Origin of the sequence: Bacillus sp. NTK034, assembly GCF_017303275.1 — a bacterium.
Classification (GTDB): domain Bacteria; phylum Bacillota; class Bacilli; order Bacillales; family Cytobacillaceae; genus Cytobacillus.
This window is the reverse complement of sequence record NZ_JAFKOJ010000007.1, coordinates 1-57,671: the sequence shown is the minus strand read 5'-3', so window position 1 is coordinate 57,671 and position 57,671 is coordinate 1. Positions and strand designations below refer to the sequence as shown.

The window sequence follows — 57,671 nt, the reverse complement described above, 5'->3', positions numbered from 1 at the left end:
CTTTAACGTCTCCTTCGAGTATAAGGTCAGCACCAAAGTCATTTGATGCTTTTGTTACCCTGACACGGAATCCGAGTTTATCAAAAAGGACTCTTAGATATTTTTCAAACTCATCACCCTTCATCAAATCTATTTCTTCTATACCTGCTTTATTAAGACGCTTGTTTAATTTAAATTGTTCAATAAAGTGATAAAGGATGAGCCCAATAAAAAATAAAAAGAACAAGATTAGCATACCATCTAACATGCTTCAATCCCCCGTAACAAACGCTTGGTTCATTTTGTTTGTTTTAAGTATACCTGACTCACTAAAGTAATCCATCAATAATTGGGTCTAAATCTACAAAAAATGAGCTTATAAAATCAAAGCTTGTCCTTTAAAGCCTCTTATTAGCTAAGGTTGAATCGATTACTTCCCCCACTTTATTAGTGCTGCTGACCAGGCTAAACCTGATCCAAAGCCTGCGAGGGCGACATAGTCTCCGTCTTTAATTCGTCCCTCTGTTACTTCATCAGCAAGAGCGAGTGCCACACTTGCTGAAGAGGTGTTGCCATAGTACTGGACAGCATGAGTGGCAACCTTCTCAATTGGGAAATCCAAGTTATATACCGCTTTTTCAATAATACGAAGGTTAGCCTGATGTGGAACAAGATAATCCAAGTCATCAAGAGTTAAATTCGCTTTTAGTAAGACCTCATTTACAATTATCGGAATGTATGTTGAAGCAAACTGAAAAATAGCCTCGCCATCCATTGACGGCCTATGGTTACTGTCTTCACTCATATACTCAGACCCGGATCCGTCAGAACCTACCGTTGATGATAAAAGGCCGAACCCTTCTGACACTTCTCCTACAATAGCAGCACCCGCTCCGTCGCCAAACAATATATTTACCTTTCTTTCCTTCTTATTTTCTAATACCATGTTTCGGGAACATTCATCTACACCAACTACCAACACTTTTTTCGCAAAGCCGGTCTGTACATACTGGAAGGCATTTAACAGAGCGAATACAAAACCAGCGCAGCCTACACTCATATCATATGCCCCAGCTGTCGTTGGGATGCCGAGGCGATTTTGAACTTGGCATGCAATAGAAGGATATATACGTTCCTGTGTAATAGTGGAGAGAATAACAAAATCAATTTCGGTTGGATCTACATTCGCATTCTCAAGTGCCGCTTTCCCTGCTGCATATGTCATGTCTATCATATTAATGCCTGGAATCGTAAATCTTCTTTCTTTGATGCCTGTCATTTTTTCGATAGATCTACCAGAAATGCCGCACTTCTCTTTGAAGTATTCATTTGTTACTACATAAGGTGGCAAATAGCTTCCTACACCAAGTATTCCTGCGCTTCTCAACATGTTCGTTTCTCCTTTTTTGACGAATTTTGGGGAACCCTCTTCAATAATATCCAATATTTTCATATTTTAGGAGGAATATGTATATTTTTGGCTAATTAATAAGGGGTAAAAACAAAATTAGGAGGAGAAAAATGAAGAAATTTAGTAGTATCGTATGTTGTACTCTGTTGTCTTCTGTTCTTTTATCACCGTATGCGGGAGCTGCAAGTGCCGCTGGGGGAGTTGAAACTCCATATTTCGACGGGGTGCAAGATCCTGTCGAGCAAGAGTTGGGAATTAATGTACTTGTGGATACTGATGAGCTATCAGTCTATCAGATCAATGAAGATGGTAAATTGTATGAGTATCGTGAGACGGTTACCTTTGTGAATGAAAAACAAGATATTACCGTTCAAAAATATGAAGTGAATGGTTCTGAGAAAGTACTTGTGGAAGAATACAGTACCTTAGTCACGGAGAATAAATTAACAGGTACTATTACTGTGGAAACTGAAACAGGTGAAACGGTAGAGATTAGTACTAAACAATCCTTCGGGGACAATCCAACAGTCATGCCAATGCCTATGGCAACATACTATGGCTCATACATTTCTGATGTTAGATATAGGTTTACTTCGAGCACTCAAGGTCAAGCTATCATGGCTGGCCAGAGTCCCTATTATAAGTATGCATCTAGGAAAGACGGAGACTTTATTAGGTTCCAAGGGCATGCTGATAACCTTAGAACTATAGAGAAAAACCTAGCAACCTTTGGGGTAGCTGGTTTTGCTGATGATATTGTAAAGGCATTAAGAGCTGGAAAGATTTTAAGTTATACCTTAATTAAAAACATTGTTAAAGGTGCGGTAAAGGTAGGACCATTTGGAGCTGCATTAAACTTATATTATTATGGTGCTGAATGGTTGAAGGCAAGAGATGATTATAGAAAAATATAAGTGAAAATTAAGCCACCGGTAGGATATCAATGTCACCCAGCCGGTGGTATAATTTTTACATATTTAACAATTATTACAAAAAGGATGGTAACGTGCGAGTACTAATATTTATTTTAATTCTTTTATTAGCGGCGCTGATCTCCAAGGGTATTGAAAAAGTAGCGGGCATCTCAAATAAAGGTTTTACAAATGCTCTTTACTTCCTATGTGTAGGTATAATTTCTTCAGTCACTTACTTTTTAGTCGATAATGAATTGCAGCTATTTGTATCAACTTTAGTCATAATAGGATTTGGCTTAACCATTGTCTACTTCATAATAGGGATTATCCGTAAGAATCAGGGGAAAACGAATGAAATACACTGATAACAGTAAAACCATAAAACAAAAACCCTCAATATGCTACTAATGCGCATATCGAGGGTTTTATTAATTATATAAAGAGAGTTTAGTCATATAACTTGGAAGATTCTGAAGTTAATCAACTATTTTCCAGGCTACTTCACTATATGTTCCCTCTTCTCGAATTATAGATTTAATGTCCGGATGACTGGCATCTTGCTTCGCCTTTTCTTCGATTGTCATCCCTTCATCATATTCATACTCTTCTGGATCATACTCCCAAGTTACGGTCATTGATAATTGAATTTTTTTAGGCATTGATCTTATCCTTTCTAGCTTAATCATTATTCTGTCAAATCGGCAAAATTATGGTTTAATCACCCGGCGGCAGTATCTAATTCTACAAAACATCCACATGCCCCGTAATCGAATATATCATATTGCATTGGCTGTTGTTTTAATTCATATAGGGATTTGGTTTTCATGAACGTAAACGGCTTCTTAATATCTTCACCGTGACGATTTTTACCGAATCTCCAATTCTTAGTATAGGGATGAGTGTCTATTATGTGTTGGATTTTTGCTGACTTCTCACCGGTTGAAACAAACTCCCAGACATCCTTATACATATAGTCTTTACATTTTCCGCTTTTAATGGCAGGTTGCTTTGTATAACGGATATAATCGCTTATAACAATTTCTTGTTCCATTAACTCAATAAAGCTCTTCTCGTCTTTCATAAAGAGGTTTTTGAAATGAGCTTGGCCCCCCTTTATGCATTTACCACCACAATTATTATGGTGGAAACCTTTGGAATAAAGCTGTCCGGGCAAAATAGAATATTTCCTTAAAGACTCATCGATGTTTATGTCATGGTAAATGAGCGGATTTACAACCTCATAAGGTGCCCAGTTGATTTTAATGGGCTCTTCCCGGTGTAACTCATTGACGCCTATACCAAAGTATAAAGTCGCATTACTAATAAAGTCATCCGTTTTAATATACTTCTTGTTATGCCATACTTCTATTTCAGGTTTAATCCCCTTTTTAATGTAATCGGATGCTACTTTCATTTTCAATTCTTTCGAGCACGAACCAACTCGGGAATTGGCCATGAATTTTTGCTTTACCATTAATTGTGGCGGAGTCAAACCCCTACTATGTATTAACATAGGGAGCTCCAAGCGATTTGAAGCATCTATAATAAATCGATAGAGATCAAAGTCTTCCCACTTCACATCGGTAAAGTATAATAGAATACTATGTCCTTTCAAATGTCCGTATTGCTCCTTTACCCAAGCGGCTACAGCGAAACTAGCATTTCCCCCTGATAGAAATACGATATGATTCATATTTATATTCCTCCTTAAAAAGGTATCAAATTTGTCCTTATCCATATATAAGAAATTAAGGTTAATTTTCCGAATTGTGATTTTATTAAGTAGATAACTATTTTAGAGTTTTCTATTATTCGAATAGTCTCATCTGATTTTGCTGCTTCACATAAGCGTACTTCCCACAGCAAATCACTTCTTCTGCCCCAAGTACAGGCTTATTGGCTCCTGCTAGAGTAAATAGCGGCGTATGGTAAGGGTTGTAATGCACTTGGAGAAAATCGCCCGGTACTAACTCATTTATGCCGACCAATTCTCCTCTAATATAGGCATGCACTCTTTTCCGCTTCTCCTGAATAGTCTTTTGTCTCCCGCTCTCGGAAACGATGAATCGAACATTCCGGAGCATAACCGTGCTGCAGTGTGAGAGAACCAGTCCAGATTTAGAACAGCGGATGCTATATCCATTGTTCGTGTGTAAATTCCTATACACGTCTACCATCTGCTGTGGTACAACCTTTCTGTCTTTGAATGGTGTAAAAAACATTCCATTTTGGTTAACTGATTCCCCAATTAGATTGCTAGTATTGAAGCTGCTTAACATCTGAAAACCCTCCTTAAAAAATTTTTAACCTATTAAAAAACCGCCCTAATGGACGGTCAAGGTTTTTACTTCCGGCGTTGCCGAATAATTCTTTTTACTTGTTTCTGCAGTTCCCGAGCAATGTTCTGTTCCGAAAAAATAGCGCGGCCAGGATACATGTCTCGAACAGTTTGAATAGTATGGGGACTTGGTTCTCCTACAAATAGACATAGAACATCAATTCCCTGTTTCTCTGCCTTCTCCACCATATTTCGTATAGTCTCAGGACCTTCTCCATGTTCAAAAACAGGAAGACCATCAGATAGGATAATGGCTAATCGGATATCCTCTGGACGCTTTATTAGCTGATCAAGAGACCACTGTAAAGCTAATGTGTCACGATTCCCCAATTCCGGCTTTATTGCCCCTAAGTAACTCTTTTCTTCCTCACCATAGCGGTGTGGATTTGGCTTAATAGGATAGATAATGGTTTCATCATCTTCCGTAAACGCATGAGCTGTTGTAGGGATGCCTGCCTCCACACATGATTCTAAAAGAAGCAGCATGGCTTTCTGAATCTCCTGATAAACGGGAATACCACCAGGTAGCAAGCACCAAGTCGATCCACTAATATCTCCTAATAAAGAAACAAAAGCATTTCCCTTTGGTGTGCCTGCTTTGTATTTCTGAAAGACATTCGAGTCACTACAATGGACCGCTTTCCAGGCTTTATTTGGCATGAAGCGGCCACTGCGGACATTCTTCCTCACTTGGTCCTTCTCACCTTCCAGAAGCTCTCTGAGAGCCTTTGAAGTAGGTTTAATGAAGCGTTTTATTTCTTCACGCAGTTTGGCGTATTCGTTTGCGTTTTCGCGGTGGTACGCTTTCACAACGATCTCTTCGTTAAGACGTGTTTTCTTTTCTGGAATCTCAATGGATACCTCAATTTTCTTTTCTTCAAAGTCACTTACTAATTCATCAGCTTCTTTAAAGTCTTTTTCCTGCTGCTTTTCTTCTATCCGGATGATATGAGAAAAATCAGGCTTAGATGGCTTCTCTTTGTCACTTTCGTCAGTTTTCTCTGGTTCTTTGCCTTCGGATTCATTCATTGAGCCAGTGGTGTTTTTTTCAGTTGAACTCTCTTGTTCACTAGCAGAGTCTTCTTTTGCTATCTCGACTTGAACAAGGATACTCTGAGCATTTTCTCTCGTTTCTTTTGAATCCCCCCACTGCTGTCCATCCTCGTGTGAATCAGATTGGTAATCTGCAGGCGGTTGGTCCATTTCCATATCATTTAACTCCATCCACTCGGCTAAAGTTGGCCAAACCTCCTTCATGATGGAGGAAACTAGCTCTAAGCATTCCTTGGTGGAGGGAGCAAACCGTAATTCCTCAATTTTCTCCTGGACGGTGTTGACCAGTTCAACCGCTTCTGGCAGCCAACCCTCTAAATCGTTCATCCCTAATACTCTGGAAGAATAACAATCTTGGAAGTCCTGGATAGGATTTTCTCCTATACCTTCCTCCCGGATTCCAAATCTCCACTCATAATTTGTAAAATCTACATAATCTTTATAAGTAGGGAATTTAAGAACCACAAAGTTTTCCATCCTTCCGTCCATGCTCATGTTTCCAAAGAATTGAAGCCATTGACTGGGATACTTGGGATTTGAAAAGTCTTTCCAGTCCTCAAGCCTTATAGAATGGTTGTCTACCTGCCATTGAACATAATCCGGAAGGTAATCAAACTCAATATGACCTCTTTCATGGAGACCATGTCCCTTTCGTAGAATACGGCATTCTTCAGGAGAAAAGAGTCGATGATGTTCCGTTTGAACTTCATACTTTACCCAAATGGTTTCTCCATCTGTATATGAGGTTGAATCATCAGTCCAAAGAAAGCCAAAATCTTTGCCTCCAAATAAAGAACGAAGAGTGCGTTTTAAACGCACTCCTTCTCTTTGCTTAACCTTTTCCTGGCGTAATGAAAGAGCGGTAGTCATCTACATAGCCCCCTTCATATATTCTTCTTCCTCTTTCGATGTCGGGAAGTCTTTCCAGGCTTCAGTCCGAATCATATCTCTAGCAGACATGTACTCATCAAGGTCCTCGATTTTGTTGATAATATAGTCCTCGATTACCTCAGTTTTTGTGTCATTAGTTACTCCATAATCACAAAAATATTCCGCAGCATCGATATAGCCACGTAAGGTGTCAGCAGCATGTCCTTGAGACTCCTCTGAAATTAGTTTGCTTATAGCGTTTTTCACTTTTTCAAGAAACATCAGAGCATAGGAGTCATCCAAACCGGTTTTCTTCTCGATTAACTGCTTGAAATCCGATGTATAAGGAAGTCGAAGGATTGCAAAACGGTCTTTTAGCGCATCGTTTAGCTCCTTCACTCCTTGATAGCCTTCACCCACGTTCATACTTCCGACAATGACGGAATGATCATGACGGTGAATGGATCCTATGGGAGTAGCTAACACTCTGTTTTCATCTGCAACGGAATGAAGGATCGAGGTAACATCCCCAACAAGCATATTGATTTCGGCCATGTTGACAATGCCACCATATTCAATCACCTTTGCAAACTCAGAAGGGTCGAATGTTGATTCTCCATTCTTAAAGGCCGGTTCCCCAACTAAACTTTCTTTAGTTTCATCTTTGTTCCCAACATAAACAGTCATTGGTAAACCAAGGATCCAAGAGATCGTGTTGATTAAAGTATCTTTACCGCTCCCTTTATTTCCTATCAGCAAAAGGTCTTTGCCTTTTAAGATGTGTCGTAATGAGCGGGCCAACATCTCTCCCTGATATGGAAAATTAGGTTTTTGAGGCTCAATTGTCATTGGTCTAAGTCCAACTGTAGTATGAATCTCAGCTCTCCTGGCTTGTAGCTTGGAGATCATTCTGGTAGATAGGCCTTCATTTTGAAGATGCTCCTGGATTTCGTTCCAACCCGCTTTCCAGTTCCTTTTTAAAACGGGTGCTGGAATTGAGGGGGATGCTGGAATAGCCGCTGCAGGAGCGGTAGAAGAAGTACTTGGTTCTTCTTCTACCGGCTCTAGCAATTCAAAAAGACTATTCATGCTAGAGTATTCCTTATCCTCTTTGGGAAAAGGCAATGCTTCTATCCCGGCAATATCAAAACCAAATGAAGCCTTCTCTACCTGAAATCCTACTTTTTCTGCTATAGCGGCGCCGAGTACTAAATGGGTACATTGGCTATTCTTTTCGTTTTTCTCACAATAGTGATAGAACTTAGCCTTACCTTTCTCTGCTTCATCTGAAACGATAAAGGCATGAGGTTCCAAGTCTTTAAATTTCACCCGATAGACCTGCTGAGCTTTGGGACTATTTAAGCTTTCGATTCTTTCAACGGTCTCAGGAACCTTCTCCCCTACCATCTGAATAGTTGCTTCTGGTAATTTCATTCTTTTAAAAACTGCTTTTGCCATTTTAAATCTCTCCTTAAAAAGTAATTTGGACTATCTTAAAAAACAGAAAAGAGCCAGTACCTATGTACTGACTCCTCTTCAATAATGAATATTAAGCTGCTCCTGAACCCTCAATGACAGGTGCCTTTGATGCGTCTACACGTATCCGGTCGTTATTCAGCCAGCCGGTTACATTTATGATCTGATCGACACCTAAGTGGTCCATGTAAGCTTTATGTTGCTTTGGTACCACTACCTCAACCTCTTGTCGTTTATGGGTCAAAGCATGGAATATGCAGCTGCCATCTCGGTTGAATTTCGGCAAATCAAGGACCTTGATCCGAAAAACAGATGGAGAATTATTATTACCACTCGAATTGTTATGGTTATCACCAGTAGGCTTTTCAGGGGATTGATCCTCTTCTTCACCTTCCGCACCGTCCATTTCTTCTGCCGATGCAATACCTGTCCCGATAAGCCCATAACCTAAAAAGCCTAATGCCCGGCCAATTGCACTGGTTTCAGCCACCTCGAGCGGATTATCTCGTTCTGCCCCACTGGCATTTTCTCCTAAAGGAACTAACGAACTACCAGTAGCCTTACCAAGTAATTCCGATTCAATAGTAACGCTTAAGCTTTTTCCGTTATTACTAATAGCAGGCTCGTTAAAATGCAGAAGTTTGCCAGCCTTACGATGGTCATCCCTAGCCATCTTAACCCGGCCGTTGACTGCCATGTATGGATAAGAAACCGATACATATGTACCGTTCTTAGTAGCAAAGAAACCAAGCTCAGATGCATGAGAATCAATGTCTACCTGGGTCTGACTAACTTTTACATTTTGAGGCAACAACACAACAAATTCATGATATTCAGCTGGAATTTGTTTTTTTGCCTGTTCATAACGAATTTTGGCCTCTTCAATGATTTTTTTCCCTTTTTCCATTGCCCATTTAGGTGTTGTAGCCGCCATTATGCAACACTCTCCTTTTTAAATGTTCTTGTATTTGTTCTTTCCTGTCTCAAAATATGATTGGAAGGAATCTTTTTAAGAACATCACTAAGGCGAATGACTTCATCTACTGCTTCTACCATATGCTTTGCTGGTGTATCAAAAGAGACAATTGCTTTTACAATCGTGCCATTCTCTCTCGCGCGTTGAATAGCAGGTACGATATCCCCATCCGCTGAAAAAACGTAGATTTCATCATAACCTTCTAATGATAGATCTACTAAATCTAGCGAAAGGAGGACATCCACCCCTTTTGAAATAAACTTCTTTTCATGGTCTTGCACCACGAAACCTTTATGAACACTAATTCCATCACGAATAAGGGCTCTAAAAAATTTCTCTCTTAGTTCGTATCTTTGAGGCTCTAATTTCTTAGGAACATTAGCGCCATAAAAGTGATACTCAGCTGGGAGTGAGCTATTAATAAAAAATGTTTCAATCGTTTTGTAAAGAGAATTCCAAGGTTTGATTCCTTTAATTCCTAATTTATGAAGTTGTGCCATTGCATTCATTTCATCAATAAGTACGGCTGTTTTTTTAGTCATCCGATTTCTACCTCCAATTGTAATTGATAGTCATAATAGGGAAGATACGATAGAGCATGAGTTGGAACTCCGTGCCCTGTTCGTTTCTCTATCATGAAACACCATTCATTTGCACCAAATGGAACAGCTAATATACTGATCTCATTGTGCGGTAACTTCCACAGAGGCCCCTTTTTATGAAGGCCTTTCTCAAGAAGAAGTTTCTCTGGAATTTTCCCATTAAAAAAGAGCTTCAAGCTGCGACAACGAATGCAACCCGCTCGTTTGATTTGAACAAACTGCGAACTTACTTCGTCTAATGTAAGTTGAGAAGTGAGGACAGTAATAATACGTCCAAAAGCTCCTTCACTCACACGCACACTTGATACTCCTTTTCCTGTTACAACACTGTTAGTGTCCAAGTCACTGGCTGCTGAGTCCCAAACGGTCATCATGCGCAGCAGGTCCATCTAGATCACCAACCCTTAGTAAGAGCGGAAGCGGGACTTGTGAAATTTCCCTATTCCCTCCATAAACTCAACTTTCTTGTTAAAAATGTGTGTGTTCATCAATTACTCCTCCTTAAAAAAGTTTTAGGTGCTTTAAAATACAAAAAAGCCCTCTAAGAGAAACGAATCAATTTGTATTCATAAGAATACATTCGTTCACTCTTAGAGCGCTTTCTTGTTACAAAGTGTCCCTTCTGCATAGAGGGGATGTGAAATGGTTAAAGTTAAATAATATACCTTATATTACCACGAAATTTAGAAGTCTAGCAACCAAATAAAAAGAACTTTCAATCCTTTGTAGGGTGAAAGTTCTTTATTTATATATCAATAGAGGACTACTCATTAGGTGATTTCCGATAGATCCTCTCAACCACTTTAAATTCTTCTTCATCGGTTATATCAGTAAAGCCGGTATGGCCAGTATTGTCTATGGTAAGTTGGGCGAACGAAATCCCCTCATCATCCTGAAGAACAGCAAATCTTTTTGAATTAACATCGATAAGCTTAATGAGGGAAACATCATCATGAGTTTCACCTTCTTCATTCACTAACACCATTCCTATAGGCTGAATCACTCTATTTCCCCTCCTGTGTTTCTAAATAATAGTCATAATACTTAAACATACTTTCCTTATCTAAGTATCTGTATTTTATAAATTGATGAAGGACCGCTTCAAATGATTCCTTTCGCATGGAATATATCCTTTTATAGGCGCCTGGAGAGGCCGTGACGTTGTTATATTTAAAGTTTAGGAGCTCTAAGGTATGTTCGTAAACCTCAGTTTGCTCTTTCGTCATAAGAACGTAAGGAATGGTTTTATACTCTTCTGTTTGGTATCTTGCAATGATTTTTAAGCGAATCGAATTTCTAATATCAGGTGGCATTAACTCAGGAAACACAATCCAATTAGCTAATGTGGTCAGGGCAACACCGAACTTGTTTAATTCTAAATATTCATAAAGGCCCGTTAGGTTGGTTTCAAAGGACAATAATCCCCAAAATTCCTTCCCCAACTCCATAATCTCGTTATTTATCACGGTTTTATTCCTCAAATTCATCCTCATCCTCTATTTCAAAAGTCTGTGATGCGAAGAACTCTGTAGCAGACATACCTGCATAATCATCTGATAAAAAGTTAATGGGTGACCGTTTCATTTGATTTGTTTGGTGGTCGTATAAAAGGAAACTATCTACTCCAATTCCCATTAGTAGTCTTTCATCAGTTGTATATCGCACTTCAACGGAAGGCATATGTTCTTCTGCGAGCCGGGCAATGTAGGGAATCCTTGAATCACTGTCTAATATGACAATAACCCTCTTCGGCTGTTCTTGTAAGGGTAGTTTCTCAAATGCAAGCTGAGTCTTTTGAAAGCGGCTGGTCACATGTTCAATCCAATCAGGTGTAATTCGGAATATTTCAACCCAGAACGTAAGGAATTGACCCTTATCTTTGATTAGTTCAGTTGCTATACCTGGTTTATGGGTAGTTCCATCCTTTAAGCGGATAGATGGCTTGCGCTCCCAAGAAATGACACGATCGAGTCTCTTAAATTCAGAGAATAATTCATTACTGACCAAATCATGAAAGAATCCCGACATTTTAGGACCTCTTGAGTGATTGAAGACGACTGGTTGGAAAATGAATTCTTTTGGTACTTCTCTTTGGAACAGGACTTGAGCGGCAGCGGCTCCAATTCTAGTGAGTCCATAAATTAAAGGCTTCTTTTTACCGTTATTGCATGGAGTAACCCATGAAAAGGCAGTAATGATTCCCCTTTTTCTGCACTTCTTGATAAAATCCCTAATCTTTAGGTCACTGTCTTCATGCTCAAAGACCACTCGTTGAATCTGATTCCGGGTAGCGATTCTATTTGTGGACAAGAAGTCAATTAAATTTAGCTCTTTGTCAGTAAATGAATGCTTCTCCATTCGCTCATTAAGCCAATACTTTCCGCTATGGTTCCCTTCCCTCGGTTGGTAAAACACCATTGTTGCATAAGGATCGGCATATAATCCAAACATCGATCCATCAGGAGGAAGATATTTAAGAATATCACTTGGGCTTGTTTCAGGATCGTATGGATTGTTTGTAGCTAAAGGCAATTCAGCTAACTTCTTTGGGGAAGAAGTTAGCCTGCCTTTCATGAGCGGATCATTAATATCTAATTGTGCGGTAAGGTTATCTGCCATATTGATAGCTCCGGTTTGATTTGTTTTTATAGTTTTGGTTCGGTGTGATAATAAGCCCTTTGATTCTGCGTTCCTTAACATTGATATCCTGAATTTTGAAGTTTACTTCATCTCCAACTTGAAGGCGAGCTCCGTTTGATCCAGGTGGAAAGCCGCTGCGAACTGTAATTCCTCTAGGCTCCAAGCTGATAAAAATTCCGTGATCTACGTGAATCTTTGTGATGGTGCCTAAATAAGTGGACTTTTCTTTGTATTCATTAATGAAAGACATTGGGTCAACTTCCAGTGCTTTCTTGCTGACAGAAATGTTTCCTTCAATGGCTCTTTTCTCTTCTGCTGTTGGTTCGTCACCTTCGATTTCTAAATCCGGATTGGGTTTGTTAATTTCTAGAACCTTCACATCGATGGTTTCTCCAATGAAGATCTCTTCTCTTAGGTCATCGGAAAACACGTACGAAAACTCATCGCGATGCATTCTTGTAGGGACACCGCTAACGAGTAGGTATACATGATAACGGTCAACACCGCGAACAAATGCAGGATAGATATCCCCCGGCTTTCCATTTTTCCAAAAACGTCTTGCTGATTTTTCAAGTGCTAGAATACGGTTTGCAGCAAAAATCTGATCATCAAAGCTTACATAAGAGACAACAAATTCAAAAGTCTTTCCGACAAAGTTCTGAATTCCTCTAAACTCATAGGTATCAATAAAGCTAGTAGGCAGATACCCATAAATGCCATTGTAATTCAGTTTCAAGCACTCTTGCTTTAGTTCTCCTAGTTCAAAATATTCGATACCAATGGCTTTCGCTGTTAATACATTTCCTGCACGCTGGGATTCTTTTATGTCTGCCCAAGCTGCTGCTCTTTCAGCTTCAATTTCATTCGATAAATACATATACCACACTCTCCTTTTAAAAGTTCCTGAAAACAAAAAAAGAACCGCTTCAAGCCTTTAATGGCTGAAACGGTTCTTCCGTTGTTTTGGGTTTAATTTAATTGTAATGCTTATTTATTAATATAAGGAATTACTGGAAGGAATGCAATAGTTTTTTACAAATCATCTTCCACTATTTCAAGATTTTCGGTAATACCGCTAGAATTTGGTACCTTTTGATTGTCTTTATTGAAATTCCGAGAAGCAGCGGCCTCTTCTACAGCTTTTAGGAGGCTATCAACAGATTCATTAGTTTCTTTATCTGGAATGCTATGAATATGACTTTCACTTCCACTCGTCTCTTCTGTATTCGGTGGTGAGGTAATCATATCTTGCAAAGTTAATTGTTGAGTACTCATTTCTTCATGATTTTCGACGTTAGCTTCACTAAGCTTTTTTTGTTTAGGTGGTTTAGCGATTACCCCTGTCTCAACTTCTTTGAAAAGAAGAGTACCTTGGGAAACTTCTTTATCCTCAAACACATAGGTGCTGTCAATGTCATCCATTATATCATTAAAGCGCCATTTATCATTAGGATCATCCGTTTGGTTGTCCACTGTTGTTTCAGGTTCATCTATATCTTTTGGTTGAGTTGCAGTAGATGCTAGTGGTTCATTCGGTGACTCCACTTTAGTATCTTTACTTCCTCCGCCTTCTGCGTTTTCCATAGATGGGAATTCATCGCTTAATCCGCTAAGATGACCCAATGCTGAATCTACTAGGTTGTACTCAGTGTCGTCAGTCTCTTCTGACTGCTCGGACTTTATATCCAACTGCTTTTTAAAGTAACGCTTAAGAAACTTGGACTCGGATACAAATGTACCCGTCGCGATTCTTGCATCCTCTAACGATTCATCCTCATTAACAAGTTGTACAATCATATGTTTAAACGGAAGTCGAGCAATATCAGATGGGGTAAAAGCCGGTGCTAATATTTTCTGTGTATTGTGACGGTATCCCCATTGCTGCTTTTCAATTGTAACCGGTGTGGTTGATTCGTTTAGGGATTCTTCTACAAACTTATCTTCTAAGAATGTCTCTGAGAATATTTTGTTGTCATCAACCACTCCACGTCCAAACACTGTCTTGGAAGAAGCGTTTGTCATAATCGTTTGTCTATATCCCTTAATTACTGTCTCAAGTTGACCCAAAGACTGGATAGCAATTAATGAGCCAACGTTGTAAGAGCGTCCTAAGGTGAGCATGCGTTCAAAAGCCTGATTGATATAAAGCGGAAATTCATCGACATTAAAGAAAATAGGAATCCGTTTGTATATTCTTTTGTTTTCATCACTTCCGATTTCCGCGCCATCCTTGGGACGTCGGAATACTGCACTTTGAAACTGACGGATAAAGAATTGGCCAAATAAGAGGGATAACTCCTCAAGCTCACCAAGAGCGGTGTTGATTAGAAGGACTCCGCCATTCTCTAAGAAGTCATCTAAATTTAAAACATTTTCTCCGTCTTGTGAAATCATAAGCTGACTCAACATAGCGTTCATGGAGATGTCGTTCAAATACTTTTTAGCACCAGTTACGAATTTATCTTTTTTACTCTCAACCATTTGTTTCCCTGCATAGCGGTGCCCTTCAGGATATAAAACAGGTTTTATCTCGTCTTTATCTCTGAAAGTCTTATAATCCAATACATCATCCTCAAAATATCGTACAATCCCATCCCATTGATTTAATACCTTCTCTGGCATGGACTCATTTTTATGATGTTCCTCAATTATGGCTCTAGCTCTTTCCGTTAAAGTAGCTAAGTAGCGGGCATCTAGAAACATTTGTTGTATGTGTGTTATATTCGTCAAATTTCCAAACAGTATTTTTGCCAGCATCGTGTAGAATGCGGCTGTTTCCTCCTGCTGTCCTTTGAAAAAGGTATCTTGATTTTCCGTCAGCGCCGTTATCGTCCCCCGGAAGGATTCGGCAGCAGCACCTATCGGCCCATAAAACGGGTTGAATTTTGTAGATTGGTCTTTTGTCGGATCGATTACCATGATTTTTTCATCTGGAACACCTAACTCTTTTGCAAGTTTTACTACATCATCTACTAAGTCACCTTTCGGCTCAAGAACAACAATTCCTCCAGGTATTCCCTTTGAAATCTTTATTAAATCCTGTGCAATTCTGACTAAAATAGCAGTACTTGTTTTACCACTACCTGTTGCTCCATTCACTAGTTCATGTAGAAACCGTTGTTTCTGCTTTAAAATTAGCGGTTTTTTGGTTTTCTTATCCCAGCCCACAATGACATCAAATTGGTCATATACCAGATTGTGCGAAAACCGAGCAAGAGGGGGGAATTGCCACTTAAAGAATTGGTCTCTGAGAATATCCTTATTAATCGCATAATGACGATAGTAGACAACCAAAAGGATAAGGGTGAAAAATACAGGCAAAAAGTACAAAAGCTTAATTAAGGAATCCATGTTTGTGACCAACAATTGATTATATTGGTTGGGATCTACTCGAATAGGACCAATTAATGGTTCATAATTTTCATGAATGTATTTTGCTGCAGAGGCCCATAAGAGAAAGATAAAGGGGATAATATTCCTGATAAAGGCATGCAGCCTACCCTTCTCCTCCTTTGTCCAATCAACTTTAATTTTAAAACCATCTTTTATTGGCTGAGTGATTGTTGAGTAAAACCACGTCAGCAACGGTAGATAGACAATCAGTAAGTATGATGGCCAATTTACATTAACAAAGTGAGGAATAAAAAATGATATCCCAAAACATAATTTGAACCAGGTTAAAAATCCGATAATCCCTAAAGACATGTTAAGCAATGTTAAAACCTGTACAGCTCTTGTGTGGAAAATCATCCTTATCCAATGTTCAACACTTTCATAGTCTCTCACCCACGCCTTAAACTTTTCAATATTTGTCACTCTAATCTAACTCCTTCCCCTTTAAAACAAAAAGACCGCCCCCAAGGTATGAGGACGGTTCTTCCGCTCTATGAAATATATTAATTTAATCAAATTATATTGAATCACTGAAATACGTGTCAACAAGTATTAGCTAAATTTACCTTTTCATACTCACCTGTGGCAAGGTTGAAGTAAATTGCCCTGCTAAAAAACTGCTGCTGATTTTTCATGATCGTAAGCCCGCTTAATTGCGGTGGTTCAAATAAATAATAAAAAACCGGAGTAGCCAGATCACTCTTATCTGTTTCTTTTGAGGCATTTAATTTATTGTAAAATTCTTTGAAGCGGATTGCTGTAATCAGCCCCTGGGTTTGAAATCCTTCTACTCTAACAAAATAATTAAAGTTCTCCTTATCGTCTCTTTCACCAACTGAGATAGGATATTGAGGGGCACCTTGGAATCTTTGTACTTTCTCCCCTAATAAGTAATCTCCATTTTCGTACATCTTTGAAACTTGTTCATTTAACAAGCGTTCTTCATGTTTGAACGTAAATTCTCTAATTAACAATTCTTGAAGCTTATTTATTGAAGTGAAGTATAGGTTCACTTGCTCAGAGTATTCTCCAATTTCAGCAAGAAAACGATTTGCAATACTCGACCATCTTTTAGTAATCATACGATTATTCAATTTTTCTTCTGCAATAAAAATGATTCCTTTGGGGAGCGGCAGTTCTTTTTCAGATAAATAATCAAAGTATCTCCTATAACCTTCAAATTTCAGGTTGAACCTTTGCCCTCTTTCTGTAGCTCGGTCTATTTCTACTGGATAGGTGTATTCACCAATCTTTATTTCTGAATCAGGCTTATAAGAGTACTTAGTTTTAGTTTTGTCTGTCCGAAGATAGAAATTTTGAGACGCATATAGATTATCTCTGAATTTCACAAGGAACGTATGTTCGTCAGTCGAGGGTTTTATTTCTGCTTCATCTTCCGAATGTATGTTCGTCTGTTTCTTTTTATCCAGTATCCTTTCGTTTGCCTCTTTTACTTCAAGGTATACATCGCAAATTAATTTGAAGTGCTCTGTTTGTTTTAATGGATATTTGTATAAGTCATAGGGGAAATCACCAAGATCATTATCATACCCTTCTCCTTTATGCCCTGGCGCTATGCCGTTATACAAATCCATTAGTTCATGACCTTTTTCTGTCAAGTAATGAAGGTGTTTATTAGTTCCCCTTATACTGTCCGAATCAATAAGTTCAGAATTCTTAAGTTCCAAAATGTTAGTGTATATCCCTTTCTTAGAATTATAGTTTAGGCGGTAACCTAACCCCCTTGTAATTTGTTCAGTTGTTGCAGCTCTTCGTCTAAATAAAAAATCTAATATCTTTAGTTGTTTAGGGAAAAGTTTATATCCACAAAAAATTGGCATTGTTCCCATTAACCTCCATAAAACAGTTTTAATTTATTGTAGATTAGTGAGTGAAAAACCTAAAGGAAAATTTAAAAAAATAGTATAGTATGAATGGTCAATTTCAAGGTGCAATAAGCCACAATAAAGTCACGCCTTGGAACTGTGCACCTTTAGCCACGTTTTTTAGTCTGTAAACGTTGATATATAAGGGTTTATGTTGTTCCATTTCTATAATCCTTTTCATTCATCCCTTGACATTAGAGAAAAGGATTATAGAAATGGATTACAAATTCGACAATTTTCGCACTGTTTCAAAACAGTTTAAATTTACTAGTAATACAGTTGGTAGATTGAAAGATTTTCGAACTATTAATCCCAGCTCCCCCTCCCTCTTTTTGAACACCCCAAAGGAGGAAATCTGGATAAATGACCATGACTTAAACGCAATAATCGGTAAAAAATATGGTGGGGGAGTCTTTCTTAAAGCTCTAGAATTTCATGTTGGATGTATCCTAAACTGTCTTAGCAGAGAATACAAAATGAAAACTTTTATATAAATATTAGTATAAATATAAATATAAAAGCGGAACCTATTTTTATATAAGTATTTATATAAATTTTGGAGTAGCGTTGACAAAAAAATAAATATTGGTATAATTTTTTATATAAATAAATTAATCTTCCTGAGGAGGAAAAAAACGGTATGGCAAAAACACCAGAAATTCATTTAGATTGTACAAATGATAATGGCAACTCAGAGCAAGCTTTATACATAAACGGAGATTTAGTTAGACAACCAAATGTATATGCGGAGCCGACCTCAAAAGGCTTTGTAGATAACGTATCCCCAGAATCACAAATCGAAAACTTAATGAATCAAATTGATGTCACAATTTCTTCGCGCAGCATTCAATTTAATGGGGATTATTATATAGGCCTAAAAGCAATTAAAAGCAAATACCAACCAGTTTCGATGGATGTTGAGCTAGATACTAAGTATGATAGTGATTTGCCAATCATTAATACTCTAGGAACATTGGCAGCAAAAGCAGTTCAAAATTACTTTAAAGAGAATAAGAAGATCCCTTCAGAACTAGATGTGACAGTTGATATGCTGACAGCATTACCTGTTGAACAATGGAATCCAAAGAATGCTGACGTTTTTGCCAAGCGATTTACTGGAGACAATGAATCTTTAATTCATAATGTAACTGTCCATATTAACAATGTAGATGTGCTTGTTAAAATAAGATTTGGACAGGTTAAGGTTGCAGCTGAAGGTGTTCCTGCCCTATTCGCGCTCTTGTTTGATCAAAATCTTAACAATCGAAACGATGAAATATTCAAACATTTTAGTGAAGATTATGGGAAAGAAATTACTGGAGAGTATCTAAAAGGCAAGCGGATTTCTCATATTGATATTGGAGATGGAACTTCTGATATGCCAGTTACCGACGGATTTAATCTTGATACCCATTTTGTAACAGGGTGTAATCACGGTGTAGGACATGCAATAGAAGCAGCTATACAAAACTTTAAAGAAAAACATTCAACATTAAAAAAATTAACAAGACAAAAATTTAGTGAGTATTTAAAAGATGAAAATCATCAATACCATCAAGATGCAGTAAGGTTTTTCCAAAAAACTGCACTAGTACAATCTAAATTCATTTTTAAACACTATCAAAGAGTCCTTTCTGCTTTTGATAATGAAGTCGATTTAATTGTGGTCTATGGAGGAGGCAGCATTGCACTTAAGGATTCTCTTTATCCATTATTAGAAGACCTTGGAGGAAAATTAGGCAAAGAAATTCTTTGGGTTCCTGAAGAATATGCTCCCCTAATGAATGTTGAGGGTCTGTTGGTATTATTAAATCGAATGAAAAACCAAAGCAAGAAAAAAGTGAAAGCCTAACCTTATAAGATTCAAGGTATAGCCTCTGAGGTTATACCTTCCTTCATGGAAGGAGGGTGAAAATGGGTAGACAAAAAAAGTCCATAAAGAAACCTGGTAGTCAGATACCGTTAAAATTGAAAGAAAACGAGCCGGATCATATTGTTGATTGGTTTAATGCTCAAGGTACCATAGCTGATTCGATTAGATATCTAATCGAAAAAGATATAGCCGAAAATGGCATCCGAGACCTTACATATGAAATGAAGCAGCGTTTTTCATATTATAAACCAAGCCATAAGGTTGCTAAAGAAAGTAGTCATCCAGTTATGCAGAATGAAGTAATGGAACAAAATTCTTTAAACAATAATGATTCAAACCCAGCTGTTTCTTCTCGTAACGATAATATAGGGAGTAGTGGTTCCTCTGTTTTACCTGTTGATAAAGAACAAGAGAAACCTAAAATTGAAGAGCCTTCCCTTTCCCCTGTCAACATCAATCAAGAAAAATCAAAGGAAAAAAAGATTATTGAAGAAATAACTGGGGAAAATGACGATGATTTAGATATTGATGACTTAAATATATTTGGATGAAAAAGTGCTACAAGCCTCCAAAGGGGTTGTAGCACTTTTAATTAATCATGAATTATTGTATTTAACATACTCACTTTTAATTGAGCTTTTTTATAGCCCTTCTTAGCCCCTCTTAGGATTTCCATATTTGTTGCAGTTCATATTAGCAATCACACTGCACAATCCATGAAAATAAGTAATTCCTCTTCTGGAAAATGTCTGCCGCAATAATGGCAAATCACTTTTTCCCACCCTGGATCAGAATCAATTCAGGCCGGTAACCTTTCTTCTTGCGTTCTTCCTGGCGCTTGAAAATTCTTTTAAAAACTTATCAGGAGCCTGTTGGAGTTCTTCTCTGGAGACTCTTTACATTAGTTAATCACATTCCCCTTTGATTTCATTTGATTAACGAACAAATTCGATTCGTCTGGAGTCATTTCGAATAATTCATCAAGATATTCCATGACTTCCTGAATAGACATTTCTCCATCTGAATACGGATGTAGCCATTCTCCAGTATCGCCAACCAGCTTCTTAACAAGTGAATCGATTACTCCCGTAGGTTCAATTCGGTCAAAGAAATCAAATATAACTCCTGTTTGCTCATATTTCTCATAAACTTCCCAACGCTTCTTTTCAATCTCAGCCAATATGGTCAGCACCATTACCCATTCCACGTTAAACACTTTGTTTTCCATTTGACTGAAGAACAGCAACCGTTCCCTAAGTCCTTCCTCCGGTTCCTCTCCCCTTAGAAATTCACTGGTATTATCATAAAAATTCGGGATAGGCTCTCCAGCCAAGAAAGAAAGAATTTTCTCGGTATCGTCAAACATATCAAAAATATTGTGAATCTCCATTCCGCTCATTACGGTAATTTCTTCAATTGCCTGAAAAACAGACCGGTGCATTTTCATAATTTCCATTGCTGCATCAATTTTTTTCATGTCAATTCCCCCACGTTTATAGAGAATCAGCTACTAAGCTGGCTCCTCTTCTTTTTCTCCAACCCTATGCATTTTTTAATTAATTCCGTTAGCCTTTCTTCCAAATCTTCCGTAACAAAAAGTTTCCGGCTCGGATTAATCTTTACCCATTCTCTCACAAAGTCTTTAGCTATTACCTTTATGCATCCTTCCGAACATGCACGTTCCAAACCAGTTTCTGTGGTAAATTCCAAATTCCAATTAAGGCTAGGGTTAATTGTAAAGTAATTTCCACCGTCTTGGCTGGAGACTTTGGTGGAGCAATTTCCACACTTGAAACTCCATTTTCGGGAAGGGTTAAACTGTTTTTTATCAATCATCAAATATTCTAAAGGGATAAGGTATTTCCCTTCAATCTGTTTACGTTGGGAGTAATTTCGGCTTAAACGAGTATGTCTATTTTGCGTATTTATTAATTCGTCAAATCTTTCAATCTCCAAGGGTTTTCATAATTTCACAGGCCAATAATAACATATCATCCGAATCTAAATAACAGCCTGAACCATCATAAGTGGCAATATACACGCTTCCGTCTTCTGTATTATCCTGAAGCTCTGTGGATTAATAACTTTTGCATCTCGCAACCCATTCTCTGTTTTGCAAGTCGGACAAACATATATATGTTTTCGTTTTGATTCATTATTTGGATTTTCAATCATAACTGCTTTTACAGTGTATCTTCTGCAGCTAGCGCTGCCATTTAAGCCCCCCCCCGATAATGCTCTTGAAATTATCCTTCCTGTATAGATTACTAACCTATTTTGATGTACCCCACTTAGAAATGCTAATTATTGAATTCAATTCTAAAAGTCTCGTTACCCCTGCGAAACTATTAAATCTCCCCTTCTCCCCTCTAAAAATCATTTTATTATTAATTATATAAATATTTATGACTAATTTATATAAATAATTATAAATGTTTATATAAAAATTTATACCCAACAATAATTAAAGTTAATGCGAGAGTAATTTCCTGCAAATCGTTATCTAAATACGAAATCTCATGTAGGACAAGATAACATATTAGCCTATTAATATGTTATATGGATGTTCAAGCTGTGAATTACAATGAAGAGCAAGTCCCTATATACCCTATTGAGATGTTAAATAATATATCCAAATACGAACTATCATGAATAGCAACTTATATATGCGACCTCTTAGTATGTTACTTGATAAATCGATATATGAATTCTCATGAAGGGCAAAATATCAGCAGGGTTATTAATAGGTTGAATATAATATCGAGCTATGAGTTATGATGTAGGGCGAGAGAATTGGAAGGTTGTGATTATTGGGGAGCGGAACATTCTGGCTGCAAAGAGCTGGAAAAGGTGAATTGAGATGTGAGTTCTCAAGTAGAGCGGCTTGTTTAATAGGTTATAAATATGCGATAATTGAACTATTAATAGGTGGATTCGAAAGGGAAGATGCAAATGGAAGTTGAATTTATAACCCTTGGTGATGCTGCGGATCGGCTTGGAGTTCCAGCATCAACTTTAAGGAATTGGACTGATCAATTAGAACAATTTGAAGTGCATTATGTGAAACGGAATAATCGAAATGAAAGAATTTACTATGATGACGACCTGCAAATATTTAAATTTATCCAAGACTTGAAAGATGAACATGGCAGAAGAACAACTATGAAAGATATTGCGGCAATGTTGAAAGACATGAGAGAACGTTTCAATTTAAGAGATGAAGAAGATGCTCCAGTTCCGAAGCCAAGTAATAAAACTGGTGATCTATTAAATGCTGATGATGTACAAAGATTGCTGGATAACCAACGTGTGAGGACACTGTTCAGCTACATGATAGGTGAAACAACTAAACAGATTCGAAATGATTTGGTTGAGGAATTCCAGCAGCAGCTTGCTACTGAACGTGAAATTTTAAAGGAGACGCTTAGAGAAGAGGTTCGAAAGGAGTTACTTGATAATCAAAGTATTGTAGAAACTAAGTTACAAGGTCTACAAGATGAACAGGAAAAGCGCGATAAAGAATTAACTGAGGAATTGAAAAGGCGAGATGCAGAGTCATTAAAGCTATTAAGAGAGTTAATGGAGCAAAGAAAGAAAGAAGCAGAAGAACAGAAGAACAAGGGATTTTTCAGCCGTTTATTCGGGGGATAAACTATAATAGAGCCTACTAATAGGTGAAGAATTGATCTCTTAGTAGGTGAGATACTCAGAAAATATATTCAAAGTATTGTAATATGTGGGATGTTAAGATATATTTACCATATAAAATCTAATAATTAATTATAAGCGAAGAACGCAATCTACCGGTAAGGGCAGGATTGCGTTTTTTTTCTTAGGAGGGGACTACAGTGCAAAAACTAATGAATCCGTTTCAGTTCGTAGATGAAAATTTTGAATGGCATTGGTATGATTTATACAGTTCAAAAACAGCAATAATTGGTGACAAAAATCAATCCAATAAAATGCAGCTGTTAGAAAAGATAAGTGATACCTTGTACCAGATTGATCACAAAAGTCTTTTCTGGATAGGGGATGTAAGGCCAGGTGAGTCAGAAACATCAGACGATTTCAATATGATTGAATTTGAATCGCAGCCAGCTGAACGACATGTAAGAAATGGTCCGTTTGAGGAAACAAGGATGTCCTTTGTGCAACTGTATTTTGAAGCGTTATGTATTAAAAGAGGTGTTACTAGAAGTGAGTTAATTCCTCTTGCATCTTATCGTAAACATCAAGAAGGACCACTGGTCGGCTATTTAAGGGCTATTAATAGCTTACAAGATTCTGAAGAAAAAGAGTGGTTACTTAAAGAGCTAAAAAAATTGGAGACAATAACTTGGAACTACAAAAGAGGGTATGTTTATGAAACCAAAGACGTTGAAAGTCCTGTTGATCTATTAATAGAGTACATAAAAGGTATGTGGTCGTATTGGGCTTTAACATCATCCCTGGCAGAACCTCAGCAAATGCTACTGGTAATTGATATTCCGAAGAAATTAACAGAGATGGACACAAGCGTAGAAATTAAGGAGATTATAAGAAAGCTATTGGGAAGTATTGTTCAGCTTTCAGAAATTATTACAGTGAGTGTCATTATAAGTACGGAAACAATGTTTCCGGTCCCTGAGTTAAATATCAGACACCAACTGTACCTACCATATAGCTCAAATGACTTTAGTTGGCATCAGGTAGAAAACCAGCCATTTTTCAACAGTGATGTTATAGAAGCATGGAGTAACCATAACTCAAGCTGCGGCTTATGGATTGATTTTGCAACTGGTGAAAAAACAACCTTACATGACACAAATAAAATTTTATTTAAAAATAGGGTTGAAATTGAAAGCGCAATTGAATAGAATATGTGTTAGAAAGAATTACCAAGAGAACCACCAAATTATTTTTCTAACAATACAACTATTAATATGTGATTAAGATGCGAAGAACGCACTCTTGCCTTAAACGGGTCAGAGTGCGTTTTTTTTTTCGGAAAGGGGTGTAATCGTGAATGCAGATAAAAAACACATAGTCGTGGGAATGATTGATCCTGCAATGGCAAATGCTTTTAAGACGTTCATACAGAAAAAGGAAGGCTATATAATTCCGGAAGTTGTGGTATCTGAAGAGGATCTACTTAAGTACCTTGAAGAGACTGAGGAAGAAATATACGGGTTGATCTTAACAAGTGACTTAGCAAAAAAATTAAATGATTTAAGATTAGATTATTTATCAAACTTATTGGTAACGTTACGAGAAAAATTTCCACATATTCGAATGGCCATACTTTCTTCCGAAAGGGTAGGACACCCATTCTTGGCAGAACTCGTCAATATGGGTATTTATAACATTTTTTTAAGACAAGATAACAATCTATCAGTACAGCTGATATTGGATGCACTTGAATCTGGAAAGAGTTTTGGTGAGGTATCGCTGTTCAGAAAAGTTGACCCTGGAATCCCTTGGAGGAAAATGGACAGCGGCCCATCAACTATTAAGATAGAAACCTCTAATAAAAGGAATCATCCGGAGCCGAAAGAAAAAAAGCAGGAAAAGGAAAAAAGAGATAAGCAAATAATAAAAAGAGAGTTCAATATTAACTTTCAACAAACAGAAACAAAAGTAATCGGGGTAACAGTTCAACCCAAATTGATTTTAGTCGGTGGAGCAGCTAGTCGGGTAGGTAGTTCCTTCTTTGCACACTATCTCTCTTTCATATTAGCTGAAAAGGATATATCAGTGTCCTATTTGGAGAACCCTTATCGATATGGATATACCTATGATCGATATTGGGGAGAAGGACTATCGGGAAATTATGTTAGTCCCTTTTGCGACTTTCACTTTCAAAAGGATGATTCAACTGATTGGAATTATAAAAATGTATATATGAATGTATTAAACCCACTAAAAGAAAACCCATATGACAAATTGGATTTTGAGACGTTTCTAAAGGTGCTGCTTAGCCAAAGAACTCCTATTAAGATAGTCGATGTAGGTGTTGATTGGAACAACGAAATTTACCTGGAACTTTGTCAAATGGCTGATTATATTTTCTTCATTACAGAGCCTGATCCATTTCTAAATCAAGTGATTATTGAGAAGAGGCCATATCCCTCATTGTTGAAAGAAAATGGAGAATGGATTGAAAACCTTCAGATTGTAATGAATAAGGCTACATATAAAATTGCCAATCACTCTATTTTCAATGATGTATTCGATGATATTTGGATCGTACCTGATCTTAACAGAGAAGAAATCTTTAAGTGTGAGAGTGAGAGGGTTCCCATTACAAATTCGAAAAGTCTTGTTGAAGATTTAGAGAGCTTAACTAACGAATTAATTGAAATGATATTACCTCAAGAATTCCTTAAAAAGAAAACAAAAACAAAATGGAAGTTCCCAAAGATAACCGTAACAAGGTAGGAGGACCAAAAATTGAAAAAGACCATTTTTATGAGAGGTTTAGCTGTATTTTTTATTATAAGTTTTATAGCTTATATCTTTCTTTATGAAACGAAATTGCATGGAATGTTAAATACCTCAACTGTTGTATTTGCTAATAAGGACTTTGAACCTAATGAAGTAATTGGGGAAGACGATATTTATTTAGGCAAATACCCAAATGATTTGCTTCATGAGAATGTGATAGTAGACCCTAAAAAGATTGTAGGTCAGAGAGCTACAGGATTTATTTCAGTAAACGATATTTTTACAGAAAAAAAGGTAGATAGTCCATTATTAAGAGCTAAAGATGGAGAAAAATTCTTTGCTATTCCAAATAGCTGGATAGAAACAATTCCCGGGAGTTTAAGGCGTTTAGATATGGTGGACTTATGGTTAGTTCAAACAGATAAGAGCAGACCTGAAAGTAATCAATTTTCAGTGGAGAAACCCATCTTGGAAGGTAAGGTGGTCGCCTTTATCAAAAACAGCTCCAACACTGAGGTAAAAGGTATCAATTCAGAAAAAGATCGGTTGGATGCAGGCTCCCAGGCTTCACAATTGGAGATCAACATGACAAACGAAGAATTTATAAAAGTTAAAAAGTCTGTAGAAGCAGGTTACAAGCTGATTTTTAGCTACTAGGAACGGAGGATATGAAATGAAAGTAGCCACACTATCAAATCACGTTGATTATATTCAAATAATTGAAGGGCAGCTTCAAAGTGAAGTTATTAAATTAAGTAGCGTTGACGAATTGGACAAGTTGAAATGCGATGCGCTTTTGGTGGATCAGGAATTTGTTGACTTCTCATCCATAATAGATTTTCGTGATGTGCAGCCATCCATAAAAACGATATTACTTGTTGACAGCCCACTAAATGAAACACAAAAAAGAATATGTAATGCTCAGAGAATTGTTCCTTTTTATAAGGAAAATTCCAGAGATGAATTCAAACAATTAATCCTGCAGGAATGGTTAGAACATATTGTAAAACAAAATCAAAATGTAATTAGTATTTCCGGCACACACTCTCAAAGTGGTGTTACACAGACCGCCTTAAGTCTAGGGGTGGCTCTAAGAGAACTAAATTACAAAGTCTGTGTAATAGGATTGAATTTCTATAATCCTGGGGAAATAATCGGTTTCCCCTCAGAGTTTTCTTTTGATTCTATATATCACTCAGTATCTAATCACTTGTTTGATGCAGAAGGTTTGAAAAAGCAACTGATTGAAATTCATGGAATTCAATATTTGGTTGGTAACCGAAATTTCTTGAAGAAAAATAAATATCATCCGGAGCCGATCCATTCACTAATTAATATTGTTAAGGAAGAATATGATTTTGTCATTCTTGATTTAGGTTCTATATATGATACTTCTGGTGCTCTCGCAGGCATTATGGCAAGTGGGACAAAAATCTTAGTTGCTAATCAAGATGAATACTCAATTAGAAACTTTAATAGATGGTTTGATCAATTCCTCTCACCAATTGGAATTCAAAAAGAGGATTTATTAATGGTAGTCAACCGCTTTGATCCAATCCATCTTATTAAACCTAAAAAAATCGAAGAGGAAACGGGTGTTACTTTATTCGAAAAGATTCCTCTTATTCCAGTGGATGGCTCTGATGGGGTTTTATATAACTACTATGTTAAATCTTATAACCGGTCTTTTAATCGTATGGCTAAGGGGATTACAACATTACCAACTGAAAAGAAAAAGAAGAGTTTCTTTAGTTTTGCTAGGTAGGGAGGAGCTTTAATGAGTTTACTAGAGAAAGACTTAATCGAGAATAAGGTGGGCTTTAAGTTGGATCCTGTAACACCAGAGAGTCTGATATCAGAAATTAACAATGCAGCAAGTTTTGATGCAAGTGAGTTTGTAATTACCAATAAGAAGGAATCCATGAGTGATTCTTTTATCAATGCAAACTTCCCGACACTCTGTAGGTCGATACAAAGTTATATTCAGAGAATTGTAGAAGATATGTTAAAAAGTGAGATGACAGAAGATGGGGTGGAAATTCACCATGGTGCTATAAGTGGAAATCCTAACTCCATCCGGATCATTAAAGAACATATAGAAGAGTACCTAACCAACAATGGTTTGTTAAATTCAAATTTCCCTAATTACTATCCAGACTTAACAGAAGCGATTTTTCAAGAAGTGTTCGGGTGGGGGCCGCTAAGTGTGTGGCGAAACGATCCTGAGTCAGAAAAAGCAAAGGTTGTTGGCCAAAACATTTGGTTCATGAAAGAAGGGAAATGGGAGCTACAGCACTTTAAATTTAGAAGTATGACTCATATTTATGATCTTTTTGAAAGAATTAAGATGTTGAACCCTGAGAATAAGCTGGATAGGTTTCAAAACACAGAGTTAGAATCGGTAACGGAAGATGGAATCCGTGTATCTATAATGGTTCCTGGGAGAACGTATCAACCTGTCATTACATTGAGGAGACAGACGGTTACAAATTATAGTTTTGAGAAGCAAGCAGCACTTGGTACATTGCCAACAGAGGCAATCGAAGTCTTTAAGATTTTATCAATATTAAATCTAAATCAAATTATAGCGGGTCCACCAGGTACCGGAAAATCTACTTTCCTTTTAACAATGCTTTCGGAATCAAAAGATATGCATACAGCTTATATAGAGTCTAGATTTGAACATTTTCCTAATATTCTTTTTCCTAAGTCTCCTATTATACACATACAAGGTACACAAAGAGATATTGAAGGTGAACTTGAAAATACTGTTTTTCCTGCGCTGTTGCGACACGATATTGAACAGGTTATAGCAGCAGAGGTAAGAAGGGTAGAAGTGGAGTTATATGGTTCCGCAGGGGAGCGAGGAATCCAGAAACTTATGGGAACCTTCCATAGTAAGTTTCCAGAAAACATTCCCGGAATATTAGCAAGATTAAGTATTCAGCACAACCAATCGAATGGATTAAATTATTCAGATGAATATTTACGATTTGCAGAGAATCTTCATTTTTCCATTACGATGGAACAATTAGACGAAAAGAATAAGAAAGTTTCAGGCGTCCAATTTTATGAACTAAATGAAGAAACATGGGAAACGCAGATTGTGAGGATTATGGCATACGACCGTAAAGGAGATAGCTGGTCTTTTAATTCTAATATCCCTGAGAGAATTAAATCGATAGCGAAAATTTATCATGAAAGTGACGTTGAACGATTAGAAATATTGCTTAAAGAACTAGAAGAAAAATATCCAATGAAAGAAGAACTAAAAAGATCTATCGGATTGAAAGCGAGCAGATCCTAATGATTCAGTACATTGATTCGATTGTAAGGATATTTGGCTATTTAATAGGCTTCTCCGGTTTTGTTCTATTAATGTATTCTTTTGGATTTAATTTTAATTCAGTTAAATACAAATTGAGATCTAATAAGGAGACCAATAATAAACAAATTATACTACGATCCAATTTTATGCGTTGGTATGATCAATTGCTTAAAGCAACTATTAACTCATATAAAACCAACCATCTAAAACCATTAATCACCTTACAGGCAACTATTTTAGTTGGATTGTGTATTATTTATTGGCTAATTACAAGAAGCATGATATCTTCTTTTATTTTGCCATTTTCAGTAGTGTTTTTGTTTCCTATCACGATTTTGTATATACGCTTGTTAAATATTCGTCACTCTACTCAAGCTGTTATATCAGATACGATTATTCAACTATTACAAGCTTATACCAAACAGCATCATAACATCTTATTTGCCTTAAAGGATATTTACCCTAACTTAAATAAACAGACAAAGTTTATTGTAGGTATGCTCATTGTTCGACTAGAAAGCGGAATATCAACACGAAAAGAATCGATGCAAATCTTCTCTTATCAAATTGGAGGAGAGTGGGGCAGGAACTTATCTATAACCATCTTAAAAGGTCTAGAGGATGGTACAAATATCGCTGGGATCCTTGAAGACTTATCAAAGGATATTACAGAAATAGATAAGAAAATTGGGGAAGTCGAATCTGAAGGTATTGAGCTAATTCGATTAGGTTACTTACCGGTCATTGTTTTACCACTTATTATTGTTGGAATGCATTACATGGTGAGTCAAATGGGCGGGAATGCGTTTGAGTACATTTTTCAAACAGCAACCGGGCTAAAAACATTTACTTTTTCGGTCGTATTAACCTTAATCAGCTTTACCACATCCAAAGTCTTTCAACGACCTAAGAGAGGAGGATAATCTTTATGCCATTTCAATACTTGCATTACCTTATAACTGGTATGTTTATCTTTCTAATATACTCAACGATTGCAAAGTCTATTGGTTTAGATAAGGCAAGAAGTAAATTATCGCTTAGGAACTCATTAAGAAAAAGTCTTGCGAAAAATGGTTTTCTCTCTAAGTATTTTTACAACGAAAGAGCTGAAGTATCAATTACCTTTGTTGGCCTCAACAAGTTAAAGGTGAGCAGCGTTCACTATAACTTTTTTCGGCACATTTCTTTGTATGTGGCAGTTTGGTCATATTTTATCAGCTTATTTTTAGCTGCGGGTCAATTCTCGCTTGTGAATCTGTTAATGGTCTTAGGAGTCTTTCTCCTAACTTCGCCTTTGAAATTCAATTTAGTTTTTGATTATGTATTAAAGAATCTTGCTGCAAATCATAAGCGAAAGATGAATGCTGAAGTTTATTCTTTGTATGCTCAATTAAAAGCAGAATTCCAAACAAGACGAGTAGGAAATATATATGGCTTGCTGTTTGAATATAGAAGTTATTTCAAATCAATAAAACCAGCTTTAGAAGAACTTTTATATAAATGGAATGAGAGTCCTGACAAAGCTTGGGACTCCTTCTCAAAAAGGATAGGTACTGAGGAAGCAAAAACCTTATCTATCATCATGAAGGAAGTAGAGTACTCTTCCCAGGAAAGGTCATTAGCATTACTAGAGCAAAAGAGAGATCAGTTTGCTAATAGTAATTATAATGCGTACCGAAATTACCTGAAAAGCAGGGAAATGGTGCTGTATATCGTAATCTTCTCGACAGCATCTGGTGCAATAATCCTTAATATGGTGGTTATATTTATGCTGTTCTTTAAAGACATAATGGGAGCAGCCAACAATATTTTTCAAATGTAATACTAAAAAACTTGAAGGGAGTGTTGCTCGACTACATATTCTTTCTCAATAACAGTTTCATCAATAAAAATATTATTTCAGGAGGATTTTATAATGAAAGAACTTGGAGCAACTTTACTATTAACATTTTTCGTAATCACACTTGTCCTTACCGCTGTATTTGGAAATAATGGTTTGAAAACAGAAAATGAAAACCTGGTACAAAACTCTGTTAACCTACTAAAAGAAGCACAAACAAACACCAGCACAACACCGCCAACTTCCAATTAATTATTTTAAAAGTAAAAAAGGGATCTTTTATAAGTATCCCTTTTTTAATATCTAATAGGAGATAATACTATGAAACAATTAATTTCATTTACAATGCTATTCCCCATATTAGTCTTTTTTCTTTTACAGCCTATATTGAATTATATGGAGGAAACCAGAGGGAAAGCGGTTGAAATTACTGTCCAAAGAGCCACTGAAAAAGCTGCAATTGAGGGATATTATTCTCCAGAAACTCTACTGGAAATGAAGAAGAAGCTAAATAGCATCGGATACCAAGACAATGAAATTGACATAAATGCTACACAATCTGTAACCCTGAGAGGTGGATATGTAGAAGCAACAATAAAAGTGCCCAATAAATATTATTTTCTCTTATTTAAACCTTTATTCCTTTCAGACAAAGATTATAGTAGCGATTTATATCACGTTCGCTCAGCAACTCGTATGAGTGAATATATTAACTAAAGCTGGTGAAATATGAAGGCATTATACTTCTTAATTGGCATATGTTTTATAGCTTTTGGATTAACGATCTCGCAAATTAAGTACTTTATATTGGATACTACTTATGAAAAAGTCAATTATTCCTTAAAGCATGCTGTTCATGATGGTGCCTTACAGATTGATAATGAAAAGGTAGCGGATGGAATAATTGAATTCGATGAAGCTGTTGCATTAGATACAATACATTTAACATTAAGTAAAAACCTATTACTAAATCAAGATCTATCTCCAAAAGAAGGGTCATATATAACTGATCCTCTAAAAATTGTTGAGACAGTATATATAGACCACAATTTTATTGATTCAGATTCAGGTTTACCAGTTACTTTTCCATTTACCTATAAATACAGCAATCCTTTATTAAACATTGATATTGAAAGGCCTATTTTTGGGCCAAGCATTGTTTGTGTTATAGAGGCAAAAGTAAGATTTGATGATGAATATCAAAGGTATGTGACTATACAAGAGTATAAATACTAATAATAGAATTTTGTATGTAGATATTCCTGTGAGGTAGTTGGTATAATAGTAGATAATTACTAATTTACCAAATCTTACTCATGCGAGGAAGAGATATTATAAGTCTTCTTCAGTTCTGCATACATAAATGAGTAAATTAGGAACTATATGTTCAAAAGCGGAAGCACCGCAATAGGGGAATCCCTGATTGTTGGTGTTTTTTTCTTTTTCCAAAATCTTCATTATACTTAGATTATTAAACGAGAGGGAGTGCAAAAAATGAAAAAGTTAATTTTACCAATGGTTTTAAGCTCTAGTTTAACGGTTGCAGGAATAGTACCAATTCCTTTTAATGAACAGGTAGCTGTAGTAGAGGCAGCATCTTCATTTAAAGACCTGCCTAGTGATTACCATGCGTTAAAGCAAATTGACTACCTTGTATCAAAAGGGGTAATTTCTGGTTTTGAAGATGGTACCTTTAAGCCTAACCAGGTTGTAACAAGGGGACAATTTGCTGCCTTTGTTGCAAGGGCTTTGGATTTAAAAGCATCTAATATAACCTTTAAAGATGTCAAATCAGGTAATTCCTTATATACAGAAATCAATAAAGCGGCGACAGCTGGCATTATTAAAGGTTACAAGGATGGTACTTTTAGACCAGATCTACCTGTTAGCCGTTCTGATATTGCTGTGATGTTAGATCGTGCTTTGCAGTTAAAAGGAAATTATACAAAAACTGTTTCCTTACCTTATTCTGATGCTGGAAGTATTGGTGGTTATGCTATAGAGAGTGTAAAAAGGATGGCTGCATACGGCATTATGGGGTCAGCAGAGAACTCTAATAAATTTCAGCCAGCAACAAGTGGGACGCGCGTTGGAACAGTAGTTTCAATTTATAACATGTTGCAAACAATAGCATCTACAAAACCAGTAGAACCGCCACAAAAGAAAGATACAGAAATGACAGCTGCTGAACTTAAAGCAAAATATGGGGAGCAAAAATTTGCATTTCGTTCGAGAGGGGACGGGGAAATTTATCAAACAAGTTTTATCGATAGATATGTTTCATATTTTAATCAATCCTATAACACATTTAATGAATATTTAGATTCGGAGAAAGATGCTTCTTTAATGCAATACAGACTAGACTACCCTTACTCTGAAACAATTCATTACAATGGCAAAGCTTACAGATCATCAGAATTCTATATTGAAAACATAGATTTTGTTGATGATGAAATCCTTCCGGTTAATCCTGAGAAAACAGGTGATTTTTCTATAGATCTTCATTTAGCTAGTAACGATTTTGCCACTTATGTAAAAGATAATGTACTTATTAATCGATTAACTAATCTATCTTACTTTAAAAATAACAAAGCGTTTGTTGAGATAGAAACGATTTTAAAAGGTCAAGTTGATGTAAAAGTATCTTCTAATAAATTGATTGTAAAGGCAAAAAATACAGTTGAATTCACAGCTGGTTCAAAAAAGGTTTTTGTTAATGGGATATCACAAGAATTAAGTACTGCTGTTGAAATGAAGAATGGAAAATTCATGGTTCCTATAAGAGAATCTGCAAATCTTTTAGGCCTATTTACAAGAACTTATACGGGAGTAGATGTAAGAAAGAGAGAAGATATTACAAGAATTGAAATTGCCAATTTCCCTTTGCCTGAAGACTATAGAAAAAATTAGAGGTAGCTATTCATGAAGCTAATAATAGGTTCAAAAAAATTTCGCTTTATAGGGATATCTTTAGTCTTCCTTACCATGATAAATATTTCAGGTCATAGAAACTTGGCTGCTGAAACTGTGCCTCACTATCATGACGGTATGACGATATATCCTGAACCGAATAACCAAGAGATATACGAACCATCTCCTCGTTTTGACGGAGTAGTAATTCCTCCTCATTATAGGTATGAAGGAGTGTGGCCAGTATATACAAAAGAAAAGACTGATCCTGCATCATTCCAAGGAACTTACGTTGGAAATATGGGATTTCTTAGGCCGATTGATTTTAACCCAGGTGATGGATTATATGAAAATTACCACTTAGGACGTACATTTGCCCATAAAAGTACGTTGTATCGCTGGGGGAAGGTTTGGAATGGGAACCCAAGTTATGTAGAAAGAATGTCACAACCAGTATCCTTAAAGAGACTAAAGGATAATACATCTTTTAATCGTTATCACTCTGTAGAGATTGCTCGACATGCTGGGGCTGAGGTGGTAGCCAGAAAAGATTCTTCCGGAAATGATTATTTAGAAGTTTTTACAACTTCCTTTCCAGTGGGAAGTATAAGAGGTCCTTCTTCTGCAAAGTCAGGTGAAAAATTTAATGTTGAGATAAATGCAGAAGAATTTAATCCGTACTCTCAATTTATTAAATACGAAATTTATAAGGGAAACACACTACTTAAATCCGGTGTTGAGTTTAAGGATAAGATAACAAAGTTATATGAATCGATTTCAATCACAGAAACAGGGAAACATGTACTGACGCTAAAAGTAACAGATGGAATTGAAAGAACTACTACAGCAACTATGGCGGTAACTATTGCTGCTGGAGATGTGGAACTTCCACCCGAACCTGAAGAAAAGCCCAACCTTTCTCCAATTGCTGATGTAAACGTTGAACCTTCTTATTACTGGGTTGAAGAAGTACCATTCCAGGATAATAGTTATGATCCAGACGGTGAAATTATTTCTAGAGACTTAACAGTTGATGGACAGCATTCAACAAATCCAAAGAAATTTCCGAGAGTAACAGAAATTGAGGATCACACTGTAGAACTAATGGTAACGGATGATCAAGGAGCTTCAGATACAGATTCTGCAGACTTTAAGATTTTGCCGACAACACCAAAAGCAGAGTTTAGTATCACAGGTACAACTAAAGTAAATCGAAGAATATCATTAGATGGTACTCTTTCTAATAAAGTATCGCCTGTTCATGTCGCCCCAATTGATTATTCATTATCAAAATGGACAATAAAACCCTTAACGGAGGGAGTTGGGCAACAGGGAATCTTTATCCGAAATAGCAGTAACCCTTCAAAAAGGGATTTTTTAGTTAGAGAACCAGGTGAATATGAAATAACTTTAACTGTAACAAATAAATACGGAGAAACCTCAGAACCCACTACCAAAACTATTACTGTAGAACCTGACCGGCCGCCTCTTGCTCAATTTACTGTTGATGCAGGGAAGGCCATTCGGGATATAAACGGGGGAAAGAATGCTACTATAACACTAAAAGACAGTAGTACTTCTCCGGATGAAGACAAAATTAAACAACGAATCTATTATATAGATTTTGACAGTAATAATGATGGTTTCTTTGGAACTCCGCAGGATGAGCCAAAAAGAATAATCTCAAGCAAAAATGAAACAACCGTCCAATTTAAATCTAATAAAGTGGGTAATTACCGATTTAGTTTAGAAGTTGTAGAAGAATTTGGACAAGAAACTTTGCCTGAATTTATCCAGGATGAACATTATTTGAGGGACTCCTCCGGTATAATTGATAAATCAGGAGAGGTAGCAACTTATCAGCTACCAGATTACTTTAATTTACCGGAATATGATAAATCAGTCGAAATCATTAATGTAAATCCAGTTATTGATTTTGGAGTGCGAAGACAGAATAAAATTGATGTTGTCTTAAACTTTGGCGGAATGGATACAGCAACGCAGCAACACCAAACAGGTTCTAGACCTGGGGCGGGCGTTAACAACGGTGGTGGCGGTGGAACGTACGATCATAAATATTATACTTATGATGAAGCGGATAAGAACCGATTAACCTCGTACGCATCAACCCTTCAAGCAAATCTTTTAGCCAAAGGCATTGATGCAAGAGTAACGTTTAATAATGCTTATTATAAACAACCGGATACAGACGGTGTGGGTGTTCGAAACGTACCGGTCTGGGGCTGGAGAGATTATGGAAGCTACCAGTACAGCAGCTATTCAGGAACTTCTCCTTATAGTGGAGATTGGGAAGTCACTTCAAGTTCCTCTACACCAATTTATGAAGTAACCTGGTGTTATTTTGATAATAGACCTAATGGAGGAAAGGAACATTCACATGCCCCCCCATGTTCTGATCCAGGTAGTGAAATTCTATCTCAAACAGGAACAAGGTATACGGCATCATTACGAAAATACTTTCCTGACTATCGGTTTGAAATAGTCAGTTACCAAAATGAAGGGCTAAATTCTACCGAACAAGTGAATACTACTGATTTTACGGATTCATATGCCAGTCAAACATATAGAGCCGGTGCTCAAAATTTGTATCTTAGAATGGATAAAAGGCCGTGGGATTGGATAAGTAACACTTCGAAGGTAAATCTAGTTACCAATAAATCGAAAAGCAATAGTATCTTCTTCTGGAATATGGCTGTCGCAGGTAACCGAACCAATGCGGAAAGAGTAATTCAAGGAGGCATTGGTATTGGCCAGTTTTCGATTTATGATTCTCAATATCTCAATAAAAATGTAAAAGATGTTGAGAACTACATTATTAATAAATATTTTATGGAAGAGGATGGAGTCAATACAACAATTGTATTAGGTGACAAACTCGATTACACCGTAAATTATACTGACCACGAAAATGACCCGGAATTAAAAAGAGAATGGAAATATTCTCATGACCCAACAAAGATAAATGGAAGGGTCATAGACAATGCACCAGCAGGTCCAATACCTCAAAGCGGATTATATATCGATTCTCCGCTGCAGCTTACACAAGTAGGGACTTATCGGGTACAATTAAGAGCTCAAGATGACCCTATATATGATGGAGATGAACGCTTTTTCAATTACCGTAAATGGTCAGATGAAGAAGTACAAAGAGAATATATAATTAATGTTCATAGAAGGCCAATAGCAGATTTTACTTATAGTATTGACCCTGGAACATTAGATTTAAGTTTGGATCCATCAATTTCTTATGACTTGGATCATCAATTCAATCGTCCAGATAAAGGGATTGTGGAGCATAAATGGGTAAGTTATTCTGTTGACGGTAATACCTATAATGGTGCTCCTCCATCCAGATTGGCAATTAACAAGGATTATGACGTTACCCTTCAGGTTAAGGATATTGACGGAGCTTATGGCGTTGTCACAAAACGAATCAGCACACAAGGGTATAATATTAAGCCAGTTGCGCTGTTTGATGCTCCTGATATAGTAGTAGATACTATGGACCTGAATATTGTAGATAGGAGCTACGATCCAAACGGTGATCCATTAACTGATTATAAGATTACTGTTCGCAAGCAAGGTGAAACGACAATCCTTAGAAACGTAACAGAGTTTCCAAAGAGTTTCAAAGAAATGGGGTTAGGAGCTGGAAGCTATATTGTGAGTTTAACAGTTAGGGATATTCCTAAAATCCCACCGTCCTTAACATCGGATCCTTTTGAGAAGACAATAAAGGTTATTGAGAATAGACCACCAGTGTCTAATTTTAAGCTAACTCCCGCTCCACTATTGGTAAATGAATTGAATAATTACCAGGACCTTAGCAGTGACCCGGATGGTCATCCTTTAAAAAATTATTCCTGGACTATTGAAAAACTTGATGAGGAAAACAATGTTACTCAAACATGGAACACTGGAGTACCTCCTAGAGATTGGCGGGAATATGGAATAGGGACATTCCGAGTCACACAAACAGTATTTGATGATCCGCCTTATCCATTGCCTTCATTGAGCGGGACACATTCTGAGATTGTAGAAGTTGTAATGGGGCCACAGAGACCTTTTGCTTTATTCGACTACACTCCTAAGCCCGCAATCGAAGGGAATAATATTAAATTAGACCCTGATAAATCATTTGATCCGGATGGAACTGTTCAAGCATGGGAATGGACTATTAAAGCACCAAACGGCACAACTACGACTTCCAGCAGTCATTATCCGATGATAAACAATGCAGTGGTGGGCACTTATGAAGTTACTCTTCATGTACGAGATAATGACAATATACGTTCTAGAGTCCCTTCAATACAAGACAAAGTTGTACAGCCGAAGCCACCAAATTTACCGCCGGTTGCTGCATTCATTTGGGACCCATTTAAACCTTTCTTGGGTGAGTCTGTTCAACTAGACCCAGATGGTTCCTACGATTTAGATGGAGAAATAGTGGCATGGAAATGGACGATTAGAGCAGACAACGGTTCCATACAGACAAGCTCACAAAAAAAGCCTACCTTTATTGCCAGGACAGAGCGATACGATGTAACGCTTGAAGTAACTGATAATAATGGTTCAAAAGATGCTGTTACCGAGATAATTATGGTCGATATTGCTGCTTTGGATGCTTTAGTAACTCACACACCTGAGTGGAATAGGAAGTGGATGGATGAAGGTTTCCCTTCTGACGTAAATCTCTTCCATGCAGGAGAGAAGTTCATTATTAGATTAACCTCAACTCCAGCTCAACGTGTATGGGGAAGTGTTCATTTTGGAGGTGAAGTTGGAAAAGTAGATATTCCTTCCACCAAATTTAAGCTGATCAGTAAGGGTGAATTTGAATATATTTGGGAAGCGGAATTGTGGCGAGAGGATTTTATCTATATTGAAGAAGGTCAATACATGTTTGATTTTGGATCTATACATCCTGTTGACAATCCAAGAGTAGAAGCTGCTGCAAACTATTTAATCGAGATACAGGGTAATGTGTATTCAGAACTTAATTTCCACAGAAATCACTAGAGTCTATACAAAATTTATGTTATTTTTCAATAATATCCGGAATCTTATAATTTTCCGGAATTAAAATTCTCGAGACCCTTTAAGTAATTTTTTGAAGGGCCTCTTTATCTCGGAAGAGGCAGTTTTCAAATGGATCAAGAAGGAAATAAGGTAGCTGCTATTGTATGGTTGCCAATGCTTTGCTTCATTGAGGAGCAAAGCGTTTTTCTTTTTATGCTAACTTGAAAGGAAATTCTAAAATCAATTTTAGGACCGAATTTTTTATAATCTTACGAAATGGACTCTTATAATATCCATGATTTTTTCTAAATTTGTTCCTAACCTACAGGAAAGGTTGATCGGAACTCAACTTTTAGGTTTTTTTATTTGGAATATGTGAAGTTTCTTCTAATGACCGATAAATTTAAAAAGGATTGGATCCAACCTATCTAGAATGATTTGATTAATTATTAAAATAAATTAAGGGGAAGTATATTCATGGAAATTCCTACTTATATTAAATTTCTTCGAAAAGCAATTAATAATGTTAAAGAAGTTTATTTTGGAAATCAGGATTGGATCAATTCCATGCTGAATGCTCATGAAATTGAATCGAAAGATCCAAAGCGGGAAGAGTTAATACCTTATTTGAGTATGCATCATGAGAGAGTCTTTTGCTATGAGCTTTATCATCAACTTCGCAAAATTATGGAAGAAAACCAGTTGGATGAGAAGGTGATTTTGCAAGCTGAGCTCCGAAAAACTCAAGTAGGCAGTGAAATTGAACAATTATTCGGAATACAAAGCACCGAAGGAGTATATTATCCTGACTTCTTAATACATGAACCAGATACATTTGATAATCAGGACTTAATTATTGAAGTCAAAGCTAACCCAAAGCTGACTTATGAAGACATGATAAAGGATATATTGAAAATTGATCAATTCATTCACAGATATCAATACAAAAAAGGAATCTTTTTAGCAATAAATATTAACGAAGAAAGACGGGAGCAGCTTACAACAAATGATCATTTACTAAAATGTCTTAAAGAAAAAACTAAATGTAAAAATGAAATTCTACTTATGTTTAGAGAATCAGCTACGAAGTCGACCATCTCTATCAATCTAGCAAGGTTGTTACAATGAACAATTAGATAATTTAAAGTAAGTCAAACAGCATTTTTCATTTTAAGTTAGATTGTGAGCCCTATTTTGTAAATGAAGAATAGGGGATTTTCACAAAAAAGGTTAGATTTTCCTATCGGTTCTTGGTATAATTTAAAGTATTAATACATCTTTCCATTTTTATTCACGCGAGAGAGAACAATAGTAATATAATTGTAGTAAAACTTTGTGAGTAAAATTGGGAAACTATAATTTTGAAAAGCGGAAGCACCGCAATCAGAGGATTCTCTGCATTGTGGTGTTTTTTTCTTTTCTGTAATAATCCTTTATACTTAATTTAAAGGAAATGAAAGGAAGTGTTTAAACCTAATTTCCTATATCGCCCATATTTTAGGAGGTTGTTATTTGTGAAAAAAGTTGTTTTAGTAGGAGCGGTTACGGCAGCATTAAGTTTAGGAGCTGTTATGCCATTTGAAAACTCAGGTCTAGTAAACCCTAATAAGGTGGAAGCAAGTGCTCTTGCTACTCCGTTACCAGTAGATCTACCACTTGATTATGTTTCAGGTGTGGATGAATACGGATTAAACAAAAGCCAATATAAGATTGACTTAGGCAATCGAACAGGTACTTTAATACTTAAAATGTATATGACAGATAAGTATTCTAAAAGTGGCTCAGATACTTTATATGCAAATGTTGAACGAAAGAGGGCTTCAGGATTCTTTCTAATGGATTCTAATTCTGCTTTGGACCCAGGGAACGCTAAAGGCTTAGCGGCATTTGATCGTTATAGTGCTATTTATGATGAAAATCCTGAATTTCCTAGGCCTAAATATACTTCTGGTTTTCAAGATACGGGAGTTAATAAAAAAGGAGAACGTTTTATCGCATTAGGTATTCACCTTGATAAAGTAGTTAATAAAGGAGTCTACTACTTAGATACACCTAACATGGCAACAGGGTATTGGAAAGTTAAGGCTTACTTCTATGAAAATGTCAATGTGGAGCAGAAAGTCTTTAATGAAGTCAATCGTTATTTTCCACTTTTGGACAAGGTAAGATGGGGTGTTGCTGAATTAAAACATAACCAAATTGGCCGTTTAACCATGTTAAAAGATACTCCACTTTTAAAGGAAACGGATGGTAAGTTCAACGTGGCTCGGACTTTGAAGATGGGCGAGCAGTATCGTATTTATGGTTATAAAGAAATTAGCGGCAAAGGATATTATGCAGTAGGCGGCGGACACTTTGTTGAGATGAATCCTAAATTTGCTAAGTATGAAACACCTGCAAAAAATAAAATGCGACTAGTGAAAATATTACATGAGGAGTAATACGAATGTTCAAGTATAGAAGATATCGTATAATAGGTATTTTTGGCTTATTATTCATATTTCTATTAAACTCTTTTACTCTCATCGGAAATGCTACAGATCCACCAATGAGTAAAATCGGGACAGCAGCCAAGTCTTATCCACATCTTAATGATGATGAAGCTGGTTGGTATAAAACATCTATAAATGGATACTTTGTTCGTTCAGACACGAACCAGTTAAGAGCTAATTGGCAATCTAACCGTGCATCTGGTGTGGATTTAGGTGGTATTGGGTACGACTCACCAACAGGATATACTCCACCTAAAGGGAAGATCATTCACTCAATCCTACGTTATCCTGTTTACGAAATGCGAACCTATGATGTACAAAAAGAAAAGTCAGGCTGTGATGGAGGACTGCCGACTGAAGATCGATGTAATCCATTTTATTTTAGTGGCGTTGCTGGTGAGGATAACAGGTGGGCTAAAGAAGGGAATATAGAGAAAAAAGAGCATTGGAAATATTATGATGATGCTTTTCGTGATAATGATGTTCTAGGTATTCCAAATATGCACTACTATCGATTTCGTACAGCTAAACTTCGTGTACAGGGTGACGACGGTCTAGGGCATGGGGGCACTCCTTGGTATAAATATGACTTTAAAATCATGGATGATCCAAATGCAAGAGGTCTTAGGATTGAGCCTCCAACACAAACCATTAAAGTGGGAGAAACAGCTACTTATAAAGCTATATATAGTGCGCTTGATGGGAAAGAATACGATAAGACGCTGGACAAGCTAAGTACCTGGTCTATTTCTGATACTTCATTGGCATCTACCTCTTCCAAAGGGAAGTTTGTAGGTAAAAAAGTGGGCACATCAACAGTCAAAGTGGATTATGGAAGCTTATCTGCAACAGCAACCCTTAAAGTTGTTGCAGCCGATCCTCCAGTGGAACCTGAGGAACCAAAAGAAAATCTTCCTCCGCTTGCAAATTTATTTGTGGAGCCAGAATATTACTGGCCGGAAACAGTAACTTTTCAAGATAACAGTACGGATCCAGATGGTGAGATTGTTTCAAGAGAGTTAACAGTAGACGGCTCGCCTTCAAATTTTTCAAGGAATTTTCCACGTGTTACAGCTGAAGAAACTCATGATGCTGCTTTGAAGGTTACGGATGATGCTGGGGCTTCTGACACTGATGCCAGGTCGTTTAAGATATTACCAACAACTCCAACTGCTATGTTAGAAATTAATGGGACCTTAAAAGAAAACCGAAAAGTTTCTTTTAATGCTCATGGTTCTGACAAAGCAACTAAGGCGATTAGAGTAGCACCAATAAACTATAATCTTACTACTTGGGATTTTAAACCCGTCACTCCTGGAATCACACAGGGGGATTTTAAAATTGAGCACACTTCCGATGGTGGTATAAAAGATGTTTTATTTAAAAAAGCAGGTGAGTATGAGGTTACGATAACGGTAACCAATAAGTATTCAGAAGTCAGCGAGCCTTACACTACAAAGATTACTATCATGCCCGATGAGAAGCCGATAGCTAAGTTTACGGTTGATCAAAAGGTTGCACTTAGAGATGGTACAACCAAAAAGGCAACTATAGAATTAAAAGATTTTAGTAATTCTATAGACGATGACTTTATTAAACAGAGAATTTGGTATGTGGAATATGACACCAATAATGATGGACTTTTTGGAACAGCGATGGATACCTCTCGTCAGGTTATATCAAGTGGAAATGAAACAACTGTTTATTACGAAACTGATCGAGTAGGTCATTATCGTTTTAGCTTAGAAGTTGTAGAAGGATTTGGACAGCCAACCATTCAGAGGTTTATTACCGATGGTGATTATCGTAGGGATGTTACCGAAAAAGTTGATAGCGGCGATCGAGTTTCAGAATACACAAAGCTAACCAACTTTAACATAATCGACAAAGATAAAGCAGTGGAAGTATCAAATACTCCTCCGGTTGTTGATTTCGGAATGCAGACACATCGTAAGGTTGACCTTGTATTAGATATTGGTGGTTTGACAAAAGCAAGTCAGCAGCATATGACAGGAAATCGTCCTGGTGGAACATCGAATAATGATGGTGGTGGTTATTATGACCATAAGTATTATACCTATGACTATTCGGAAAGAAATGAGATTGCAAGTCTTGCTGCCAGTCTAGAAACAGATCTGAAGACCAAGGGAATTGATGCCAGAGTGGTAATAGATAATGATTTTTACCACTTATACGACAATGATGGAACATGTATTAAAAGCATTCCACAGTGGGGTTGGTCGACCTATTACCGAACTATCCAAACTACAGCATCGAATACCGTTTCAAATTACTCTTCTTCACCACCTGGAGGCTCCTATAGTCCGCCACCGGGTTATACGATTACAAATACTGTCCATACCGGTTCTTATCAAAATACAAGCAATTATACGGTTGTAGGAAGCGGGTCATTCTCGAGTGCAGCAGAAGCTGATGCTTATCCAGTTGGACGTGATAGCCGAATTTGCAGCTGGAATGCTGATAATACAGTATATAGCTGTACGTTTATTCGTTATCAATGGGTTCACTCCTACACATATTATTTAGAAAAACAAGAGCCTTATCAGGTGTGGGAAGTTCAATACTATTACAACCAAGGTTGTAATTCCACAGAACAAACGGATCCAACGAGAATGAAAGACAACTTTGTTTCACAAACCTATCGAGATAATGCGGATGTAGTTTATTCTCGGTTTGATAATCAAAGTTGGACATGGGTGAATGATACGAGTCAGGTAAATCCAATTGTGAGTAAAATGAGGCAGGATAATCCTTTCTTCTGGCACTTTGCCTATAATTCAAATCGTGCCAATTTTGATCGGTTTACCACAACTGCTGCAACATTAGGTAAGTTCTCGCTATATGATTTCCTCTATAAAGGGAGAAATGTACAGGATATTAAGGATTACATTATCGGGCAGTATTTAGTTACAAACCCTGGTGAGAATCATACAATCCTTTTAGGTGAAGAAATTGATTATAGCGTCACATATGAAGATTTTGAGAATGATCCTGAGCTAGCAAGAGAGTGGAAATTTTCTCATGATCCTACAAAGGTAAATGGCAGAACGATTGATAACCAACATTCTAAAATTGCACAAAGTGATTTTTGGGTAAGTGCTCCACTTCAATTGAAAGCGGTCGGTACCTATAAAATTCAACTAAGGTCCAAGGACAACCCGGTGCATTTTGGTGATAATCGCTTTAATAATTATCAAAAATGGTCGGATGAGGAAATCGTTAGAGAATATACGGTAAATGTTCACCGGCGCCCAATTGCTGACTTTACTTTTAAAATTGATGTGGCTGATAACTACAGGTTGGATTTAGATCCCAAGCTTTCATACGACCCTGAACATCAGTTTAATCGAGATGATAAAGGTATTGTAGAGTACGAATGGACGTCTTATATGGTGGATGGAGTGAAGTACAATGGTGCTCCACCTAGCAATTTGCAAGTAAATAAGATATATGATGTAACGCTCCAAGTAAAAGATATTGATGGGGCATATGGCAGCACAACCAAGCGGATAAGCACTATGGGCATGAACCAAAAACCAATTGCTTTGTTTGATGCACCGGATGTAGTTTATCGAAGCCAGCCTTTAAATATCGTTGATAGAAGTTATGACCCGGATGGGGACCCATTAACGAACTATCAATTTACTATTCGTAAACAAGGTTCTTCAACCATTCTAAAAACATTATCAACTTTCCCGAAAAGTTTCGCTGAGTTGGGATTAGGAGAAGGCACCTATACAATGGGATTAACCGTTGATGATATTCCGAAAACTGGTCCTAGCTTGCGCTCGGATTTGTATGAGCGGAATATTAAAGTCATCTTAGACAATAATCCGCCTACTTCTGTCTTTTCACTTACACCAAATCCAATTCAGTTGGGGTTAAACCAGGAAGCTACGTATAAAGATTCTAGCTATGACATCGATGGGCACCCATTGATAAATTATTCTTGGAAGATTAACAAAGTTGATGAGGATGGAAATATTATAAATAGCTGGGAAACTGGGGTGCCACCTACAGATTTTAGTCAATATGGTGTTGGCACATATGACGTGTATCAGACAGTATTTGATGATCCTCCAGCTCCTTTACCATCCCTTTCGGATACAAGCATGGTAAGAATTGAAGTGATCATTGGAAAACAAAAACCTTTTGCTTTAATCGATTGGTCACCGAAAATGCCAGTAGAAGGAGATACTATTACACTCGACCCTTCAAAATCATTTGACTTGGATGGTACAGTAGAGAAATGGGAGTGGGAAATTACAAATCCTGCTGGCCAAAAAACTACCTCTAGCGCTAAGAATCCAATAATCACGAATGCAGTTAAAGGTGATTATAAGGCTCAGCTTCATGTGTATGACAATGATAACTTGAGAAGTGAAGTACCTGCTGTCCAGGTTATTACTGTTAAGGAGAAGCCGCCAAATGAAATCCCAGTAGCATCATTTACATGGAGTCCTTTACAGTTAACCTATGGAGATACTGTCAAATTTAATCCTGACAACAGTTACGATCCCGATGGAGAGGTTGTAGCATGGAATTGGACATTTGAGGATTTAAGCGGAAATGTAACATCAAGTACGCAGCAATACCCAGAGTTTCCAACTAACTCATTTAGAAACAAAGTTTCTTTGGTTGTTACTGATAATGAAGGGGCTAAATCAGAGATTGTTACACAGTATGTTTTTGTGAATCCTGTTTTAGAGCCGCTTGTTTATCACACTCCTGAGTGGGAAGAAATACGGATTAAAAATAATCGACCATTCAAGCTCTTTTATGCTGGTGAGAAATTCTTAATTCGTCTCACTACATCTCCTGCAGAGTCGGTGTCTGGAACTGTTGATTTTGGAGGTTCTATCGGCCCTGTTGAAATTCCAACTTCTTTATTTACAAAAGTTAATGGAGTTGGAACTATATGGGAAGCGGAGTTGTGGCGAGAAGACTTTGCATACATTCCGGAGGGGCAATATTACTTTGAATTTAAGTCCGTTCATGATGCTGGTTCAGAGAAGGTTTTCGCTGAAGGCCTATATGATGTGACAATAGATTCAAATATTTATGAAGCCCTTAATTTTCATAGAAACCAATAAGGGTTAGCACAAGATGTTATTTTTTCTTTAATAGCCGGAATTTGTTCTTAATTTTCCGGAATTATTTTCTTAATTTAGCGGAATAAAAATTTTAGGGCCCTTCAATTTTTTGAAGGGCCTCATTAATAGAATATGTGAATTTCTGTATTTATACTAACGCGGTAATTTAGTTTAATAAGAATTTAGGCTTTAATGAATTTATTGATGTTTATATGTTACATCTTCAAATCACTAATTCATACAAAGGGTGATGAATGTTGAATTATGAGCAACTACTTAAACTTAATGCGGTTTGCTTTTTAATTGCTGGAATAGTTTTTTTGATTTTTGTAGTTTTAGGTATCAATAGGACTCTCTTTTTCATTTTAAGTGTCCCGGTTATCGTTAATTCAATTATATTTATTACATTAATTAAACGTAGAATTACAGAGAAGAAAGAAATTTAAAAAGAGCGATAGTCCTTTATGGATTATCGCTTCTCTTATAAAATAATTTAACTAATTTTAAACGAGAGTTTCAAATATCATTAAGATATTATTCGACCTCTTTGATTTGATATATTTTAATAGAAGGAATATATTACTATTTTCATGTATAAAAAAGGTGGTCCCAACTATGAAGTTTGAAGGGAAAATTATCTTCTATGTGAAAGATACTTATAATTGTGTTCATATTTATAAAAAGAAGTCCAAAGAACCTGCAGAAATAGAAAAATACCAGGAATATGTTGATAGGTTGGAAGAAGAATTGACGAATAAGTTAGTTAAAGCATTCATAGTTAAGAATGAAGAAGGCAGCAATACTTATATTAGGTGTACCGACACCTGGAGGACAGGCCTAAATGAAACAATCTCTCCAAACCATCAAAAATACATAAACTTCCTTTCAGAGAATAGAGAAGATATTCGGTTTGTTGGTCCGTATAAAGCTATGAGACGAAAAGGACTACACTTATGCAGCAGAGGTCATGAGTGGGTAATTGAACCAATCAAAGTTAAGCGAGGTGAAACTTGTAGCCATTGTAGAAAGAAAATCAAGGAGTCAAATGGAGCCAAGTTTATAACAAATTTACTGGCATCTCAAAAAATTGAATTTATCAAAGAAGTGTCTATGAAGCGATTTGGTTGTGATAGAGACTTCCGGCTGGATTTTGTAATATGTCAAAATAACTTTCCGCTGTTTGCTATAGAATTCAATGGGATACAGCATTATAAATATATGAGATCAGAATACTTTGGAGGTTTTAAGGGGTCTAGAGAGAGAATGAAGCGGGATAGAATCAAAAGGGAGTTTTGTTGGTCGTTAGGATTACCTGTAGTTGATATACCGTATACGGAATCAGAGGAACAAATTTTGAATACAGTTATTTATTTCTTAAAATTGTTTGAATTGGTGTAGCAACGTTTCAGTACTTAGCAGAGAAATCGCTTGTATCCATGGAAGGATTTTCTATATAATAAATATATACGTCTAGTTTTTATTATTATCCCACTCATGCGAGAAGGACTTTCCCATTTTATTTAATACGCCCTATATTGGTGAATTTTTGCTGCTTAAAGCATTAATTAGCCGGTATAGGGCTTTTTTATTTTTTAGGAGGTGAAAACATGGACTTTAATCCATTTGTAAACAACCCTCAATTTAATCCTTCAAAACATTTAAAGAGTACTAAAAGAAAAGTTCAGCCATGGGAGCAACTGCAGGAAGGAAAATGCTATGAAATTAAAATTGAGGGAGAAGAAACAAGAACTTACGAAGTAAGAGGGTTTTGGTGTGATGAGAGTGATGGAACTATTTTTGTCATTCTATGGCCAGAAGGAGAAACAAGAGCAACGGATTTTGTTTCAAATGAAATTCTCTCTGTTAGAGAGATTAATAAAAATGCCGATATGTAGTATATAAATGTCAGAATACTTTAATCGGACAGATAATAATAAAAACACTTAGTGATTTAAATCGTTTAATGTAAAGGAGGAATCAATTCTTATGAGAAAATCAATCTTTGGATGGATATGGGGATCAATTGCCTTTGTTTTCTTATTAATCAGTTTTTACAGTACCCATATGGGGAGTGAATTGGACAAGCAGTTACAGTCTAATTAGGAATCGTTATTAAGGCTTCAACAAGAAAAATATTTGCTTAACAAGGAAATAGGAGGCCTTGATAGCAAGAAGCAAGCAGCCTTAATTGAAAATAAGGAATCCTTGTTAGATAAGTTGGTACAAGATGAGTTTGCAGTACAAACTGCGGGACTTGGGTTGCAAGATCTAAAAAATGATTTTACAACATTTCAGTCTTATATGGCGGGAGCGGGTTTATTCTTAACAATTGCTGCAATAGCGATAACATATTCGCTTAGCAGCAAACCAAAGAAAAAATCTAATCAATTAGAAGAGCGCCGATTGGTATCTGGACAAGGTATATATATACCTGCTAACCAGGAGCAGTTAGCGAGGGATATAAATCATGAGGTTGAGAAATATCTAAAAGAGTCAGGAAAAAAATAGTTCATGTAATCAAAAACTTTCTTGATACTAGGGGAGAATCAGTTTAAAGCATCTTGTTATGAAAATATAAAAATACGGATAGTAACGGTATTTACCTTAAAGAGCATTGTTTTTATGCTCTTTTTTCTTTTGGCCGGCTTTTTGCTGGAACGATTGCCCTTGATGATAATGGTTGTAGTTCTACAAAATATTAAGAATATAGGGAGGATAATAGTGATGACTAAGACCTGTATGGAGAAAGACTGTCAATTTGGTGGGTTAGTGCAAGAAATCAATGACGGACAAACCGTGAAAGTTCTTTGTGGAGTTCACTCCATAATGTACGCCTTAAACGAATCAAAATTAACTTATAAAAAAGGATATCCGCTTAAGAGTGAGTTAAAGGAACAGGCTGATTGTAGCTGTTGCAATAACCTAGCCATTAACATGATTGAACATCTCCCGACCGAGAATACGCAGTGGACGCTTTGTGAAACCCATTTGAAAAAGCTGCTGACACATTCATTAAGCCCAAAAGAATTTCACCAGCTTTATAACCAATATGGTGATGTCTATTTATTACATGATGATTTTTATGACCCTGAAACAGGAATAGCCTTTCAACAAATTGAATAGATTCTTTCATCCTTTACTCTTTGGAATACACATAGTTGAATAGAAAAAAATACCAAGAAATCTTTTTTCATTATGAAAATTATGGTATAATTGATTTGGAAATTATACGGGAAAACAAATTGGAAGCACCAATTAGCTGTTAAGGCTTATTGGTGCTTTTTTGCGCTTCTGCTGAAATTAAGACATTATACCCTTAAAAGGAGGTCAAATAAATGGCAATTAGGCATGCAAGTAAAGGTGACTCTATACTATTCTCCCGCAGAGGAAATGAAATTGAAGGAAAAGTCTTTTTGGTAAGAGACAACAGTGTGCTGGTTGATATATCAGCAACTGATGCGTTTCTATTAGGTTTGGAGAGCTCAAACACCGTTGTGGCACATAAAAATTATAAGATACTTAAAAGAAATAAAAGGAAGTAAGCTTCAAATCAAGAGGAGGAGAATCAAGATGTCAATGAAATGCATGGAAAAGAACTGTGTCAATGAATTGATGTTAATTTCAATAAATGATGGAGAAGACAGGCTGAACCTTTGTTTTAATCATGCAACAATATTTGCAAGTGACGAGCGGTTGATCACACTAAAGGAAACAGCTCCTCAAATAAGTAGCAGCAAATTAGATAAAACTTGTGATTGTTGCTCTGAAGCGGCATTAGAAGCTTCAGAATTGGATCCATTTAACGATGATATAACATGGAATTTATGCATGGATCATTTAAAGAAGCTATTGACTCATCAACTGAGTAGAGAAGAGTATAAATCTTTATATCACATATACGGTGATGTTTATTTGCTGCATGATGATTTTTATAATTCCACTTCAGGTGTTGCTGTAACTAGTCTGTGATGGAATTAAAAAATAAAATTGTTCAGGAGATTATAGGTTCAAGATATTGGAACAATAAACAACAATTTTTATTTACCAGTTACGTGAAAGGAAAGCAAACCTTATGATCACAGAAGCAAAGATTATTGGAGAGATTCAGACATTTAACAACCAGGAGGAACCCTATAGAATTTTTATAAAAATTAGTTCAAACAATAAGGGGTACCGTCAGGAAAATGCGGATTTACAACGTTAAGCACAATTCCGAGACAATTCCCCTATTTTTAACAACGTTAAGAAAGTTTCAATGGTCTTAAAGAATCTAACGAGACCATTTTCTCGGAATTAAAATGGTATTCTCCTAGCAAATTAATATGTTCCCAACCTAGAGGCGACATATGGTGCAATAATTCTTCATTAAAACTACCAGATTGTTTTTGATATTCAACTGCTTTTGTTAGATGTAAGGTATTCCAGATACTAATGGCATTGATAATTATGTTTAAAGCACTGGCCCTTTGAAGCTGATGCTGTATGGTTCGTTCCCTAAGCTCTCCTTGTTTTCCGAAGAAAATAGCTCTTGCCAACCCATTCATGGCTTCTCCTTTATTCAATCCTCTTTGTATTTTTCTTCTTAGAGATTCATCTGAAATGTAATTAAGAATAAAGATCGTTTTTTCTATTCGGCCCATCTCACGTAAGGCTGTGGCTAAGCTGTTTTGTCTTGAATAGGAACCTAGTTTCCCCATAATGAGGGATGCTGAAACCGTTCCTTCCCTTATAGAATGAGCTAATCGCAAAACATCCCCATAATTTTCTTTGATGGTCTTTGTATTTATTTGTCCACGTAAAATGGCTTCTAGTTTTGGATACTCCCTTGCTTTATCTATTGTAAATAATTTTGAGTCCGATAAATCCCTTATTCTTGGAGCAAATTTAAATCCTAATAAATGAGTCAGCCCGAATATTTGGTCTGTGTAACCAGCTGTGTCTGTATAATGCTCTTCTATATTTAGATCCGTCTCATGGTGCAACAAACCATCCAAAACATGAATCGCATCCCTTGAATTTGTATGAATAATCTTTGTGTAGTAAGAAGAGAATTGGTCACTTGTAAATCGATAGATGGTGGCTTCTTTTCCAGTTCCGTAATGTGGGTTTGAATCTGCATGTAGTGACGAAACACCCAGCTGCATTCTCATACCATCTGACGAGGATGTTGTACCGTCTCCCCAATGGGAAGATAATTGTAATTTGTGATGAAAATTTACTAATACAGCTTGGGCTTTATTCATGGCATCTTCATACATGCGCCATTGAGTTACATTGGCTAATTGTTTATATGTAAGTTCGGGTGTTGCTTCAGCCATCTTGCTCAAGCCTATATTCATTCCCATTCCTAAAAGGGCGGCCATGATAATGGTTGTTTCTTCTTTATCAGGTTTTCGATTATTGGAAGCATGAGTGAATTGCTCATGAAATCCTGTTATATGAGCAACATCCATGAGTAAATCAGTTAATTTTATTCTTGGCAGCATTTGATAAAGGCTTGAACTAAACTTTTTTGCTTCTTCTGGAACATCTTTTTCTAAGCGTGCAAGTGACAGCTTTCCTTTTTCAAGAGAAACTCCGTCTAACTTGTTGAAATTGGAAGCTAACCACCTTAACCTTTCGTTAAGGTTGCTGGCTCTCTCCATCATATAATCTTCGAATGATAAACTAACTGATAATCTCATATTTTCCTTCGTTTGGTTCCATGTATCTTCTGAAAACAAATATTCCTCAAAATCTCTATACTGTCTGCTGCCAACAATGGAAACATCTCCTGCCCGTACATGCTCCCGAAGTTCTGTTAAAACAGCCATTTCATAGTAATGACGATTGATTGTTGTACCATCATCCTCGTATAAATGCTTTTTCCAGCGTTTTGAAATAAAATCCACAGGCGAGTCATCAGGCACTTTTCGCTTTCCGGATTCGTTCATTCCTCGGATAATCTTAACAGCTTGTAAAAGAGGCTCATTTGCCTTTGTAGAATGAAATTCCAATACCCTTAATAGCGTAGGCGTATATTTTCTAAGTGAATAAAATCGTTTTTGCAATAAGTCTAAATAATCATAGTCAGCAGGACGTGCAAGCTCTTGAGCTTCTTCCACCGAAGAGACAAAAGAATTCCATTCAATAACGGATTCTAAAACCTCAAAAACGTCTAAATTTTCCTGTTTTGCTTTGATTAAAGCTTGTCCAATGTTCGTAAAGTGTATAACTTTCTCATTTAGCTTTTTACCGTTTTGTTTTTGATTTTCCTCTTGAGCCTTACGGCCTTTTGATAACAGACTAAGTATTTGTCTGTCATGTATTTCAAAAGCTTTGTCCGTTAGCTCCTGAGTAAGATGTAATAAAAAGACGGTTAATATCGAATATCGTTTATTTTCTTGAAAGTCTCGAAATGCATAAGGCTCATATCTTGAACCTAAACGAGATAGCTGTAACAGGCGATTGCGATGCAAATGACTAATTTTTACCGTCTCTAATTCTATTCCCCGTATGTATTCGAGTCGTTCTATTACTTTGAGAAATGTTTCGGGTGAAGGATGACCCGGTGGTTCCTTTAACCAACCCAATATCGTTTTATTGGACTCGGATGGATGCTGCGAAGTAATGATCTCTTCAAGTTTTACTTTTTGCTCATTTGCTAGAGACTGACTAACTGTATTAAATAGCTTTTTTTCAGCCATTGTTCTTGCCTCCCACACCATTCTCTCAAGTGTAGTGATAGCAGGCAGTATGATTTTGTTTTTTCTTAGAAAGTCGATACATTCATGTAGTAGATGAATGGCATCGCCATTTTCCAAAGCTAATTGATGAAGATGCTTAAATGTCATTCGGTATTCTTTTAGGGTAAAAGTTACAAAATTGTGTTCACTTCGAATTTCTTTCAAATGATCCCAAAGTGTATTTTCTCTTTGAGGATAAAGACTAAGTGAAGGTGGACTGGCACCGATTTGTTTTGATATATAATGTATGACCGAATCTGGGATGCTTTTGATATGTGTGTACGGCCAACCGGGATACCGAAGAACGGCTAATTGAACGGCGAACCCTAACCGGTTTTCTTCTCTTCTTCGTTTATTTATAATTTCTAAATCTCGTTTGGAAAAGGTGTAGTAGGTTCCTAGCACCCACTCATCTTCAGGAGTTTGCATAAGAGCCTGTCTCTGTTCGGGTGTAAGTAATTCCCTACCTCTCGCAATTTTCATTTAGCATCATCTCATTTCTGTTTTTTTTAATTTATTACTTCAATTATATATCAATAGAGTGTACTCTATTGATACAAGTGAAGTAGACTGATAGAATCATAGTTAAGAGTGTCTCACAAGACTTGTCTCAAAAGTGAGGTGGTATTTTTGCGAAAGATCGGTTATATACGTGTCAGTTCGACTAGCCAAAATACTTCAAGGCAATTTCAGCAGCTGAACGAGATCGGAATGGATATTATTTATGAAGAGAAAGTTTCAGGAGCAACAAAGGATCGCGAGCAACTTCAAAGAATGTTAGGGAATTTACAGAAAGATGACATCATTTATGTTACAGACTTAACTCGAATCACTCGTAGTACACAAGATCTATTTGAATTAATCGATAACATACGAGGTAAAAAGGGAAGCTTAAAATCACTAAAAGATACATGGCTAGATTTATCAGAAGATAATCCATACAGCCAATTCTTAATTACGGTAATGGCTGGTGTTAACCAATTAGAGCGAGATCTTATTCGTATGCGACAACGTGAAGGGATTGAGTTGGCTAAGAAAGAAGGAAAATTTAAAGGTCGGTTAAAGAAGTATCATAAAAATCACGCAGGAATGAATTATGCAGTAAAGCTGTATAAGGAAGGGAATATGACTGTAAATCAAATTTGTGAAATCACAAATGTATCAAGAGCTTCATTATACAGAAAGCTATCAGATCCGGACAATTAGTTGATCTTTAGTCCAATAATGGGCAAGGTAATATTAGCTTGTAAGAGGAAGTGTGCATTTTGATAAAATAATAAAATATAAAAGCCTATGTCAAATTGAATATTAAAATCTTTGACATAGGCTCTTTATTTCAATTATCAAATCACTTATTTATTTCCCCACTTTTAATATGTTTTAGTGTTTTTTGATTTATTGAGACAAAAAAGGCTGAAGCGAAAAGTAGAAATGCAGCTAATAAAAATGTAAATCTCACACCAAATTGATCAGCAAATATCCCAAATAAAATAGTTGAAACACCAAATGTTCCAAAGACGATACTATCCTGTGCAGAGTATACCTTTGATAATAATTTTGAATTAACACTCGTTTGGACTATAGTTTGTTGAGCAACTCCCTTAATTTGACTACCAAAACCGAAAAAAAGGGAAATGACAAGTGCGAGCCAAGGAGTTGAAATTAATCCAAAAATAAGTGTAGTAATACTGGTAAGAAATGCTCCACTAATGATTACAAATCTCAAATTATTAGTTATTGTTTGTGACCACTTTAAACTAATAAAACCAGCGATCATTAAACCAGCAAAAAAGCTTGAATTGATATATCCCCACCAATTTTCACTAACCTGTAGAACTTCTTCAACATAGATATACAGAATAGCTGCAACCCATACCACATTTGCTATGGATTCCGTAAATTCTACAATCGTAATTGTTCTTAAAGAAGGTGTCTTCCATATTGTATTCCATCCTTCCAGCAAAACCTTCTTTGTCATTTTTTCTGATTCTTGTTCGTCTTTATTGAGTTCATCCTCAATTCTATCTAAATCCTTAATTAAAAACATAAAAATGGTTGAAATAACGAATAATATAGTTGTTATAATTAGTAGATTACCTGATCCTAATAGAGTGATTAAAATACCAGCTGCTGGCCATCCTCCTAAAGTGATTGTCTGATCGACTATAGAAAGAAAACTATTTACTTTAACCAATTTCTCCTCTGAATCGAAATACCTGGGAATCAATGAATCTCTAGCAGGGCTAGCCCACCCATCTAGAAATGAAATAAACATTACAAATACAAAGGTGAAAATTATATTATCTATTGAAAAAAGATAGATTGAATTTACTGTGAGCATTAATACAATGATTGTTTTACCAAACTGTGAAAATGCCAAAAGTGGCTTCGTTCTATATCTTTCTAAAAGAATAGGAGCAATAAAACCACTAATAAACCTTGAAACTGTATTAACAAAAGGAAATAGAGCCATATAAAATGCAGACCCAGTGATTTCGTACACTATTGAAATTATGCTTACTATATATAATATGTCTCCTAAATTTGCAATTGACTGGCCTATCCATAAAAAACGGAAAGATGTTTTTATTTGCAAAAAATATACTCCTTTACATATAATTTGAGTACTATTTATTAGGATTACATATTTTAATCACCTCTACTCTATTCTTCTCCTTTGAAAAAAATTAAATTCGGCTATGTAATAATTACACGGAAAACACTTCTTTTGCAATTAACTTATATGATTTTATCCTATCTTCAAAACAGAAAGTATTAGTTAAGATCATAATTTCATCTACTTTATATGTATTTTGTATATCTATTAGTTTTTTTTTCACTTCTGTTGGTGATCCTATTATCATTTTATTCTTAAAGTTTCTTATTAATTCCATCTCTTGTCGACTAAAAGTATAGCCGTTTGACTCTATAAAAGACGGAAGTCCTTTATCGCCAATGCCTGTTGATAATTGTACCTCCCATAATAAAGCACTTCTTGCAAGCTCCTGGGCGCGTTCATTTGTCTCTGCACAAATCACAAAAACAGCAAAAATTGTTTTCGGTTTAATGCCGCTTTCTTTACCTTTTAAATTATTATGATAATAATTCATGATTTCTGAGCTTTTGTTTGCACTTAAAAAGTGACCAAATGCATAAGGGACCCCGTATAATGCTGCAAGCCTCGCGCTTTCTAAAGAAGTTCCTAGAATCCATAATTGTGGAGGAACTGATGGGATTGGATAAGCATTTATAGTCGAATACGGGTGTTTATGTGGGAAACTATTATCAAGAAAGTCTTTAAGCTCTTTCACAGTATCGGGAAATTTTTTTGCTTGCTCCGAAAAATTATCCGAAAGAGCTAACTTCGCTTCTGGAGAGCCTCCAGGACCTCTTCCTACTCCTAAATCTATTCGGTTAGGAAATAGAGATGAAAGCAAATTAAATGTTTCAGCTATTTTATAAGGTTTATAGTAGGGGAGAAGTGTAGCTCCAGAACCAAGACGGATAGTTTCAGTATTAGCACCAATGTATCCGAGCATAACTTCAGGTGATGGGCAACAGAGCGCAGATATATTATGATGTTCAGCGATCCAAAATCTTGTATAACCAAATTCTTCTCCGGCCTTTGCCAATCTGGTGGAATCCTCTAAAACATCCTTTGCTGTTTTCCCTACAGCGAGAGTAGCCAAATCAAGAATGCTTAATTCCATTCAATAAACACCTTTCTTTCCATTGATCCTTTTAAATTTTTTTCTGTAATAGATTGACAGCACGGAATATATGCTTGCAGAAAAAAGTTCTCTGCAAGCATAGTTTTCAAGTAATCATTTACCGCTTAGAGATAGTGTAATACTATCGAAATCATAAGTATTGATAAAGTGATTCATTTCTTTAAGTATTTCTAGTCCACGTTCTCCTAAGAATTGAGTTTTATCATTCATTTCTACGATAGTACGTTTCAGATCTTCTTCGTACATTCTAGATTTCTTTTTATCGCTTAACAAATGGTACATATGCATTATTCCAATAGATACATTAGCAGCGTGGAAAGATTTGTCTAATGGCCGCTTCTTTTTTAAAATCGTCGACGTAGTAAGAGCTTCTTCATTCTCACAAGAAAGGGGATCTGGGAAAATACAATTGACCATGTCATCCAAGAATAAACTATTAGGGGTCCTACCAACAAAACGCGGAAAACATACGCTAAGCAAATTTCGACATAAAGAAAGCCGATTTTTCCTACGCTAAGGAATCATCGGCTTTTAGTATTATTGAATAAGAGGGCGTAGTTGTAAACGCTAGAATAAAGTTGACAGTTTTTGCTCGATAAGATTTTACACTTTTGCTCAATCAACCTACTACTTTAGTAAAATAAATCGTGACGTTAT

Annotated in this window: 48 protein-coding genes (1 of these 48 running past the window's edge); 27 read left to right on the top strand and 21 right to left on the bottom strand. The window is 36.4% G+C overall.

Annotated elements, in window-relative coordinates; translation table 11 throughout:
- Both JI665_RS18955 and JI665_RS18950 read right to left on the bottom strand, forming a co-directional pair.
- Positions 1 to 247: the 5' portion of a restriction endonuclease gene (locus JI665_RS18955; protein WP_244671253.1), read on the bottom strand. Its footprint begins 245 nt before the window's first position; the window shows 247 of its 492 coding nt (coding positions 1-247); it begins with the start codon at positions 245 to 247; its stop codon lies beyond the left edge, outside the window.
- A gap of 162 nt (positions 248 to 409) precedes the next feature.
- The gene (locus tag JI665_RS18950; RefSeq protein WP_206842816.1) at positions 410 to 1,369 is read right to left on the bottom strand and encodes a 3-oxoacyl-ACP synthase III family protein; all 960 of its coding nucleotides are present in this window, start codon (positions 1,367 to 1,369) and stop codon (positions 410 to 412) included.
- Positions 1,370 to 1,500: 131 nt separating this feature from the next.
- Between JI665_RS18950 and JI665_RS18945 the strand changes: the two genes are divergently transcribed.
- Both JI665_RS18945 and JI665_RS18940 read left to right on the top strand, forming a co-directional pair.
- Positions 1,501 to 2,304: a hypothetical protein gene (locus JI665_RS18945; protein WP_206842808.1), complete on the top strand. Its 804-nt coding sequence runs from the start codon at positions 1,501 to 1,503 to the stop codon at positions 2,302 to 2,304.
- Between the two features lie 92 nt (positions 2,305 to 2,396).
- Complete coding sequence (locus JI665_RS18940) at positions 2,397 to 2,669, top strand: hypothetical protein (protein WP_206842807.1); 273 nt, start codon at positions 2,397 to 2,399, stop codon at positions 2,667 to 2,669.
- A 111-nt stretch (positions 2,670 to 2,780) separates the two neighbouring features.
- Here the strand turns inward: JI665_RS18940 and JI665_RS18935 are convergent, their stop codons facing one another.
- The 14 genes from JI665_RS18935 to JI665_RS18870 all read right to left on the bottom strand — a co-directional run bounded on the left by JI665_RS18935 (position 2,781) and on the right by JI665_RS18870 (position 17,502).
- The gene (locus tag JI665_RS18935) at positions 2,781 to 2,963 is read right to left on the bottom strand and encodes a hypothetical protein (protein ID WP_206842805.1); all 183 of its coding nucleotides are present in this window, start codon (positions 2,961 to 2,963) and stop codon (positions 2,781 to 2,783) included.
- A gap of 59 nt (positions 2,964 to 3,022) precedes the next feature.
- The gene (locus tag JI665_RS18930; protein ID WP_206842803.1) at positions 3,023 to 3,997 is read right to left on the bottom strand and encodes a hypothetical protein; all 975 of its coding nucleotides are present in this window, start codon (positions 3,995 to 3,997) and stop codon (positions 3,023 to 3,025) included.
- Positions 3,998 to 4,112: 115 nt separating this feature from the next.
- Complete coding sequence (locus JI665_RS18925) at positions 4,113 to 4,583, bottom strand: hypothetical protein (RefSeq protein ID WP_206842801.1); 471 nt, start codon at positions 4,581 to 4,583, stop codon at positions 4,113 to 4,115.
- Between the two features lie 65 nt (positions 4,584 to 4,648).
- Positions 4,649 to 6,565: a hypothetical protein gene (locus JI665_RS18920; protein ID WP_206842798.1), complete on the bottom strand. Its 1,917-nt coding sequence runs from the start codon at positions 6,563 to 6,565 to the stop codon at positions 4,649 to 4,651.
- Positions 6,566 to 8,023, bottom strand: a complete 1,458-nt coding sequence (locus tag JI665_RS18915) for an AAA family ATPase (RefSeq protein ID WP_206842796.1) — start codon at positions 8,021 to 8,023, stop codon at positions 6,566 to 6,568. It abuts the gene before it with no gap.
- 91 nt (positions 8,024 to 8,114) lie between these two features.
- Positions 8,115 to 8,975: a hypothetical protein gene (locus JI665_RS18910; protein WP_206842780.1), complete on the bottom strand. Its 861-nt coding sequence runs from the start codon at positions 8,973 to 8,975 to the stop codon at positions 8,115 to 8,117.
- Positions 8,975 to 9,559, bottom strand: coding sequence for an NYN domain-containing protein (locus JI665_RS18905; protein WP_206842778.1), 585 nt, complete (start codon positions 9,557 to 9,559; stop codon positions 8,975 to 8,977). The genes JI665_RS18910 and JI665_RS18905 overlap by 1 nt, the downstream gene beginning before the upstream one ends.
- The gene (locus JI665_RS18900; RefSeq protein ID WP_071159899.1) at positions 9,556 to 10,008 is read right to left on the bottom strand and encodes a hypothetical protein; all 453 of its coding nucleotides are present in this window, start codon (positions 10,006 to 10,008) and stop codon (positions 9,556 to 9,558) included. The genes JI665_RS18905 and JI665_RS18900 overlap by 4 nt, the downstream gene beginning before the upstream one ends.
- 374 nt (positions 10,009 to 10,382) lie before the next feature.
- Positions 10,383 to 10,622 carry a DUF1292 domain-containing protein gene (locus JI665_RS18895; protein WP_206842775.1) on the bottom strand — a complete coding sequence of 80 codons (240 nt, stop codon included), beginning with the start codon at positions 10,620 to 10,622 and terminating at the stop codon, positions 10,383 to 10,385.
- A gap of 1 nt (position 10,623) precedes the next feature.
- Positions 10,624 to 11,106: a hypothetical protein gene (locus tag JI665_RS18890; protein ID WP_035332113.1), complete on the bottom strand. Its 483-nt coding sequence runs from the start codon at positions 11,104 to 11,106 to the stop codon at positions 10,624 to 10,626.
- The gene (locus JI665_RS18885) at positions 11,090 to 12,238 is read right to left on the bottom strand and encodes a replication-relaxation family protein (RefSeq protein ID WP_206842773.1); all 1,149 of its coding nucleotides are present in this window, start codon (positions 12,236 to 12,238) and stop codon (positions 11,090 to 11,092) included. Before JI665_RS18885 ends, JI665_RS18890 begins: the two co-directional genes overlap by 17 nt.
- Entirely contained in the window at positions 12,228 to 13,136 is a 909-nt protein-coding gene (locus JI665_RS18880; protein WP_206842763.1) for a hypothetical protein, read from the bottom strand. Before JI665_RS18880 ends, JI665_RS18885 begins: the two co-directional genes overlap by 11 nt.
- 155 nt (positions 13,137 to 13,291) lie before the next feature.
- Positions 13,292 to 16,075 carry a type IV secretory system conjugative DNA transfer family protein gene (locus tag JI665_RS18875; RefSeq protein ID WP_206842761.1) on the bottom strand — a complete coding sequence of 928 codons (2,784 nt, stop codon included), beginning with the start codon at positions 16,073 to 16,075 and terminating at the stop codon, positions 13,292 to 13,294.
- 119 nt (positions 16,076 to 16,194) lie between these two features.
- On the bottom strand, positions 16,195 to 17,502 hold the full coding sequence (locus JI665_RS18870) for a hypothetical protein (RefSeq protein ID WP_035332120.1): 1,308 nt from the start codon (positions 17,500 to 17,502) through the stop codon (positions 16,195 to 16,197).
- Between the two features lie 676 nt (positions 17,503 to 18,178).
- Here JI665_RS18870 and JI665_RS18865 point away from each other — a divergent pair.
- Positions 18,179 to 19,390, top strand: coding sequence for a ParM/StbA family protein (locus JI665_RS18865; protein WP_035332122.1), 1,212 nt, complete (start codon positions 18,179 to 18,181; stop codon positions 19,388 to 19,390).
- Between the two features lie 62 nt (positions 19,391 to 19,452).
- Positions 19,453 to 19,962: a hypothetical protein gene (locus tag JI665_RS18860; protein WP_035332123.1), complete on the top strand. Its 510-nt coding sequence runs from the start codon at positions 19,453 to 19,455 to the stop codon at positions 19,960 to 19,962.
- A gap of 350 nt (positions 19,963 to 20,312) precedes the next feature.
- Here the strand turns inward: JI665_RS18860 and JI665_RS18855 are convergent, their stop codons facing one another.
- On the bottom strand, positions 20,313 to 20,888 hold the full coding sequence (locus tag JI665_RS18855; protein WP_035332124.1) for a hypothetical protein: 576 nt from the start codon (positions 20,886 to 20,888) through the stop codon (positions 20,313 to 20,315).
- A gap of 26 nt (positions 20,889 to 20,914) precedes the next feature.
- A complete protein-coding gene (locus JI665_RS18850) occupies positions 20,915 to 21,367 on the bottom strand; it encodes a hypothetical protein (protein ID WP_152539709.1) in 453 nt (150 codons plus the stop codon).
- A gap of 996 nt (positions 21,368 to 22,363) precedes the next feature.
- Here JI665_RS18850 and JI665_RS18845 point away from each other — a divergent pair.
- The 22 genes from JI665_RS18845 to JI665_RS18740 all read left to right on the top strand — a co-directional run bounded on the left by JI665_RS18845 (position 22,364) and on the right by JI665_RS18740 (position 50,527).
- Complete coding sequence (locus tag JI665_RS18845; protein ID WP_160169272.1) at positions 22,364 to 23,062, top strand: MerR family transcriptional regulator; 699 nt, start codon at positions 22,364 to 22,366, stop codon at positions 23,060 to 23,062.
- Positions 23,063 to 23,259: 197 nt separating this feature from the next.
- Positions 23,260 to 24,267, top strand: coding sequence for a hypothetical protein (locus tag JI665_RS18840; RefSeq protein ID WP_206842751.1), 1,008 nt, complete (start codon positions 23,260 to 23,262; stop codon positions 24,265 to 24,267).
- A 145-nt stretch (positions 24,268 to 24,412) separates the two neighbouring features.
- Positions 24,413 to 25,828, top strand: coding sequence for a hypothetical protein (locus JI665_RS18835; RefSeq protein ID WP_035332129.1), 1,416 nt, complete (start codon positions 24,413 to 24,415; stop codon positions 25,826 to 25,828).
- A 12-nt stretch (positions 25,829 to 25,840) separates the two neighbouring features.
- Positions 25,841 to 26,491 carry an SAF domain-containing protein gene (locus tag JI665_RS18830; protein WP_035332130.1) on the top strand — a complete coding sequence of 217 codons (651 nt, stop codon included), beginning with the start codon at positions 25,841 to 25,843 and terminating at the stop codon, positions 26,489 to 26,491.
- 16 nt (positions 26,492 to 26,507) lie between these two features.
- On the top strand, positions 26,508 to 27,599 hold the full coding sequence (locus JI665_RS18825; protein WP_206842748.1) for a hypothetical protein: 1,092 nt from the start codon (positions 26,508 to 26,510) through the stop codon (positions 27,597 to 27,599).
- A gap of 12 nt (positions 27,600 to 27,611) precedes the next feature.
- Positions 27,612 to 29,141, top strand: a complete 1,530-nt coding sequence (locus JI665_RS18820; RefSeq protein WP_035332132.1) for an ATPase, T2SS/T4P/T4SS family — start codon at positions 27,612 to 27,614, stop codon at positions 29,139 to 29,141.
- On the top strand, positions 29,141 to 30,085 hold the full coding sequence (locus JI665_RS18815) for a hypothetical protein (protein ID WP_206842746.1): 945 nt from the start codon (positions 29,141 to 29,143) through the stop codon (positions 30,083 to 30,085). The genes JI665_RS18820 and JI665_RS18815 overlap by 1 nt, the downstream gene beginning before the upstream one ends.
- A gap of 5 nt (positions 30,086 to 30,090) precedes the next feature.
- Positions 30,091 to 30,984, top strand: coding sequence for a hypothetical protein (locus tag JI665_RS18810; protein WP_206842745.1), 894 nt, complete (start codon positions 30,091 to 30,093; stop codon positions 30,982 to 30,984).
- Positions 30,985 to 31,077: 93 nt separating this feature from the next.
- Positions 31,078 to 31,254 carry a hypothetical protein gene (locus JI665_RS18805; protein WP_160169273.1) on the top strand — a complete coding sequence of 59 codons (177 nt, stop codon included), beginning with the start codon at positions 31,078 to 31,080 and terminating at the stop codon, positions 31,252 to 31,254.
- A 69-nt stretch (positions 31,255 to 31,323) separates the two neighbouring features.
- Entirely contained in the window at positions 31,324 to 31,719 is a 396-nt protein-coding gene (locus JI665_RS18800) for a hypothetical protein (RefSeq protein WP_035332138.1), read from the top strand.
- Positions 31,720 to 31,731: 12 nt separating this feature from the next.
- Entirely contained in the window at positions 31,732 to 32,238 is a 507-nt protein-coding gene (locus JI665_RS18795; protein ID WP_206842742.1) for a hypothetical protein, read from the top strand.
- 258 nt (positions 32,239 to 32,496) lie between these two features.
- Positions 32,497 to 33,912: an S-layer homology domain-containing protein gene (locus JI665_RS18790; protein ID WP_206842739.1), complete on the top strand. Its 1,416-nt coding sequence runs from the start codon at positions 32,497 to 32,499 to the stop codon at positions 33,910 to 33,912.
- A 12-nt stretch (positions 33,913 to 33,924) separates the two neighbouring features.
- Positions 33,925 to 38,952, top strand: coding sequence for a PKD domain-containing protein (locus JI665_RS18785; RefSeq protein WP_206842722.1), 5,028 nt, complete (start codon positions 33,925 to 33,927; stop codon positions 38,950 to 38,952).
- Positions 38,953 to 39,429: 477 nt separating this feature from the next.
- A complete protein-coding gene (locus JI665_RS18780) occupies positions 39,430 to 40,080 on the top strand; it encodes a hypothetical protein (RefSeq protein ID WP_206842712.1) in 651 nt (216 codons plus the stop codon).
- Between the two features lie 386 nt (positions 40,081 to 40,466).
- Positions 40,467 to 41,393, top strand: coding sequence for a hypothetical protein (locus tag JI665_RS18775; RefSeq protein WP_206842710.1), 927 nt, complete (start codon positions 40,467 to 40,469; stop codon positions 41,391 to 41,393).
- Positions 41,394 to 41,398: 5 nt separating this feature from the next.
- A complete protein-coding gene (locus JI665_RS18770; protein WP_206842708.1) occupies positions 41,399 to 46,558 on the top strand; it encodes a PKD domain-containing protein in 5,160 nt (1,719 codons plus the stop codon).
- A 615-nt stretch (positions 46,559 to 47,173) separates the two neighbouring features.
- A complete protein-coding gene (locus JI665_RS18765) occupies positions 47,174 to 47,956 on the top strand; it encodes a DUF2726 domain-containing protein (protein WP_206842705.1) in 783 nt (260 codons plus the stop codon).
- A 209-nt stretch (positions 47,957 to 48,165) separates the two neighbouring features.
- Entirely contained in the window at positions 48,166 to 48,453 is a 288-nt protein-coding gene (locus tag JI665_RS18760) for a hypothetical protein (protein ID WP_035332664.1), read from the top strand.
- A gap of 241 nt (positions 48,454 to 48,694) precedes the next feature.
- Positions 48,695 to 49,066, top strand: a complete 372-nt coding sequence (locus JI665_RS18755) for a hypothetical protein (RefSeq protein ID WP_206842704.1) — start codon at positions 48,695 to 48,697, stop codon at positions 49,064 to 49,066.
- 213 nt (positions 49,067 to 49,279) lie between these two features.
- Complete coding sequence (locus tag JI665_RS18750) at positions 49,280 to 49,681, top strand: hypothetical protein (protein ID WP_152539716.1); 402 nt, start codon at positions 49,280 to 49,282, stop codon at positions 49,679 to 49,681.
- A 212-nt stretch (positions 49,682 to 49,893) separates the two neighbouring features.
- Positions 49,894 to 50,100 carry a DUF2187 family protein gene (locus tag JI665_RS18745; protein ID WP_035332667.1) on the top strand — a complete coding sequence of 69 codons (207 nt, stop codon included), beginning with the start codon at positions 49,894 to 49,896 and terminating at the stop codon, positions 50,098 to 50,100.
- A gap of 28 nt (positions 50,101 to 50,128) precedes the next feature.
- Positions 50,129 to 50,527, top strand: a complete 399-nt coding sequence (locus JI665_RS18740) for a hypothetical protein (protein ID WP_035332668.1) — start codon at positions 50,129 to 50,131, stop codon at positions 50,525 to 50,527.
- A gap of 272 nt (positions 50,528 to 50,799) precedes the next feature.
- Here JI665_RS18740 and JI665_RS18735 read toward each other — a convergent pair whose 3' ends face one another.
- Positions 50,800 to 53,766 carry a Tn3 family transposase gene (locus tag JI665_RS18735; protein ID WP_206842703.1) on the bottom strand — a complete coding sequence of 989 codons (2,967 nt, stop codon included), beginning with the start codon at positions 53,764 to 53,766 and terminating at the stop codon, positions 50,800 to 50,802.
- 147 nt (positions 53,767 to 53,913) lie between these two features.
- Here JI665_RS18735 and JI665_RS18730 point away from each other — a divergent pair, with 147 nt between their 5' ends.
- Positions 53,914 to 54,489, top strand: a complete 576-nt coding sequence (locus JI665_RS18730) for a recombinase family protein (RefSeq protein ID WP_009335987.1) — start codon at positions 53,914 to 53,916, stop codon at positions 54,487 to 54,489.
- A 142-nt stretch (positions 54,490 to 54,631) separates the two neighbouring features.
- Here the strand turns inward: JI665_RS18730 and JI665_RS18725 are convergent, their stop codons facing one another.
- Both JI665_RS18725 and JI665_RS18720 read right to left on the bottom strand, forming a co-directional pair.
- Positions 54,632 to 55,879: an MFS transporter gene (locus JI665_RS18725; RefSeq protein WP_009335986.1), complete on the bottom strand. Its 1,248-nt coding sequence runs from the start codon at positions 55,877 to 55,879 to the stop codon at positions 54,632 to 54,634.
- A gap of 112 nt (positions 55,880 to 55,991) precedes the next feature.
- Complete coding sequence (locus JI665_RS18720; protein WP_009335985.1) at positions 55,992 to 56,993, bottom strand: LLM class flavin-dependent oxidoreductase; 1,002 nt, start codon at positions 56,991 to 56,993, stop codon at positions 55,992 to 55,994.
- Between the last annotated feature and the right edge of the window lie 678 nt (positions 56,994 to 57,671).

Bases quoted from the DNA above. Each gene is read 5' to 3' on its own strand.
- JI665_RS18825 (WP_206842748.1), top strand. From the start codon at position 26,508: ATGAAAGTAGCCACACTATCAAATCACGTTGATTATATTCAAATAATT.
- JI665_RS18770 (WP_206842708.1), top strand. From the start codon at position 41,399: ATGTTCAAGTATAGAAGATATCGTATAATAGGTATTTTTGGCTTATTA.
- JI665_RS18950 (WP_206842816.1), bottom strand. From the start codon at position 1,369: ATGTTGAGAAGCGCAGGAATACTTGGTGTAGGAAGCTATTTGCCACCT.
- JI665_RS18890 (WP_035332113.1), bottom strand. From the start codon at position 11,106: ATGAATTTGAGGAATAAAACCGTGATAAATAACGAGATTATGGAGTTG.
- JI665_RS18735 (WP_206842703.1), bottom strand. From the start codon at position 53,766: ATGAAAATTGCGAGAGGTAGGGAATTACTTACACCCGAACAGAGACAG.
- JI665_RS18800 (WP_035332138.1), top strand. From the start codon at position 31,324: ATGAAACAATTAATTTCATTTACAATGCTATTCCCCATATTAGTCTTT.
- JI665_RS18905 (WP_206842778.1), bottom strand. From the start codon at position 9,559: ATGACTAAAAAAACAGCCGTACTTATTGATGAAATGAATGCAATGGCA.
- JI665_RS18920 (WP_206842798.1), bottom strand. From the start codon at position 6,565: ATGACTACCGCTCTTTCATTACGCCAGGAAAAGGTTAAGCAAAGAGAA.
- JI665_RS18745 (WP_035332667.1), top strand. From the start codon at position 49,894: ATGGCAATTAGGCATGCAAGTAAAGGTGACTCTATACTATTCTCCCGC.
- JI665_RS18855 (WP_035332124.1), bottom strand. From the start codon at position 20,888: ATGAAAAAAATTGATGCAGCAATGGAAATTATGAAAATGCACCGGTCT.
- JI665_RS18820 (WP_035332132.1), top strand. From the start codon at position 27,612: ATGAGTTTACTAGAGAAAGACTTAATCGAGAATAAGGTGGGCTTTAAG.
- JI665_RS18885 (WP_206842773.1), bottom strand. From the start codon at position 12,238: ATGGCAGATAACCTTACCGCACAATTAGATATTAATGATCCGCTCATG.
- JI665_RS18845 (WP_160169272.1), top strand. From the start codon at position 22,364: ATGGAAGTTGAATTTATAACCCTTGGTGATGCTGCGGATCGGCTTGGA.
- JI665_RS18870 (WP_035332120.1), bottom strand. From the start codon at position 17,502: ATGGGAACAATGCCAATTTTTTGTGGATATAAACTTTTCCCTAAACAA.
- JI665_RS18900 (WP_071159899.1), bottom strand. From the start codon at position 10,008: ATGGACCTGCTGCGCATGATGACCGTTTGGGACTCAGCAGCCAGTGAC.
- JI665_RS18720 (WP_009335985.1), bottom strand. From the start codon at position 56,993: ATGGAATTAAGCATTCTTGATTTGGCTACTCTCGCTGTAGGGAAAACA.
- JI665_RS18945 (WP_206842808.1), top strand. From the start codon at position 1,501: ATGAAGAAATTTAGTAGTATCGTATGTTGTACTCTGTTGTCTTCTGTT.
- JI665_RS18740 (WP_035332668.1), top strand. From the start codon at position 50,129: ATGTCAATGAAATGCATGGAAAAGAACTGTGTCAATGAATTGATGTTA.
- JI665_RS18790 (WP_206842739.1), top strand. From the start codon at position 32,497: ATGAAAAAGTTAATTTTACCAATGGTTTTAAGCTCTAGTTTAACGGTT.
- JI665_RS18935 (WP_206842805.1), bottom strand. From the start codon at position 2,963: ATGCCTAAAAAAATTCAATTATCAATGACCGTAACTTGGGAGTATGAT.
- JI665_RS18880 (WP_206842763.1), bottom strand. From the start codon at position 13,136: ATGTATTTATCGAATGAAATTGAAGCTGAAAGAGCAGCAGCTTGGGCA.
- JI665_RS18785 (WP_206842722.1), top strand. From the start codon at position 33,925: ATGAAGCTAATAATAGGTTCAAAAAAATTTCGCTTTATAGGGATATCT.
- JI665_RS18930 (WP_206842803.1), bottom strand. From the start codon at position 3,997: ATGAATCATATCGTATTTCTATCAGGGGGAAATGCTAGTTTCGCTGTA.
- JI665_RS18865 (WP_035332122.1), top strand. From the start codon at position 18,179: ATGGCAAAAACACCAGAAATTCATTTAGATTGTACAAATGATAATGGC.
- JI665_RS18795 (WP_206842742.1), top strand. From the start codon at position 31,732: ATGAAGGCATTATACTTCTTAATTGGCATATGTTTTATAGCTTTTGGA.
- JI665_RS18765 (WP_206842705.1), top strand. From the start codon at position 47,174: ATGAAGTTTGAAGGGAAAATTATCTTCTATGTGAAAGATACTTATAAT.
- JI665_RS18925 (WP_206842801.1), bottom strand. From the start codon at position 4,583: ATGTTAAGCAGCTTCAATACTAGCAATCTAATTGGGGAATCAGTTAAC.
- JI665_RS18910 (WP_206842780.1), bottom strand. From the start codon at position 8,975: ATGGCGGCTACAACACCTAAATGGGCAATGGAAAAAGGGAAAAAAATC.
- JI665_RS18860 (WP_035332123.1), top strand. From the start codon at position 19,453: ATGGGTAGACAAAAAAAGTCCATAAAGAAACCTGGTAGTCAGATACCG.
- JI665_RS18805 (WP_160169273.1), top strand. From the start codon at position 31,078: ATGAAAGAACTTGGAGCAACTTTACTATTAACATTTTTCGTAATCACA.
- JI665_RS18815 (WP_206842746.1), top strand. From the start codon at position 29,141: ATGATTCAGTACATTGATTCGATTGTAAGGATATTTGGCTATTTAATA.
- JI665_RS18760 (WP_035332664.1), top strand. From the start codon at position 48,166: ATGGACTTTAATCCATTTGTAAACAACCCTCAATTTAATCCTTCAAAA.
- JI665_RS18915 (WP_206842796.1), bottom strand. From the start codon at position 8,023: ATGGCAAAAGCAGTTTTTAAAAGAATGAAATTACCAGAAGCAACTATT.
- JI665_RS18780 (WP_206842712.1), top strand. From the start codon at position 39,430: ATGGAAATTCCTACTTATATTAAATTTCTTCGAAAAGCAATTAATAAT.
- JI665_RS18810 (WP_206842745.1), top strand. From the start codon at position 30,091: ATGCCATTTCAATACTTGCATTACCTTATAACTGGTATGTTTATCTTT.